Source organism: Chelatococcus albus (genome assembly GCF_030067675.1).
GTDB classification, from domain to species: Bacteria; Pseudomonadota; Alphaproteobacteria; order Rhizobiales; family Beijerinckiaceae; genus Chelatococcus_A; species Chelatococcus_A albus.
On sequence record NZ_JASJEV010000003.1, the window covers coordinates 112,627 to 168,314 of the forward strand.

53 protein-coding genes and 1 riboswitch (1 of these 54 running past the window's edge) are annotated in these 55,688 nt (G+C 69.3%); of the genes, 38 read left to right on the forward strand and 15 right to left on the reverse strand.

What is annotated here, in order from left to right:
* The 3 genes from QNA08_RS06175 to QNA08_RS06185 all read right to left on the reverse strand — a co-directional run.
* Window positions 1–739: the 5' portion of a 4-(cytidine 5'-diphospho)-2-C-methyl-D-erythritol kinase gene (locus QNA08_RS06175; protein ID WP_283740082.1), read on the reverse strand. It extends 128 nt beyond the left edge of the window; 739 of the gene's 867 nt are visible here — the first part of the coding sequence; the start codon lies at window positions 737–739; its stop codon lies beyond the left edge, outside the window.
* An 80-nt stretch (window positions 740–819) separates the two neighbouring features.
* Window positions 820–2,613: a tetratricopeptide repeat protein gene (locus QNA08_RS06180; RefSeq protein WP_422679873.1), complete on the reverse strand. Its 1,794-nt coding sequence runs from the start codon at window positions 2,611–2,613 to the stop codon at window positions 820–822.
* Window positions 2,614–2,771: 158 nt separating this feature from the next.
* Complete coding sequence (locus QNA08_RS06185; protein ID WP_283739814.1) at window positions 2,772–4,448, reverse strand: electron transfer flavoprotein-ubiquinone oxidoreductase; 1,677 nt, start codon at window positions 4,446–4,448, stop codon at window positions 2,772–2,774.
* 354 nt (window positions 4,449–4,802) lie between these two features.
* On the opposite strand from QNA08_RS06185, the gene QNA08_RS06190 reads away from it, so the two are divergent.
* The 6 genes from QNA08_RS06190 to moaB all read left to right on the forward strand — a co-directional run bounded on the left by QNA08_RS06190 (window position 4,803) and on the right by moaB (window position 10,870).
* Window positions 4,803–5,753, forward strand: coding sequence for a DMT family transporter (locus QNA08_RS06190; protein ID WP_283739815.1), 951 nt, complete (start codon window positions 4,803–4,805; stop codon window positions 5,751–5,753).
* A gap of 52 nt (window positions 5,754–5,805) precedes the next feature.
* Window positions 5,806–6,672, forward strand: coding sequence for a uracil-DNA glycosylase (locus QNA08_RS06195; RefSeq protein WP_283739816.1), 867 nt, complete (start codon window positions 5,806–5,808; stop codon window positions 6,670–6,672).
* A gap of 119 nt (window positions 6,673–6,791) precedes the next feature.
* Window positions 6,792–8,189: a cytochrome ubiquinol oxidase subunit I gene (locus tag QNA08_RS06200; RefSeq protein WP_283739817.1), complete on the forward strand. Its 1,398-nt coding sequence runs from the start codon at window positions 6,792–6,794 to the stop codon at window positions 8,187–8,189.
* A 13-nt stretch (window positions 8,190–8,202) separates the two neighbouring features.
* A complete protein-coding gene (cydB, locus tag QNA08_RS06205; RefSeq protein WP_283739818.1) occupies window positions 8,203–9,207 on the forward strand; it encodes a cytochrome d ubiquinol oxidase subunit II in 1,005 nt (334 codons plus the stop codon).
* 114 nt (window positions 9,208–9,321) lie between these two features.
* Window positions 9,322–10,221, forward strand: coding sequence for a KPN_02809 family neutral zinc metallopeptidase (gene ypfJ / locus QNA08_RS06210; protein WP_283739819.1), 900 nt, complete (start codon window positions 9,322–9,324; stop codon window positions 10,219–10,221).
* A 94-nt stretch (window positions 10,222–10,315) separates the two neighbouring features.
* The gene (moaB, locus tag QNA08_RS06215) at window positions 10,316–10,870 is read left to right on the forward strand and encodes a molybdenum cofactor biosynthesis protein B (protein WP_283739820.1); all 555 of its coding nucleotides are present in this window, start codon (window positions 10,316–10,318) and stop codon (window positions 10,868–10,870) included.
* A 19-nt stretch (window positions 10,871–10,889) separates the two neighbouring features.
* Here the strand turns inward: moaB and QNA08_RS06220 are convergent, their stop codons facing one another.
* On the reverse strand, window positions 10,890–11,393 hold the full coding sequence (locus QNA08_RS06220; protein WP_283739821.1) for a hypothetical protein: 504 nt from the start codon (window positions 11,391–11,393) through the stop codon (window positions 10,890–10,892).
* Between the two features lie 151 nt (window positions 11,394–11,544).
* Here QNA08_RS06220 and QNA08_RS06225 point away from each other — a divergent pair, with 151 nt between their 5' ends.
* The 5 genes from QNA08_RS06225 to QNA08_RS06245 all read left to right on the forward strand — a co-directional run bounded on the left by QNA08_RS06225 (window position 11,545) and on the right by QNA08_RS06245 (window position 16,437).
* Window positions 11,545–12,738, forward strand: a complete 1,194-nt coding sequence (locus QNA08_RS06225) for a PA0069 family radical SAM protein (protein WP_422679874.1) — start codon at window positions 11,545–11,547, stop codon at window positions 12,736–12,738.
* Between the two features lie 152 nt (window positions 12,739–12,890).
* The gene (locus QNA08_RS06230; RefSeq protein WP_283739823.1) at window positions 12,891–13,334 is read left to right on the forward strand and encodes a VOC family protein; all 444 of its coding nucleotides are present in this window, start codon (window positions 12,891–12,893) and stop codon (window positions 13,332–13,334) included.
* A gap of 39 nt (window positions 13,335–13,373) precedes the next feature.
* Window positions 13,374–14,033: a ribonuclease HII gene (locus QNA08_RS06235; protein ID WP_283739824.1), complete on the forward strand. Its 660-nt coding sequence runs from the start codon at window positions 13,374–13,376 to the stop codon at window positions 14,031–14,033.
* A gap of 321 nt (window positions 14,034–14,354) precedes the next feature.
* Window positions 14,355–15,527 carry a site-specific DNA-methyltransferase gene (locus tag QNA08_RS06240; RefSeq protein WP_283739825.1) on the forward strand — a complete coding sequence of 391 codons (1,173 nt, stop codon included), beginning with the start codon at window positions 14,355–14,357 and terminating at the stop codon, window positions 15,525–15,527.
* A gap of 190 nt (window positions 15,528–15,717) precedes the next feature.
* The gene (locus QNA08_RS06245; protein WP_283739826.1) at window positions 15,718–16,437 is read left to right on the forward strand and encodes a L,D-transpeptidase; all 720 of its coding nucleotides are present in this window, start codon (window positions 15,718–15,720) and stop codon (window positions 16,435–16,437) included.
* A gap of 46 nt (window positions 16,438–16,483) precedes the next feature.
* Here the strand turns inward: QNA08_RS06245 and mutY are convergent, their stop codons facing one another.
* Window positions 16,484–17,584 (reverse strand): A/G-specific adenine glycosylase, encoded by a 1,101-nt coding sequence (mutY, locus tag QNA08_RS06250; protein ID WP_283739827.1) that lies wholly within the window; start codon window positions 17,582–17,584, stop codon window positions 16,484–16,486.
* Between the two features lie 64 nt (window positions 17,585–17,648).
* Between mutY and QNA08_RS06255 the strand changes: the two genes are divergently transcribed.
* The 11 genes from QNA08_RS06255 to QNA08_RS06305 all read left to right on the forward strand — a co-directional run bounded on the left by QNA08_RS06255 (window position 17,649) and on the right by QNA08_RS06305 (window position 27,851).
* Window positions 17,649–18,125 carry a DUF721 domain-containing protein gene (locus QNA08_RS06255; protein ID WP_283739828.1) on the forward strand — a complete coding sequence of 159 codons (477 nt, stop codon included), beginning with the start codon at window positions 17,649–17,651 and terminating at the stop codon, window positions 18,123–18,125.
* A gap of 122 nt (window positions 18,126–18,247) precedes the next feature.
* Window positions 18,248–18,898, forward strand: a complete 651-nt coding sequence (locus QNA08_RS06260; protein ID WP_283739829.1) for a DsbA family protein — start codon at window positions 18,248–18,250, stop codon at window positions 18,896–18,898.
* Between the two features lie 117 nt (window positions 18,899–19,015).
* Window positions 19,016–22,474, forward strand: coding sequence for a chromosome segregation protein SMC (gene smc / locus QNA08_RS06265; RefSeq protein WP_283739830.1), 3,459 nt, complete (start codon window positions 19,016–19,018; stop codon window positions 22,472–22,474).
* 177 nt (window positions 22,475–22,651) lie between these two features.
* The gene (locus QNA08_RS06270; protein WP_283739831.1) at window positions 22,652–23,023 is read left to right on the forward strand and encodes an AtpZ/AtpI family protein; all 372 of its coding nucleotides are present in this window, start codon (window positions 22,652–22,654) and stop codon (window positions 23,021–23,023) included.
* Window positions 23,024–23,106: 83 nt separating this feature from the next.
* Window positions 23,107–23,877 (forward strand): F0F1 ATP synthase subunit A, encoded by a 771-nt coding sequence (locus QNA08_RS06275; protein ID WP_283739832.1) that lies wholly within the window; start codon window positions 23,107–23,109, stop codon window positions 23,875–23,877.
* Window positions 23,878–23,940: 63 nt separating this feature from the next.
* A complete protein-coding gene (locus QNA08_RS06280; protein ID WP_283739833.1) occupies window positions 23,941–24,168 on the forward strand; it encodes a F0F1 ATP synthase subunit C in 228 nt (75 codons plus the stop codon).
* Between the two features lie 100 nt (window positions 24,169–24,268).
* Window positions 24,269–24,811 (forward strand): F0F1 ATP synthase subunit B, encoded by a 543-nt coding sequence (locus tag QNA08_RS06285; protein WP_283739834.1) that lies wholly within the window; start codon window positions 24,269–24,271, stop codon window positions 24,809–24,811.
* 10 nt (window positions 24,812–24,821) lie between these two features.
* On the forward strand, window positions 24,822–25,307 hold the full coding sequence (locus QNA08_RS06290) for a F0F1 ATP synthase subunit B family protein (RefSeq protein WP_283739835.1): 486 nt from the start codon (window positions 24,822–24,824) through the stop codon (window positions 25,305–25,307).
* A gap of 229 nt (window positions 25,308–25,536) precedes the next feature.
* Complete coding sequence (locus QNA08_RS06295) at window positions 25,537–26,214, forward strand: HAD family hydrolase (protein ID WP_283739836.1); 678 nt, start codon at window positions 25,537–25,539, stop codon at window positions 26,212–26,214.
* Window positions 26,215–26,334: 120 nt separating this feature from the next.
* On the forward strand, window positions 26,335–27,327 hold the full coding sequence (locus QNA08_RS06300) for an MBL fold metallo-hydrolase (protein WP_283739837.1): 993 nt from the start codon (window positions 26,335–26,337) through the stop codon (window positions 27,325–27,327).
* 188 nt (window positions 27,328–27,515) lie between these two features.
* Window positions 27,516–27,851, forward strand: a complete 336-nt coding sequence (locus tag QNA08_RS06305; protein WP_283739838.1) for a porin — start codon at window positions 27,516–27,518, stop codon at window positions 27,849–27,851.
* A gap of 87 nt (window positions 27,852–27,938) precedes the next feature.
* Here the strand turns inward: QNA08_RS06305 and gcvPB are convergent, their stop codons facing one another.
* The 7 genes from gcvPB to QNA08_RS06340 form a co-directional block, all read right to left on the reverse strand.
* The gene (gene gcvPB / locus QNA08_RS06310) at window positions 27,939–29,513 is read right to left on the reverse strand and encodes an aminomethyl-transferring glycine dehydrogenase subunit GcvPB (protein ID WP_283739839.1); all 1,575 of its coding nucleotides are present in this window, start codon (window positions 29,511–29,513) and stop codon (window positions 27,939–27,941) included.
* Complete coding sequence (gcvPA, locus tag QNA08_RS06315; RefSeq protein WP_283739840.1) at window positions 29,513–30,853, reverse strand: aminomethyl-transferring glycine dehydrogenase subunit GcvPA; 1,341 nt, start codon at window positions 30,851–30,853, stop codon at window positions 29,513–29,515. Before gcvPA ends, gcvPB begins: the two co-directional genes overlap by 1 nt.
* Before the next feature lie 33 nt (window positions 30,854–30,886).
* A complete protein-coding gene (locus QNA08_RS06320; protein WP_283739841.1) occupies window positions 30,887–31,372 on the reverse strand; it encodes an OsmC family protein in 486 nt (161 codons plus the stop codon).
* 18 nt (window positions 31,373–31,390) lie between these two features.
* A complete protein-coding gene (gcvH, locus tag QNA08_RS06325) occupies window positions 31,391–31,765 on the reverse strand; it encodes a glycine cleavage system protein GcvH (RefSeq protein WP_283739842.1) in 375 nt (124 codons plus the stop codon).
* A gap of 26 nt (window positions 31,766–31,791) precedes the next feature.
* Window positions 31,792–32,934, reverse strand: coding sequence for a glycine cleavage system aminomethyltransferase GcvT (gene gcvT, locus QNA08_RS06330; RefSeq protein WP_283739843.1), 1,143 nt, complete (start codon window positions 32,932–32,934; stop codon window positions 31,792–31,794).
* Window positions 32,935–33,092: 158 nt separating this feature from the next.
* Window positions 33,093–33,189: riboswitch (glycine riboswitch) on the reverse strand.
* 66 nt (window positions 33,190–33,255) lie between these two features.
* Window positions 33,256–33,876: a hypothetical protein gene (locus tag QNA08_RS06335; RefSeq protein WP_283739844.1), complete on the reverse strand. Its 621-nt coding sequence runs from the start codon at window positions 33,874–33,876 to the stop codon at window positions 33,256–33,258.
* A gap of 28 nt (window positions 33,877–33,904) precedes the next feature.
* The gene (locus QNA08_RS06340) at window positions 33,905–34,432 is read right to left on the reverse strand and encodes an invasion associated locus B family protein (RefSeq protein WP_283739845.1); all 528 of its coding nucleotides are present in this window, start codon (window positions 34,430–34,432) and stop codon (window positions 33,905–33,907) included.
* 396 nt (window positions 34,433–34,828) lie between these two features.
* Here QNA08_RS06340 and coxB point away from each other — a divergent pair, with 396 nt between their 5' ends.
* The 13 genes from coxB to QNA08_RS06405 all read left to right on the forward strand — a co-directional run bounded on the left by coxB (window position 34,829) and on the right by QNA08_RS06405 (window position 48,851).
* Complete coding sequence (coxB, locus tag QNA08_RS06345) at window positions 34,829–35,704, forward strand: cytochrome c oxidase subunit II (RefSeq protein ID WP_283739846.1); 876 nt, start codon at window positions 34,829–34,831, stop codon at window positions 35,702–35,704.
* 64 nt (window positions 35,705–35,768) lie between these two features.
* Window positions 35,769–37,391 (forward strand): cytochrome c oxidase subunit I, encoded by a 1,623-nt coding sequence (ctaD, locus tag QNA08_RS06350; protein ID WP_283739847.1) that lies wholly within the window; start codon window positions 35,769–35,771, stop codon window positions 37,389–37,391.
* Window positions 37,392–37,537: 146 nt separating this feature from the next.
* A complete protein-coding gene (locus QNA08_RS06355) occupies window positions 37,538–38,530 on the forward strand; it encodes a heme o synthase (protein WP_283739848.1) in 993 nt (330 codons plus the stop codon).
* Window positions 38,527–38,742: a hypothetical protein gene (locus QNA08_RS06360; RefSeq protein WP_283739849.1), complete on the forward strand. Its 216-nt coding sequence runs from the start codon at window positions 38,527–38,529 to the stop codon at window positions 38,740–38,742. The genes QNA08_RS06355 and QNA08_RS06360 overlap by 4 nt, the downstream gene beginning before the upstream one ends.
* A 10-nt stretch (window positions 38,743–38,752) precedes the next feature.
* Window positions 38,753–39,382 (forward strand): cytochrome c oxidase assembly protein, encoded by a 630-nt coding sequence (locus QNA08_RS06365; RefSeq protein WP_283739850.1) that lies wholly within the window; start codon window positions 38,753–38,755, stop codon window positions 39,380–39,382.
* A gap of 143 nt (window positions 39,383–39,525) precedes the next feature.
* Window positions 39,526–40,389, forward strand: a complete 864-nt coding sequence (locus QNA08_RS06370) for a cytochrome c oxidase subunit 3 (RefSeq protein ID WP_283739851.1) — start codon at window positions 39,526–39,528, stop codon at window positions 40,387–40,389.
* Between the two features lie 194 nt (window positions 40,390–40,583).
* Window positions 40,584–40,961 carry a DUF983 domain-containing protein gene (locus QNA08_RS06375; RefSeq protein WP_283739852.1) on the forward strand — a complete coding sequence of 126 codons (378 nt, stop codon included), beginning with the start codon at window positions 40,584–40,586 and terminating at the stop codon, window positions 40,959–40,961.
* A gap of 66 nt (window positions 40,962–41,027) precedes the next feature.
* A complete protein-coding gene (locus tag QNA08_RS06380; protein WP_283739853.1) occupies window positions 41,028–41,765 on the forward strand; it encodes an SURF1 family protein in 738 nt (245 codons plus the stop codon).
* A gap of 84 nt (window positions 41,766–41,849) precedes the next feature.
* Window positions 41,850–43,265 carry a threonine synthase gene (gene thrC, locus QNA08_RS06385; RefSeq protein WP_283739854.1) on the forward strand — a complete coding sequence of 472 codons (1,416 nt, stop codon included), beginning with the start codon at window positions 41,850–41,852 and terminating at the stop codon, window positions 43,263–43,265.
* Window positions 43,262–44,557, forward strand: a complete 1,296-nt coding sequence (locus QNA08_RS06390) for a M16 family metallopeptidase (RefSeq protein ID WP_283739855.1) — start codon at window positions 43,262–43,264, stop codon at window positions 44,555–44,557. The genes thrC and QNA08_RS06390 overlap by 4 nt, the downstream gene beginning before the upstream one ends.
* Window positions 44,558–44,564: 7 nt before the next feature.
* Window positions 44,565–45,152 carry a GNAT family N-acetyltransferase gene (locus tag QNA08_RS06395; RefSeq protein ID WP_283739856.1) on the forward strand — a complete coding sequence of 196 codons (588 nt, stop codon included), beginning with the start codon at window positions 44,565–44,567 and terminating at the stop codon, window positions 45,150–45,152.
* Between the two features lie 249 nt (window positions 45,153–45,401).
* Window positions 45,402–48,272: an EAL domain-containing protein gene (locus QNA08_RS06400; RefSeq protein ID WP_283740083.1), complete on the forward strand. Its 2,871-nt coding sequence runs from the start codon at window positions 45,402–45,404 to the stop codon at window positions 48,270–48,272.
* Window positions 48,273–48,317: 45 nt separating this feature from the next.
* Window positions 48,318–48,851: a VOC family protein gene (locus QNA08_RS06405; protein WP_283739857.1), complete on the forward strand. Its 534-nt coding sequence runs from the start codon at window positions 48,318–48,320 to the stop codon at window positions 48,849–48,851.
* 12 nt (window positions 48,852–48,863) lie between these two features.
* Here QNA08_RS06405 and QNA08_RS06410 read toward each other — a convergent pair whose 3' ends face one another.
* Complete coding sequence (locus tag QNA08_RS06410; protein ID WP_283739858.1) at window positions 48,864–49,478, reverse strand: YqgE/AlgH family protein; 615 nt, start codon at window positions 49,476–49,478, stop codon at window positions 48,864–48,866.
* A gap of 127 nt (window positions 49,479–49,605) precedes the next feature.
* Here QNA08_RS06410 and QNA08_RS06415 point away from each other — a divergent pair, with 127 nt between their 5' ends.
* A complete protein-coding gene (locus QNA08_RS06415; protein ID WP_283739859.1) occupies window positions 49,606–50,484 on the forward strand; it encodes a protein-disulfide reductase DsbD domain-containing protein in 879 nt (292 codons plus the stop codon).
* Between the two features lie 66 nt (window positions 50,485–50,550).
* Window positions 50,551–51,036: a peroxiredoxin gene (locus QNA08_RS06420; protein ID WP_283739860.1), complete on the forward strand. Its 486-nt coding sequence runs from the start codon at window positions 50,551–50,553 to the stop codon at window positions 51,034–51,036.
* Between the two features lie 83 nt (window positions 51,037–51,119).
* Here QNA08_RS06420 and xseA read toward each other — a convergent pair whose 3' ends face one another.
* Window positions 51,120–52,709, reverse strand: coding sequence for an exodeoxyribonuclease VII large subunit (gene xseA, locus QNA08_RS06425; RefSeq protein WP_283739861.1), 1,590 nt, complete (start codon window positions 52,707–52,709; stop codon window positions 51,120–51,122).
* Between the two features lie 158 nt (window positions 52,710–52,867).
* A complete protein-coding gene (locus QNA08_RS06430) occupies window positions 52,868–54,001 on the reverse strand; it encodes a fructose-1,6-bisphosphatase (RefSeq protein WP_283739862.1) in 1,134 nt (377 codons plus the stop codon).
* Window positions 54,002–54,374: 373 nt separating this feature from the next.
* Here QNA08_RS06430 and purD point away from each other — a divergent pair, with 373 nt between their 5' ends.
* Window positions 54,375–55,649, forward strand: coding sequence for a phosphoribosylamine--glycine ligase (purD, locus tag QNA08_RS06435; RefSeq protein WP_283739863.1), 1,275 nt, complete (start codon window positions 54,375–54,377; stop codon window positions 55,647–55,649).
* Window positions 55,650–55,688 lie beyond the last annotated feature (39 nt).

Sequence of the window (55,688 nt, forward strand, 5' to 3'; positions counted from 1 at the left end):
CAAGGCGGCAACCGGGCACGGCCCTCACGGCCGAAAGTGCCTCGCCGATGGCGGGGGCTAGCCTCATCGCCGGCACTTCGAGATCGTTGCGCGCCGCTGCGAGAGCGGTAATGACCCGGTCTGGCCCTCCGGCAATAGGCAAGGCCGGATGCGACGCCCCCCTTGCCATCTCGCCGTGCGAGAGGCCGAGCGCGCGGAAGACGGCCGCCGTCTCCACCGCCACGCCCGGATTGACGAGCACGGCAAAGAGCGGAGGCAGAGCGAGCGGTGGGCCAAGGTTTTCGCCTGCCCCGCCCATGCGGCGCGCGCGGCTTGCGAGGCAGACGGGAACGTCCGCGCCGGTGGCGCGCGCCGCGGCGAGAATTGCCGGATGATCGGAGGCGATGCCGTTGGCCCGGGCGATGAGGCGCAGCGCCGCCGCCGCATCCGCCGAGCCGCCGCCGATGCCGGCCGCGACCGGCAGGCGCTTGAGGAGGTGGAAGGCGCCGAGCTTCGCGCCAGGGAATCGCTCGGCAAAGGCGCGCGCCGCCTTGAGGACGAGGTTCTCGCCGCCCGCTCCCGCAGCTTGCGCCATCGGCCCGTCCACGACGAGCGACAGGCTGTCGCCCGTTGCGAGAGTCACACGGTCGGCGCATCCGGCGAAGGCAACGAGGCTGTCAAGCTCGTGATAGCCGTCCGTCCGCCGCCCGAGCACGTGCAGCGTCAGGTTGACCTTGGCGGGAGCGCGCTCGATCAGGATCACGGCGCGACCGCCGGGATGAGGACGCGCACCGCCTCGCACCGACCAGCCATCGGCCCCGCCGCTCCGCTCAACGGGCGTCACCCGCCGTTCTTGTCCTTGCCCGCCTTGTCCGGGTCCGCCTCGGCGGCGGCAGGCTTGTCCGCCTCCACCAGCCCCTCGACGAGCTTCTTCTCGATCTTCACGAGATCCTCGGGCTCGGGGCCGAGATCCTTGGCGTGGGTCCACTGGAACTTCGCCTCGAGCCTGCGCCCGACCTTCCAATAGGCGTCGCCGAGGTGGTCGTTGATCGTCGGGTCCGAAGGCTTGAGCTCGATGGCGCGCTCGAGCTCCCGCACCGCGTCGTCATAGCGGCCGAGGCGGTAGTAGGCCCAGCCCAGGCTGTCGACGATATAGCCGTCGCGCGGGCGCAGCTCGACGGCGCGTTTGAGCATCTGGAAGGCTTCGTCGAGGTTGATGCCCTGATCGACCCAGGAATAGCCGAGATAGTTGAGCACAAGCGCCCGGTCACGGCCGATGCTCTCGGGCGCGAGCTCCAGCGCCTTCTTGAAGTCTGCCTCGGCCTTCGGCCATTGCTTGGCCCGCTCGTAGGCGATGCCGCGGAAGTAGAACATCGTCCAGTGGCTGCGGTCAGGCGTGCCGATCCTGGCGATGGCCTTGCTGTAGGTCTCGGCCGATTCGGCGAAATTCTTGCGCGTGCGCTGCAGGTTGCCGAGCGCGGTGAGTGCCTCGACATTGTCGGGCTCGGCCTTCACGAGCCCCTCGAGATGCTTGAGCGCCTCGTCGGACTTGCCGAGGGCCTCGTAGGCGAGGCCGATCTGCACGTCGGCATTGGCCCGCACCGGCGAGTCGGCCGGCACGGCATCGTAGACGGCGATCGCCGACTCGTACTGCTTCAGGCGCTCGAGAATGTCCCCGAGCGTGATCATGGCCAGCACGTGCTTGGGATCGAGATGGAGCGCGAGGCGCAGGTAGATCATCGCCGCCAGCTCGTCGCCCTGGCTGTTGCCGGCCGCTCCCAGGCCATAGAGCACCTCCGCCGCCCCCTGCTGCGGATTGCCGACGAGGGGGGCGAGCGGTTTGCCGGCCTTCAGGAGAGCGATCGCGTCGCGCACCAGGGGGTGGCGGGGCAGGAGCTTGTCGAAGGATTCGTACGCGTCGAGCGCGGCCTCGCGGCGGCCCTGGCTCGCCGCGAACCGGCCGTAGGCGTCGACGACGCGCAGGGTCGTGCGCTCCGCGTCATAGGCGGCCTTCAGACGCCGCTCCGCCTCAGCCCGGTCGCCGCCGACGGCGGCGATGAGCCCGGCATGATAGTCCCGGAAGATGTTGTAGGTGCTCTCGCCCTTCAGGCGCTCCACTGTGTCGAGGCCGCGCTTGTGCTGCCCGGAGCCGGCATAGCTCCAGGCCGACAGCAGCGTGGCCGTGATGTCGGCTGCCCGACCTCGACCGCCGCGCATCAGATGCTTGCGGGCGGTGTCGTAGCGCCTGGCCTTGAGGTCGCGCACGCCAAGCGCGAGCTGGGCGAGGCCGTTGTCGCGATCGCGCGCCGCCAGCCGCTCTGCGGCCCGGAAGGCCTCCTGCATCTCGCCGTCGGCGAGAAAGGCGACGAAGGCGCGTTCCATGAGTTCGGCATTGCGCGGATCGGCACGCAGCGCCTCGCGGAAATAGGCGGCCGCGGCGTTCGTGTCCCTCTGCGCCCCGGCGACGACGGCCGCGAGATAGTTGCCCTCGATGCTCTCGGCCGGCTCAAACGGTTCCGCCCGGTTCTCCATGGCCTGCGTGCCGCGCGCGGCCGCAGCCGGCCCCGTGGCGAGGAGCGCCGCGGTCGAAAGCGAAGTCGCAAGAAGGACGAGGCGCGCCGAGCGCTTGAAAATGGTGAGGGTCACAGGTCTTTCGCCGGTCACGGGCATGCGGATGGTGGCCCACCCCACGCCCGAAGCAGTCGGGATCGCACCGCACCATGCCGGGTTTGGACGCGAGGGGCAAGCCGCCGCGGGGTCGCGGCGGCGCCGGCAGCTCGCGGTCCGGCCCATCACATGTTGGGATAGTTCGGCCCGCCGCCGCCCTCGGGCGCGACCCAGGTGATGTTCTGGGCCGGGTCCTTGATGTCGCAGGTTTTGCAGTGAACGCAGTTCTGCGCGTTGATGACGAAGCGCGCGCCTGTCTTCGCCTGCGCGTCGTCGTAGACCACCTCGTACACCCCCGCCGGGCAGTAGAGTCGGGCCGGCTCTCCGTACATCGGCAGGTTCTTGGAGACGGGAATCGCGGGATCGGCGAGCCGCAGGTGGACCGGCTGGTCCTCCTCGTGGTTGGTGTTCGACAGGAAGACAGACGACAGCTTGTCGAAGGACACGACCCCATCCGGCTTCGGGTAGACGATGGGCTCGACCTCGTCGATCCGCTTCAGCGTGGCATGGTCCGGCTTGCCGTGCTTCAGCGTGCCGAAGACCGAGGCGTGGAAGAGCTCGTTCGTCCACATGTCGAAGCCACCGAGGACGACGCCCATCATGGTGCCGAGCTTCGACCACAGCGGCTTGACATTGCGCACGCGCTTGAGATCCCGGCCGATGTCGGACGAGCGCCAGGCCGCCTCGTAGTCCGCGAGCTCGTCGCCCGCCCGGCCGGCGGTGAGGGCGGCGAAGACGTGCTCGGCGCAGAGGATGCCAGAGAGCACGGCGTTGTGGCTGCCCTTGATGCGCGGCACGTTCATGAAGCCCGCCGCGCAGCCGATCAGCGCCCCGCCAGGGAAGCAGAGCTTCGGCACCGACTGGAAGCCGCCCTCCGTCAGCGCACGGGCGCCGTAGGCGATGCGCTTGCCGCCCTCGAAGGTCGAGCGGATGAGCGGATGCGTCTTGAAGCGCTGGAATTCGTCGAAGGGCGAGAGCGTCGGGTTCTGGTAGTTGAGATGCACCACGAAGCCGACCGACACGAGATGGTCGTCGAAGTGGTAGAGGAAGGAGCCGCCGCCGGTGCGGTTGTCGAGCGGCCAGCCGAAGGAATGCTGCACGAGGCCGGGCTTGAACTTGTCCGGCGCGACCTGCCAGAGCTCCTTGAGGCCGATGCCGTATTTCTGCGGCTCGCGGCCGGCATCGAGGTCGAAGCGCGCGACGAGCTGCTTGGTGAGATGGCCGCGCGCGCCCTCCGCGAAGAGCACATACTTCCCGCGCAGCTCCATGCCGCGCGTGAACTCCGCCTTGGGCGTCCCGTCGCGGGCCACGCCCATGTCGCCGGTGGCGATGCCCGTCACCTCGCCGTTCGGCCCGAAGAGAACCTCGGCCGCGGCGAAACCGGGATAGATCTCGACGCCGAGCGCCTCGGCCTGCGCGCCGAGATAGCGCGTCACGGTGCCGAGCGAGCCGACGAAATTGCCGTGGTTGTTCATGAGCCGCGGCATCATGAAGTTCGGCAATCGCACGCCACCGGCCGGGCCGAGATAGAGGAAGCGGTCCTCGCTCACCTGGGTCTTCAGCGGCCGCTCCGGATCCTCGCGCCAGGCGGGCAGGAGCCGGTCGAGCCCGACGGGGTCGATGACCGCGCCGGAGAGGATATGGGCGCCGACCTCCGAGCCCTTCTCCACGACCACGACGGCAAGCTCGGCCCCCGCCTCCGCGGCGAGCTGCTTCAGGCGGATCGCCGCGGCGAGCCCGGCGGGCCCCGCTCCCACGATCACGACGTCGTAGTCCATCCCCTCGCGTTCGGGCAGTTCCATCGCGGCCTCCCTCTCGGTGGTGGTCCCGACGGCGAGCCGAGCCGTCGATCCGCCATTTGGTTTACATATGAACTATCTTCCCTGCCCCAGCAAGCGCGGCAAAGCGTGAGGTTTTGACGCATTCCAGACTGCGCGCCGCGACGCAAGGGCCTATTTCTTCATCCGTTGATGAGCCGCAGTCATGAAATGCCCAGGCGTGTCCGCCCATGCACCGGGCGCGCGCCCGCCGAACGCCCATCGGCATGGCTGGCCGATCATCCGCCGTGGTAATCACGCCGACCATCGTCGCCCGCGAACCGGACCTTCCCGTCCGGGATCGCCGCGCCAGGATCGCCGCACCAGGATCGTCGCATCATGTCAGCCGCCACGGGCGAGAAGATCACGCCGACAACCGACACGCGCGAGCGCAGCAGCTTCTGGGTGGGCTGCACGCTGTCCGCGCTCGGCGCCGTCCTGTTCTCGACGAAGGGTATCATCATCAAGCTCGCCTACGCCGAAGACATCGACACGGAGACGCTGCTCGCGCTGCGCATGTTGCTCTCCGTGCCGATCTTCGCAGCGATCGGGCTTCTCGCCCTCAACCGGCGCCGGGCCGCGGCTGCGCCGCCCCCCGGCCGCCGGCTCCATGCGCGCGCGATCGCGCTCGGCCTCCTCGGCTACTGGTGCTCGAGCTATCTCGACTTCCTCGGCCTTGCCTATGTCTCGGCCCAGTTCGAGCGCCTGATCCTCTTCACCTACCCCTTCTTCGTCGTGCTGTTCGGCATGCTCATCTTCCGCGAGCGCGTGCGGGCACGGGCGCTCGCCGCCTTCGCCGTGAGCTATGCCGGGCTCGCGCTCGCCTTCGTTGACAATCTCGCCCTCTCGGGCGACGGCGTCATCCTCGGTGCAGCGCTCGTGCTCACCTCGGCGGTGACCTATGCGCTCTATCAGGTGCTCGCCAAGCCGACGATCGCCGTGATGGGACCGCCGCTCTTCACCTGCGTCACCATGCTCGCCGCGGCCGCCGGTGCCATCCTGCAGTTCCTGCTCACGCATCCCGTCGGCGCACTGGCCGTGTCGCCCAGGGCGCTCGGCCTCGGCGTCCTCATCGCGCTCGGTGCAACCGTCGTGCCGTCCTTCCTCCTCAATGCGGCGCTCGGGCGCATCCCGGCCCAGGTCAATGCCACGATCGGCATGCTGAGCCCCGTCGTCACCATCGTGCTCGCCTTTCTCGTCCTCGGCGAGAGCATGAGCCTGCTTGGCGCGCTCGGCGCGGCGCTCGTCATCGGCGGGATCGCCGGCTTCGTCCTGGCCGAACGGCGCTGACGGCAGACGGCGCGACTCGCGCCCCCAGCCCGTTGCCATTACAATCCCGGCCATGTCCGAACCTGCTGTCGCCGATCCGCGAGCCTTCGAGGCGCTGCTCGATTTCTATGTCGAGGCCGGCGTCGATCTGGCCCTCGACGAGAGCCCGCACGACCGTTTCGCCGAGAGCGCGGCACTCGCGGCCTCCCGGCGGGAAGCCGCCGTTCAGGCGCGGGAGGCGGGCGAGGCGCCAGGGCCCGCGGACGCGCGCCAGACCCTGCCGGCGCCGGCCCGTCCGGCCTTTGCAGCCGCCGGCAATTCCGCCGACGAGGCCGCACTTGCCGCGCGCGCCCGCGCCCGCGAGGCCAAGACCCTCGACGAGCTGAAGGAAGCGCTTGCCGCATTCGAAGGCTGCGCCCTGAAGACGACAGCGAAGAACCTTGTCTTTGCCGATGGCAACCCCGAGGCGCGCCTCATGTTCGTCGGCGAAGCGCCGGGGCGGGAGGAGGATCTGCAGGGCCTGCCCTTCGTGGGGCGTTCCGGCCAGTTGCTCGATCGCATGCTCGCCGCCATCGGCCTGGACCGCAGCGCCGTCTACATCGCCAACATCGTCCCCTGGCGGCCGCCGGGCAACCGCACGCCGACCCCGCAGGAGGCGGCCGTATGCCGCCCCTTCATCGAACGGCAGATCGAGCTCTGCGACCCCGATGTCCTGGTCTGCCTCGGCGGCCCCTCGGCCCAGGCGCTGCTCGGCGTCAGGGACGGCATCCTGAAGGCCCGCGGCAAGTGGCTCACCTATGAGACCGGTCGCCGCACGATCCGCGCCATCGCGACGCTCCACCCGGCCTACCTGTTGCGCCAGCCGCTGCAGAAGCGCCTCGCTTGGCGCGATTTCCGCGCCATCAGGCGGGCCTTGAACGAGACCCCGCCGTCGGCCTGACCAATCTGTCGCGCGGCGACACGCCGCCATGCCCGTCGTGGGAAGACCCGTTAGAGCTCTCCGACTATAGTATCGAGGTAGGGGCGACAGACGGGACCGCGGGTCCCAAGGAGGCTGGCATGGCGCTCGATGCAGCGTTCTTGGCGCGGACCCAATTCGCGTTCACCGTCACCTTCCACATCATCTTCCCGGCATTCACCATCGGCCTCTCGGCCTTCATCGCCACACTCCTCGGGCGCGCCCTGTGGACGGGCGACGAGCGCTACCGCACACTCGCCCGTTTCTGGACGAAGATCTTCGCTGTGTCCTTCGCCATGGGCGTCGTGTCCGGCATCGTCCTGTCCTACCAGTTCGGCACCAACTGGAGCCGCTACTCGGTCGTCGTCGGCAACACGGTCGGCCCGCTCATCGGCTACGAGGTGCTCACCGCCTTCTTCCTCGAGGCGACCTTCCTCGGCGTCCTGCTCTTCGGCTGGAACCGCGTGCCCCCGGGGCTGCATTTCCTCTCTGCGGTCATGGTGGCGGTCGGCACGGCGGTCTCGGCCTTCTGGATCCTCTCCGCCAACAGCTGGATGCAGTATCCGACCGGCCACGAGATCCGTGACGGCATTGCCTATCCGGCGGACTGGATCGCCATCATCTTCAGCCCGACCTTTCCCTTCCGCCTCGCCCACATGGTCGTCGCCGCCTATCTCACGACGGCGATCGTCGTGCTCGCGGTCGGGGCGCGCTACCTGCTTGCCGGCCGCTTCGAGGAACACGGCCGCACCATGGTGAAGATGGGGCTCGGGCTCGCCCTCGTGCTGGCGCCCCTGCAGCTCCTCATCGGCGATCTGCACGGCCTCAACACGGCGAAGTACCAGCCGGCCAAGCTCGCGGCCATGGAGGGCCACTGGCCGGCGGGCGAGGTGGCGCCCTTGGTGCTCTTCGGCTGGCCGAACGAGAGGACCGAGACGAACGACTACGAACTCGCCATTCCGCGGCTCGGAAGCTTCATCATCACGCACGACTGGAACGGCATCTATCCCGGGCTCAAGGCCTTCCCGCCGGAAGAGCGGCCGCCGGTTGCCCCCGTGTTCTTCGCCTTCCGCATCATGGTGGGCATCGGCTTCGCGCTCATCGCGCTCGCCCTCGTCGGCAGCATCCTGTGGTGGCGCGGCACACTTGCCGCCAGCCGCCCCTATCTCAGGGTCGCGGCCTTGTGCTGGCCGCTCGGCTTCGTCGCGCTCATCTCGGGCTGGTTCGTGACCGAGATCGGCCGCCAGCCCTGGCTTGCGACCGGCATCCTGCGCACGGCGGAGGCGCGCTCGCCGGTGGCGGCCGGGACGGTGGCGACGAGCCTCGTCCTCTTCATCCTCGTCTACGGCGTCGTGTTCACCATGGGCATCCGCTACATCAACAAGCTCATCCGCAAGGGTCCGGCGCCGATCGCGACGGCGGAAGCCGAGGGCGTCGCCAACCGCCCGCTGTCGGCGGCTGGCGAGGCGGTGCGCGGCGCCCTGCAGCCCGGCGAATGAGGGAGCGACGGTCATGGAATCATATCTGCCTGTCATGTGGGCGGTGCTGATCGCCGCCGCCGTCGGCCTCTACGTCCTGCTCGACGGCTTCGACCTTGGCATCGGCATCCTCTTCCCGACCACCAGGGACGAGAGCGAGCGCGACCAGATGATGAACACGGTTGCCCCCTTCTGGGACGGCAACGAGACATGGCTCGTCCTCGGTGGCGGCGGCCTGTGGGTCGCCTTCCCGCAAGCCTACGCAGTCATCATGCCGGCGCTCTACCTGCCGGTGATCGTCATGCTGCTCGCGCTCATCTTCCGGGGCGTGTCGTTCGAGTTCCGCTGGGTGGCCAAGCCGAACCACCGCATGTGGGACATCGCCTTCGCCGGCGGCTCGATCGTGGCCGCCTTCGCGCAGGGCGTCATCCTGGGCGGGCTCCTGCAGGGCATCCGGGTGGAGAACGGCGCCTTCGCCGGCGGCTCGTTCGACTGGCTCGCACCCTTTCCGCTGCTGTGCGGCGTGGGGGTCGTGGCGGGCTACGGCCTTCTCGGCGCCACCTGGCTCGTGATGAAGACCGAGGGGCCGGTGGCGGAGCACGCCCGCAGCCTCGCCAAACCCTTCATGATTGCAGTCGCCCTGTGCGCGGCCGCCGTAAGCCTGTGGACGCCGCTTTCCTTCGAGCGCATCGCCGCCCGCTGGTTCACGACGCCCAACATCTACTATCTCTGGCTGCTGCCGGCCGCCACCGCGCTCATCGGCCTCCGCGTCTGGCGCGGCATCGGGCGAGGTGCGCACTACCTGCCCTTCTTCGGCACGATCGGCATCTTCGCCCTCTGCTACGCGGGCCTGGCCATCTCCAACTTCCCCTATCTCGTGCCGCCCACGCTCACGATCTGGGACACGGCGGCGGTGCCCGCCTCGCAGATCTTCACGCTCTTCGGCACGCTGTTCATGCTGCCGGTCATCCTCGTCTACACGGTATTCGTGTACTGGACGTTCCGCGGCAAGCTGAGAGAGGGCGAAGGCTACCACTGAGGTCCCACGCCACCCGGCCGGCCGGCAGCGTGCGGCAGGCGTCGCCCCCTCCGGTGCCGGGTAGCGGGCGCGATGCTATAGTCCGGGCCGACACGGGGATGCCGAGGACGATCGATGCGCTGGGACGACTTCCGCCGTTCGGACAATGTCGAGGACCGGCGGGGCGACGGCCCGGGTGGCGGCTTCGGCATTCCAATGGGCGGCCGCGGCGGGCTCGGCCTCGGAACGATCGTCGTTCTCGGTCTCCTCGGCTGGGCACTCGGGATCGATCCACGCATCCTCATCGGCGGCGCCGAGATGCTCTCGGGCGGCGGCCAGCAGACGCAGCAGATGCCGCAGCGCCCGGGCCGCGCCGGCGCGCCGCAGGACCAGATGGGCCAGTTCGCGGCCGCCATCCTCGGCAATACGGAAGATGTGTGGAAGGTGGTGCTGCCGCAGCAGCTGCGCATCGCCTACGCGCCGCCGCGCATGGTGCTCTTCTCGGGCGCGACCCGCTCGGGCTGCGGCGCGGCGCAGGCGGCCATGGGGCCCTTCTATTGTCCGCGCGACCAGGCAGTCTACATCGACCTCACCTTCTTCCAGGAGATGCAGCGCCGCTTCCGCGCCGGCGGCGATTTCGCCTATGCCTACGTCATCGCGCATGAGGTGGGCCACCACGTGGAGAACGTGATCGGCATCCTGCCCAGGGTGCAGCAGGCGCAGCGCCAGGCCTCGCAGGTGGGAGCGAACCAGCTCTCCGTCCGCGTCGAGCTGATGGCCGACTGTCTCGCCGGCGTCTGGGCCAATCACAGCAACGAGCGCTGGAAGTCGCTCGAGCCCGGCGACGTCGAGGAGGCTATGAATGCGGCGAGTGCCATCGGCGACGATCGCCTGCAGAAGCAGGCACAGGGCTACGCCATACCCGACACCTTCACGCACGGCTCCTCGGAGCAGCGCGTGCGCTGGTTCATGACAGGGCTCAAGAGCGGGCGGGTGCAGTCCTGCGACACGCTCGGCGGCGGCGGCCGCATCTAGGCCTGCTCTCCCTGGACCGGAGCGGCGACCGCTCCACATCCTCCGGCAGACCGGACGTCGCCGGTCTCGCCTTCAACGACGACGAGAAGCACTGATGTCACGCATCGACGAGACGCGTTCCTTCATCCCCCTCTCCATCGCCGTCCTGACCGTGTCGGACACGCGCAGCCTCGCCAACGACAGATCCGGCGACACGCTGGTCGAGCGGCTGACCGGCGCCGGCCACAAGCTCGCCGACCGTGCCCTTGTGCCCGACGACGTCGAAGCGATCCGCTCGCAGGTGCGGACGTGGATCGCCGATCCCGCCGTCGACGTGATCATCACCACGGGTGGCACGGGCTTCACCGGCCGCGACGTCACGCCCGAGGCGCTGGCCCCCCTGTTCGAGAAGAGGATGGACGGGTTCTCCGCGATCTTTCACCAGATTTCCTTCGCAAAGATCGGTTCCTCCACCATCCAGTCGCGCGCCACGGCGGGCGTCGCGGGGGCGACCTATATCTTCGCGCTGCCCGGCTCACCCGGCGCCTGCCGCGACGCCTGGGACGGCATCCTTGCCGCCCAGCTCGACTATCGCCACCGCCCCTGCAACTTCGTCGAGATCATGCCGCGCCTCGACGAGCATCTGAAGCGCGGCAAGGCCCGCGCCTGAGCTCGCCGGAGGCCGGTCGTCAGCCCTGGGGGGCAATCCGGCGAATGCGGGTGGCGAGCCGCTCGACACGGACTCCCGCTGCCCCGCCGCGCAGAGCCGCCTTGGGGCACAGCATCCCGGCGCGTGGGCGCAGGCGGTCGCGCCGCAATCCGGCGGCGAGGCGCGCGAGCCATCCCTCCCCCTCGCAGGCGAAGACGGCAGCCTGCGGCAAGCGTGCAGCCGATGGTCCCGCCCTCAGGAGAAAGCGCTCCGCCTCCGCCACCCAGGCAGCATCGGGTATGTCGCCGCTCCTCAGCAGGAACAGCCACGGCCCCTTGACGGCCTCGCCGCCCAGCCGCCAGGGATCCGCGCCCGCGACACAGGCGGCGTAGGAGGTACCGGCCGCCTCCGACACCTGTCGCACCTCCTGGCCGTGAGAGCAGTCGACGACGACCGCGTCGCGCAGCACCCCTTCCGCCACGGCCGGCACCAGCGCCGCGAGCGTCGCGCCGAGCGCTTCGATGTCGTCGTCCGCAAGAACCACTGCCGAGATCATGCCGCGACACTAGATCGGGACGCGGCAGAACGGAAACCGCCTGCCCAGCCCCCTCCCCGGACTGCTCAGCGCGTGGTCGACCTTGCATGTTCCTGTTTTGTTCTTATCATGGAGGCGACTCGCATTCCCGACCATGGAGATGGCCGCCATGGCCACCAAGCTCGCTCTTCGTCCCTCCGCCCAGCCCTCCGGCGCAAGGGCACGCCGCGAGCCGGCAGCGGCCCCGCGTGTCGCTCCAGAGGATCCGCTCGCCTTCGTCGGGCACCAGATCGATCCCGAGCGTCGGCGCGGACGCGGCGCGGTCTCAAACCCCGCGCCGCGTTACGAGCCGACGCGGCGCGAGGCCGAGGACGACGGCTGGGGCAGCCTGGAAGAGGAGCCCCCCTTCAAGACCGAGGTGACGATCGAGAAGCCGCGCACCGTCATCACCCGCAACGATTCGCCCGACATTTCCTTCGATCGCTCGCTCAATCCCTATCGGGGCTGCGAGCACGGCTGCGTCTATTGCTTCGCCCGGCCGACGCACGCCTACATGGGGCTTTCGCCCGGGCTCGACTTCGAATCGAAGCTCTTCGCCAAACCCGACGCTGCAGCACTGCTGGAGAAGGAACTGAGCGCCCCCGGCTACGTGCCGCGCACGCTCGCCATCGGCACCAACACGGACCCCTACCAGCCCATCGAGCGCAAGTTCCGCATCATGCGCGGCGTCCTCGAGGTGCTGGCGCGCTTCGATCACCCGGTCGGCATCGTGACGAAGTCGGCCCTCGTGGAACGCGACATCGACATTCTGGCGCCGATGGCGGCCAAGGGCCTCGCCAAGGTGGCGATCTCGGTCACCACCCTCGATGCCAAGCTCGCCCGCACCATGGAGCCGCGCGCCGCCACGCCGGCAAAGCGGCTCCAGACGATCCGCGCCCTCGCCGGGGCTGGGATCCCCGTGACGGTGCTCGTCGCTCCGATCATTCCTGCCATCAACGACGCGGAGATCGAGGAGATCCTGGCGGCGACCCACGCCGCCGGCGCGCGCGAGGCCGGATACGTCCTCCTGCGCCTGCCCCTCGAGGTGCGTGACCTCGTGCGCGACTGGCTCGTGACCCACTATCCCGACAAGGTGCGTCACGTGCTGTCCCTCGTGCGCTCGACACGCGGCGGCAAGGACTATGATTCGAGCTGGGGCCAGCGCATGGTGGGCTCCGGCCCCTACGCCTGGATGATCGGTCGGCGCTTCGAGATGGCGGCCGAACGCATCGGCTTCGACAAGAAGCGCACGCGCCTGCGCACCGACCTCTTCAGGAGGCCGACGCGCCCGGGCGAGCAGTTGAGCCTCTTCTGACCTGATTCCGCGAGCCGCGAAGGAACAAGAGCGATGGATCTTCACCCAGAACACCGCAACGGTCCCCTGCCCGAGACGGGCACCGGGAGCTTCCTTGCATCGTTCCGGGCGCCCCCGCCGGGCACCGGCGCTCAAGTCCAGGGAGACTGAACATGAGCGCTCCATCGCTTCCGTCGCGCGTCAACCTCGTCACGCTCGGCGTCGCCGACGTCGCGGCGAGCACGGCCTTCTACGAAAGCCTCGGCTGGCGCCGCTCCAAGACGGCGGGCAACGACACGATCTCCTTCTTCGCACTCGGCAATCTGGTACTCGCCATCTTCGGGCGCCGGAGTCTGGCGGAGGACGCGCAGGTGACGGACACGCCGCCCGGCTTCGGCGGTTTCACGCTCGCGATCAACATGGCGAGCGAGGCCGAGGTGGATGCCGCCCTCGCCGCGGCCGTGGCCGCCGGGGCGAAACTCCTGAAGCCCGGGCAAAGGGTCTTCTGGGGCGGATATTCCGGCTATTTCGCCGATCCGGACGGGCATCCCTGGGAGGTCGCCTTCAATCCGTTCTGGCCGCTCGACGCGAACGGCCTCGTCGTGCTGCCCCAGTGAGGGCTTGAGCCGCGGCGCGATCGGGTGAGGATCGGCAGCATGACGCGCCGATCCAAGCCCGATTCGCTCCTGCCCGACCTGTCGTGCGGCCCGACCTTCGTGCGCGAGGAGCATATGCGCCGGCGCGGCGTTTGGCCGGTCGCCGGTGTCGACGAGGTCGGCCGCGGTCCGCTCGCGGGGCCAGTCGTGGTTGCGGCCGTCGTCCTCGACCCGGGGCGCATCCCCGAGGGGCTCGCCGATTCGAAGAAGCTTGATGCCCGCCGCCGCGAGGAGCTCTACGAGGAGATCCTGGCGAGCGCCGAGGTCGGCCTCGCCTGCGTGCCGGCGCGGGACATCGACGCGACCGACATCCGCAGGGCGACGCTCGCCGCCATGACCCGCGCGCTCGAAGCCCTGCCCGCCCGGCCGGCGCACGCGCTTGTCGACGGGCGCGACCGCCCCCGGGCGCCTTGCCCGGTGGAAGCCGTGATCAAGGGCGACGCCACCGTCTCGTCGATCGCTGCTGCCGCGATCATCGCCAAGGTGACGCGCGACCGCATGATGGCGCGGTTGTGCAGCCACTACCCGGTCTACGGCTTTTCGCGGCACGCCGGTTACGGCACCGCCGCCCATCTCGCAGCGATCCGCGAGCACGGTCCCTCGCCCTTCCACCGCATGAGCTTCGCCCCGCTGAAGAACGGCGTGGGACCGTCCGAGTAGAGCCGGCTGCACCGGGCCGCCCGATCCGCGTCAGGCGGGCCGCTGCCCCGGCGGGCCTAAGCAATCGCGGCCGCATCGTCATTCCTGCGAGTGGTCGTGAGGACCTCGGTGCCGTGCAGGGGCCGGCGCGGGCAGAGCCCGCGCAGCATTTTACCGATCATTGACTGAATCGATTGCGCGCCGTCGCGGGTTGCCAGCCGCAACGACCGGGCAAAAATTGCAGCCCCAAAACGAGACGCGTATCGTTAAGCACGTTCAACCTCGTCTTTACCCCGTTTCAGCATGATCCGGAGCATCAGTTGCGTAACCGGTGTGGCGCCAATGGGTACTCCGCGTACCGATGTCGCCGGCACTGCTCCCCGGATCAAGGTAGCGCGTACCGGGGCGGTCGTGCCGGCGGCTCGGATGGGGCTTGTCCCCCTCGATCAGATTCTCGTCGGCGACTGCATCGCGGCGCTGGAGCGCCTGCCGGCCGAAAGCGTCGACCTCGTCTTCGCCGACCCGCCCTATAATCTCCAGCTCGAGGGCGCGCTGACGCGGCCCGACAACAGCCTCGTCGACGCCGTCGACGACGACTGGGACAAGTTCGCGAGCTTCGCCGACTACGATGCCTTCACCCGCGCCTGGCTCAAGGCCTGCCGGCGGGTCATGAAGAAGAACGCGACGCTCTTCGTCATCGGCTCCTATCACAACATCTTCCGCGTCGGCACGGCGCTGCAGGACCTCCAATACTGGATCCTGAACGACATCGTCTGGCGCAAGGCCAACCCGATGCCGAACTTCCGCGGCCGGCGCTTCACCAACGCGCACGAGACGCTGATCTGGGCGGCGCGCGGCGCGGATGCCAAGGGCTACACCTTCCACTACGAAGCGCTGAAGGCCGGCAATGACGACCTGCAGATGCGCTCCGACTGGTTCATCCCCCTGTGCACCGGGGAGGAGCGCCTGAAGGACGGTGCCGGGCAGAAGCTGCATCCGACGCAGAAGCCGGAGGCGCTCGTCGCTCGTGTCCTGCTCGCTGCGTCGAACCCGGGCGATATCGTGCTCGATCCCTTCTTCGGCACGGGCACGACCGGGGCGGTCGCCAAGAAGCTTGGCCGCCATTTCATTGGCGTGGAACGCGATCCTGTCTATGCCGCCGCGGCCGAACGGCGCATCGCCGCAGTCGAGCAGCTGGATGCCCGCGCCTTTGCGGCTGCTCCCTCCAAGCGCAGCGAACCGCGCGTGCCCTTCCTCGCCCTCGTCGAGGCGGGTCTCGTCAAGGCGGGAGAGACGGTGACCGACGAGAAGCGCCGCTTCAAGGCGACCGTGCGCGCCGATGGCACGCTGCTCGTGCCGCCGGCCGTCGGCTCGATCCACAAGATGGGAGCGCTCGTGCAGGGTTTCCCCTCCTGCAACGGCTGGACCTTCTGGCACGTGGAGCGCGCCGGCCGGCTCGTGCCCCTCGACGACCTGCGCGGCGAGATCCGCGCTGCCCTGGCAGAGGCCGCCTGAGCCGGCCGCGTCCGATAAGCCTGGCGCAAGGCCGCCCCCGTTCAAGAAACCGCGCAGACGCGCTTCTCGCGCTTGCGCGGCCCCCGCGCGGCCACAAATATCAAGAACATGGCAGGATGGATGTTGCCCCCGTGCCGAGAGGCGGGGGGCGCGCGCCCGTCCGACGGCGAGTAAGAGCGGAAGCGCTGCCATGCACCGGGGGCTGCCGACAGAGCTCTTTCCAGCTCGCACCTTTCTCGATGATGACTGCGGACCTCGTCGGTCGACCGCGGCATGGATCGACCGCAGGGCTTTTCTCGCGCTCACCGCCCTCACGCCCCTCATTGCCGGCCCCGCGCTTGCGGCACCTGCGCGGCGCCAGGCCCCGCTGGCCGAGCCCCTCGAAACGGAAGCCCCGACGCTTGAAGCCCTGCTGGACGCGGAAGGGCGCATTCCCGTCGACGACGTCGTCATCCCGCCCGCCTTTCGCCGACAGGTCGTGGCCTACGACGGGTCGGAGGAGCCCGGCACAGTGGTCGTGCGCACGCGGCACCGCTTCCTCTATCTGGTCATGGAGAACGGCGAGGCCTTGCGCTACGGCTGCGGCATCGGCAGGCAGGGGTTCTCCTGGTCCGGCCGCGCGAACGTCGGCGCCAAGCAGATCTGGCCGGACTGGTATCCACCGCAGGAGATGCGTGACCGCCAGCCCGAACTGCCCGAATTCATGCCCGGCGGGCCGGACAATCCGCTCGGCGCTCGCGCACTCTATCTCTACAAGAACAATCGCGACACCCTCTATCGCATCCACGGAACGCGCGAGGCGCGCTCCATCGGCCGCGCTGTCTCTTCCGGCTGCGTGCGCCTCATGAACGACGACATCATCGACCTCTACGACCGCGTGCCCCTCGGCACGCCCGTCGTCGTCACCTAACCACATCTGCGGAGACACCCGTTGCCCATGCTCCGGCCGACATCGGTCAGGACGCAGCAGACAAGGCGTGCGTGACGACCTTTCGCATGACGTTGGGCAGGGCTTCCCCGTCGAGTTCCGCCCGCCCCACCCAGCGCGCCCCGGCCGGCGCCCGTGTGTCGGCCGGGACCTTGGCCAGGAAGACGGTGAGTTCGAGGGGGAAATGCGTGAAGACATGGCGCACGCTGCCGGGCAGCCGCCGCCAGGACGCCGGGAGCGGGGCATCGGCCAGCCCACGGCGCGGGTCATAGTCGGGCGACCAGTCGCTACCCGGGACCTCCGCCATGCCGCCGAGCAGGCCCTTGCCCGGTCGCGTCCTCAGGAGCACCGCACCGTCCGTCCGCAGGGCGACGAAGGCCGCCCCGCGGCGCAACCGGCCTTCCGCCCTTGCCCGCTTGCGCGGATAGGTCTCGGCTTCGCCCGAGGCGCGCGCCCTGCAGGGGGATGACCACGGGCACAGCACACAGGCGGGCTTCCTCGGTGTGCAGACGGTGGCCCCGAGATCCATCATCGCCTGGGCGAAGTCGCCCGGGCGCTTGCGCGGCACGAGCGCCAGAGCGAGGGCTCGGATCGCGGGCTTTGCCTTGGGCAAGGCCTCCTCGACGGCATGGAGGCGGGAGATGACGCGCTCGACATTGCCATCGACGGCGACGGCCACCCGATCGAAGGCGATGGCGGCGACGGCCCCGGCCGTATAGGCGCCGATGCCGGGCAGCGACCTGAGGTCCGCCTCCTCCGCGGGGAACCGGCCGCCGAAGCGGGCGACGACGGCCTGGGCGCAGGCGTGCAGGTTGCGGGCGCGGGAGTAATAGCCGAGGCCCGCCCAGGCCTGCATCACCGCCTCCTGCGGCGCGGCGGCGAGGGCTTCCACGGTGGGGAAACGGGCGAGGAAACGCTCGTAGTAGGGCTTCACCGCCGCAACTGTCGTCTGCTGCAGCATGATCTCCGACAGCCACACGCGATATGGATCGGGCGTCTCGCCGGGGCGCGCCCGCCAGGGCAGGTCGCGGCGATGGCGGTCGTACCAGGCGAGCAGCGCCCGGGCATCGGGCACGACCGGGCCGGCCGAGGCACCGGGCTTGGACTGGACGGCGGTGGAGGCTACCATGGCGCAGATGTAGCGGGGTGCAGCCCCGGCGCAAAGATCATGAACAGCGACTGAAGCCGGTTCCATGGCCCAGAGACATCTCGCCGACCTCGTCGATGGCTGCATCGCGCCGGCCCTGCGGGCCCAGGGCTTCGCCGCGGCCGACGTCGTGCTCGCCTGGGCGGAGATCGTCGGCGATCGGCTGGCGCGCCACACCGAGCCCCTGCGCATAGACTGGCCGCGCCACGGCCGGCGGACCAGCCCCGACGAGCGACCGGAACCGGCGACCCTTGTGGTACGTGTGACGAGCGCCTTCGCGCTCGAACTGCAGCACCTCGCGCCCGTGATCATCGAACGCGTCAACGCCCATTTCGGCTGGCGCTGCATCGGCAGGCTCGCCCTGCGCCAGGGGCCGATCGAGCGGCGAGCGGCGCCGCAGGAGCCCCTTCGCAGCGTCGATGCCGCGACCGAAGCGCACATCCGCGATGCCGTGGCCGACATCGCCGAGCAGCCGCTGCGCGAGGCGCTGGAACGGCTCGGGCGTGCCGCCCTGGCGCGCTGATCCCGTCTTCGCCACACACAGGCGTGAGCGCCGCTCGTCTTGCCACATTCGGCCCGACACTTAAGTTGTGCGCACCATCCGGGACCGCCTCGGCGGTCGCCCCTTTACGGAGACACGAACCGATGACGACACGGCGTCGCGTGATCGAAACCATGGCGGCTGCCGCGTTCGCGGCGAGCATCGGGGCCGTTTCGGCGCCCTTCGCCCCGGCGCTGGCGCAGTCCGTCCCGCTAGCCGAGCTCGATGTGGCGGGCCCCCTCGGCGACGTGGCCCTGGGTGCCAAGGATGCCAAGGTCACAGTCATCGAATATGCCTCGATGACCTGCTCACACTGCGCCACCTTCCACGAAAAGACCTATCCGGCGCTCAAGTCGAAATATGTCGAGACCGGCAAGGTGCGCTTCATCCTGCGCGAGTTCCCGCTCGACCCGCTGGCCACCGCCGGCTTCATGCTGGCGCGCTGCGGCGGCAACGAGAAGTACTACCCCATCACGGACCTGCTCTTTCAGCAGCAACGCACCTGGGCCTTCTCGGACAAGCCCCTCGATGCCCTGTCCCAGCTCATGAAACAGGCTGGTTTCACACAGGAAAGTTTCGAGAGCTGCTTGAAGGACCAGAAAATCTATGACGCCGTTAATGCGGTGAAGAACCGGGCGGTGGAGAAGTTCGGCGTCAACTCCACTCCGACCTTCTTCATCAACGGCCAGATCCAGCGTGGGGCGCTCACTGTTGAGGAGCTCGACAAGATCCTCATGCCTCTCGTCGGCGGGTAAGAAGCCCTTGCCCGGCGCGCAACGGCGCGCGCCCGTCGGCCCGGCGTCGACACCGCGACCGCAGGGCCGGGAAGGGTGTCTCGTGCGCACGGTTTCCGCCTCCGAGGGAGCCGGCCCATGAAGCTGACGCGCCTGCGCATCATCGGCTTCAAGACCTTCGTCGAGCCGACCGAATTCCACATCGAGCCGGGGCTGACGGGCATCGTCGGCCCGAACGGTTGCGGCAAGTCGAACCTCGTCGAGGCCCTGCGCTGGGTCATGGGCGAGAGTTCCCACAAGTCCATGCGCGCCTCGGGGATGGACGACGTCATCTTCGGCGGTTCGACGAGCCGTCCGGCGCGCAATACGGCCGAGGTGATGCTCGTCGTCGACAACGGCGAGCGCACGGCGCCCGCCGCCTTCAACGATACCGACCACCTCGAGGTGTCGCGCAAGATCGAGCGCGAACACGGCTCGACCTACCGCGTCAACGGCCGCGAGGTGCGCGCCCGCGACGTCCAGCTCCTCTTCGCCGACGCCGCGACGGGCGCCCGCTCGCCCGCCCTCGTGCGCCAGGGCCAGATCGGCGAGATCATCGCCGCCAAGCCCCAGGCGCGCCGCCGCATCCTGGAGGACGCGGCCGGCATCGCCGGCCTGCACGCGCGCCGCCACGAGGCCGAACTGCGCCTGAAGGCGGCCGAGGACAATCTCCTGCGCCTCGTGGACGTGCTGCGCGAGATCGATGCCCAGATCGACGGGCTGAAGCGGCAGGGGCGGCAGGCCCAGCGCTATCGCAGCCTGTCCGCCGACATCCGCAAGCTCGAGGCGATGCTCCTGCTCATCGCCTTCCGCGACGCGCGTGCCCAGGAGGCCGCGGCCGAGCGCACGCTCGAGGCCGACCTGCGCACGGTCGCCGACAGGATGCAGGCACAGGCCGAGGCCGCGAGGCACCAGGCCCTCGCCGCCCATGCCATGCCGGCCCTGCGCGAGGCCGAAGCGGCGGCCGCCGCGGCCTTGCAGCGGTTGAACGCCGCCCGCGCCGAACTCGACGCCGAGGAGCGGCGCGCCAGGGAGCGGGCGGCGGAGCTGGCGAGCCGCAGCGTGGAGCTCGGCAAGGACATCGCCCGCGAGAAGGCCCTGTCGGCCGACGCTGCGGCGTCGATCGAACGCCTGATGGGCGAGGACACCGAGCTCGCCGCGGCAGCCGGGAGCGCGAGCGAGGCCGAGGACGACGCGCGCCGGAGGCTTGCCGCAGCCGAAGCCCGGCTCGCCGAAGCCGAAGGCGCGCTCTCCGCCGTTCAGGCCGAGGTCTCTGATCTCAACGCCCGCCGCGCCGCCCTGGAGCGCACGCTGCGCGAGGAGACGGAGCGGATGGCGCGTCTCGCTGCCGAACGCGGGCGCGTCGAGCGCGATCTCGCCGACCTTCTCGCCCGGACCGGCGATGACGAGGCCCTGGCCGCCCTGCGCGACGCCGCCACCGGCGCCGAAGCGTCCTATATGGCAGCAGAGCAACAGGCGGCCGCGGCGCGCCTCGCCGTCAACGCGGCGCGCGAGGAGGAGGCGCGCCTGCGCGGCCCCCTCGCCGACGCCGAGCGCATGGCGCAGGGCCTGGAAACGGAAGCACGCACCCTTGCCAAGCTCTTCGCGCCCGCCTCCGACCAGGCTTTTCCTCCCGTGGTCGACGCCCTGCGCGTCGCCAAGGGCTACGAGACGGCGCTCGGCGCGGCTTTGGGCGAGGACCTCGACGCCTCCACCGATCCCGATGCCCCTGCGCATTGGGCCGCGACCGGATCCCCGGCCGAGGATCCGCCGCTGCCCGGTGGAGCGAAGCCCCTGTCGGACCTGGTCAAGGCCCCGGCGGCGCTCGTCCGGCGGCTGAAACAGATCGGCGTCGTCGAGCGCGACGCGGCCCAGGCTTTGCGCGGAGCCCTGAAGCCGGGCCAGCGGCTCGTCTCGAAGGAGGGCGACCTGTGGCGTTGGGACGGGTTCTGCGCCGCGGCGGAGGCGCCCTCCGCCGCCGCCCGACGCCTCGCCGAGCGCAACCGCCTCGGAGACCTGGAGCGCGCCGCCGCCGAGGCGCGTCTCGCAGCCGAGGCACGCAAGGCTGACAGCGATGCGGCCCAGGCAAGGGTGCGTGCTGCCGCTGCCGACGATGCGGCTGCCATCGAGGCGGCGCGCGCCGCCCGCCGCGCGCTCGACGCCGCGCGTGAGCGCCTGAGCGCAGCGGAGCGGCGCGCCGCAGAGGCGGCGTCCAGCCGGTCGGCGCTGGGCGAAGCCCGCTCTCGCCTCGCCGCGAGCGAGGCCGAGGCGATGGGCAAGGCCGAGGATGCGCGCGCGGCGCTGGCGGCGCTCGCGCCGGCTCCCGATCTCGACGCCCGCCTCATGGGCGCCCGCGCGACAGCCGCCGAATGCCGAGCCGCCGCGGCGGAGGCACGCGGCGCGCTGGAGAGCCTTCGCCGCGAGGGGGATCTGCGGCTGAAGCGACGCGAATCGATCGCCGCGGAGGTGAAGGCCTGGAGGGAGCGGGCGACCCGCGCCGCCGCCGCCATCGGCGACCTTGAAGAGCGCCTGAGCGCGACGCGCGCGGAAGCACAGGCGCTTGCCGAGGCGCCCGACACCTTTCTCGCCCGGCGCCGTCATCTCCTCGGCGAGATCACGGCAGCCGAGGAAAGGCGCAAGGAGGCTGCCGACCGGCTGGCCGCGGGCGAAGTCGCACTCTCCGCCGCGGACCGCGCCGCGCGCGACGCGCTCGATGCGCTCGCTGCGGCACGCGAGGCGCGTGCCGGTGCCGAGGCGCGCCTCGAGGCAGCGAAGGCGAAGCTCACCGACATCGTCCGCGCCATCGCCGAGGGCCTCGACACCGATCCGCACGGCCTGCACGACAGGGCGGGTGTCGTCGTCGGCGCCGACCTGCCGCCGGTGGCGGACGTCGAGGCGCGTCTCGCACATCTGCGCAGCGAACGCGAACGCCTCGGGGCGGTGAACCTGCGTGCTGACACCGAGCTCGCCGAAGCCGAAGGCAAGCGCGAGAGCCTCGTCGGCGAGCGCGACGACCTTGTCGAGGCCATCCGCCGCCTCCGGCAGGCCATCGGCAACCTCAACCGCGAAGGGCGCGAGCGGCTGCTGGCTGCCTTCGACGTCGTCAACGGCCATTTCCAACGCCTCTTCACCACGCTCTTCGGCGGCGGCACCGCGGAACTGACGCTCGTCGACGCCGATGACCCGCTCGAGGCGGGCCTCGAGATCGTGGCGCGTCCCCCCGGCAAGAAGCCACAGGTGATGACGCTGCTCTCGGGCGGCGAGCAGGCGTTGACGGCCACCGCCCTCATCTTCGCCGTGTTCCTCACCAACCCCTCGCCGATCTGCGTGCTCGACGAAGTGGACGCGCCCCTCGATGACGCCAATGTCGAACGCTACTGCGACCTCCTGCACGAAATGGTGCGCCAGACGCAGACGCGCTTCGTCGTCATCACCCACAATCCGATCACCATGGCGCGCATGGATCGCCTCTTCGGCGTGACCATGGCCGAGCGCGGCGTGTCGCAGCTCGTCTCGGTCGATCTGGAAGCCGCCGAGCGAATCCGCGAAGCCGGCTGACGCGCCGGCGGCGCCCCGCGCTGTGGAGCGCATTGGCGCCCGAAACAGAATATACATATATTCCAAATACTTGATGAATTCCGGCCGATCCTTGACAGGGGTTGGGCGCATTAATATGGTGCGCCCGGCTTCAAGGCCGGGATTTCAAAGGCATTTCTCTTCCGCGAGGGGGTCGCCATGGCGCATCCGGACGAGCGGACCGAGAGATCGGACGAAAAGCCGGCCGAGCGGAGCCAAGCCGACCTGTCGGCGAGGTTGAAGCAGCTCGATGATCGACTGGACCGGGCGACCGGGAGCGGCCGATCGGATGACGCGGACAAGGCCTCGCACCCGATGTCCAACCAAGGCGCGCTCGGCCAGGCCTTCCGGCTGTCGGCCGAATTCGTGTCGGGCGTCATCGCCGGGGGAGCCCTCGGACTGATCGTCGACAAGGTGTTCGGCTCGGCGCCGTGGGGGCTGATCATCTGCCTCGTGCTCGGTTTCGGCGCGGGCTTGCTCAATCTGGCCAGGGCTTCGGGAGCATTCCCGGGACGGGGGCAGAAGGGCTGAGCGAGGCGGCAAACGACATTGGATGCCCCGCGGGTCGGCGAGCCTTCCGGGGCGTTGGGCGCAAGACGAGGCGAAGGTCCGCTATGGCGAACCCGATCGAGCAGTTCGAGATCAAGACCCTGGTGCCGCTCGGCAAGATTGGCGGCACCGAGATCGCCTTCACGAACTCGGCTCTCTTCATGGTCGGCGCCGTGGCGCTCATCACCATCGGCCTGACGGCCGCGACTGCCAGGCGTTCGCTAGTGCCCGGCCGCTTCCAGGCCGGTGCCGAGGTCCTCTACGAATTCGTCGCCAAGACGCTGCGGGAGGCCGCGGGTCACGATGCGATGCAGTTCTTCCCGCTCGTCTTCTCGCTCTTTACCTTCGTGCTCACGTGTAACCTGCTCGGCCTCGTGCCCGGCTTCTTCACGGTCACGAGCCACGTCATCGTCACGGCCTCTCTCGCCCTCCTCGTCATCGGTACGGTGATCGTTGCCGGCTTCGTGAAGCACGGCTTCCACTTCCTCGGCCTCTTCGTGCCGTCGGGCGTGCCGTTCTGGCTCCTGCCGTTCATGATCGTGATCGAGGTCGTCTCCTTCCTGTCGCGGCCGATCTCGCTGTCGCTGCGTCTCTTCGCCAACATGCTCGCCGGCCACATCGCGCTGAAGGTCTTCGCAGGCTTCATCGTGTCGCTCGGCGCGCTTGCCGCCTCCGGCGGCGTGACCGGCATCCTGGGCGTCGCCGGGGCCACCTTGCCGCTCGCCATGGCCGTCGGCCTGACGGCGCTCGAGTTCCTCGTGGCGGCTCTCCAGGCCTACGTCTTCACGATCCTGACCTGCATCTATCTGCACGACGCGCTGCACCCTGGACATTGATCGCCAGCACGTCGGTAGACTGAACCCGAGCCTAGACTATCCATCCCTCTAAGGAGACCTTCCATGGATCCCGTTGCTGCGAAGTACATCGGCGCCGGCCTCGCCTGCCTTGGCATGGGCCTTGCTGCCATGGGCGTCGGTAACATCTTCGGCAACTACCTCTCCGGCGCGCTGCGCAACCCGTCGGCGGCGGACGCCCAGTTCGGCCGCACCTTCATCGGCGCCGCGCTCGCGGAAGGTCTCGGCATCTTCTCGCTGGTCGTTGCGCTCGTCCTGCTCTTCGTCGCATAAGAAGCGGCCTTGGACAGCGGCCGGGCGGAACCTCGTTCGGTTCGGCCGCGCGTGACGGCGTGAAGGGCGCCGAAACGCCCTTCCAACAGAGAAACGAGCAATGGCCACACCAGTCACAGCCCAAGCCAATGTGCCGGGCATCGAGCACGAGGGCGCCAGCTTTCCGCCGTTCGACGTCAACACGTTCGGCTCTCAGCTTCTGTGGCTCGCCATCAGCTTTGGCGTCCTCTACCTGCTGATGGCGAAGGTGATCGTGCCCCGGCTGTCCGGCATCCTGGCGGATCGTCAGGCGCGCATCTCGGGCGACCTCGAGGCGGCCGCCAAGGCCAAGACCGACGCGGAAGCCGCCGGCGCGGCCTACGAGAAGGCACTGAGCGAGGCCAAGGCCCGGGCCCAGACGCTCGTTCACGAAACGCGCGACAGGGCCGCGGCCGAAGCGGCCCTCAAGCGTCAGGCGCTTGAGGCCGAGCTCGCCGAGAAGCTCGCGGCTGCAGAGGCGGTCATCGCCGAAGGCAAGGCCAAGGCGATGAGCAGCGTGCGTGGCATCGCCATCGAGGCGGCGACCGCAATCGTCGAGCGGCTGACCGGCGAGGCTCCTGCGGACGCGAAGGTTGCGGCCGCCGTCGATGCGGTTCGGCGCTGAGGAGAGTGTGATGCTGGCCAATACCACCTTCTGGGTCGCCGTCGCTCTCGTCATCTTCCTTTACTTCGTGTGGCGCGCCGGCGCGCACCACACCGTCGGCAAAGCGCTCGACAAGCGCGCGGCGCTGATCGAGAAGGAGCTGGCCGAAGCACGGCAGCTTCGCGCCGAGGCAGAGGCGCTTCGCAAGGAGTTCGAGGCCAAGCGCGCCGCCGCGGAGTCCGAGGCTGCCGCGATCGTCGCGAGCGCCAAGGAAGAGGCGGAGCGGATCGCCCAGGAGGCGCACGAGAAGATGCGTGACTTCATCACCCGCCGCACCGCGGCTGCCGAAGAACGCATCGCTCAGGCCGAGATCCAGGCCACCGCAGAGGTGCGGGCCGCCGCCGCGGAAGCCGCCGTGCGCGCCGCCGAGGCGGTCCTGCGCGAAAGCGTGCAGGGCAAGGCTGCAGAAAGTCTGCTGGCCAGGAGCCTCACCGAGGTGAAGGGCAAGCTTAATTGAGCCGACGCCCTTCTGCTTCAGCGAAACGGACAGGACGGCCGCCCTCGGGCGGCCGTTTTCATGTCAGGCGCACCGCTCGGCGACGGTCGCTCCTGCTGTCGCATATTGCCGGACCGGAGGAACGACGCCTCCTCGTCGGTTATAAGACCGCCGCCCCGGATACCGCTGGCGTCAGCGCGACAGCGACCGCGGCAGAGCCCCTTCGCATCAGTTGTCGCCGGAGCTCAGAATGCCTCTCATCATCTTCGACTGTGACGGGGTGCTCATCGACTCGGAGCCGCTCGCCTGCGCCGTGGACGCCGAGGTGCTAACCGCCCACGGCATCCCCATCACGCCGGCGGAGATCAATTCGAGGTTCGTGGGCAAGAGCTATCGCGACCAGATCCGGACCCTCGAGGCGGAGCACAGCGTCACCCTGCCGGCTGACATCGAGGCGCGCGTCTGGGCCGTGCTGGCCGAACGCTTCCGCGCCGAGCTCGCGCCCATCCCGGGCGTCGCCCAGGCGCTCGAAGCCCTGTCCCATCCGCGTTGCGTCGCTTCGTCCTCATCCCTTGCGCGCCTGGCCCTGACGCTGGAGGTCACGGGCCTCGCGCCGCATTTCGACGGGGCCGTGTTCGGCGCCGAGCAGGTCGAGCACGGCAAGCCGGCACCCGACCTCTTCCTCTTCGCCGCCCGGCGCATGGACCACGCACCGGGCGATTGCATCGTCGTCGAGGATTCGCCCTCGGGCGTCCGCACCGGCGTCGCGGCCGGCATGCCGGTCATCGGCTTCATCGGCAGGGGACACAGTACGCCCGGCCATGCCGAACGTCTCATGGCGGCTGGCGCCACGACCGTCATCCCGTCGATGTCGGCCTTGCCGGCCGCCATTGCCTTGCTGACGGCGGGAGGGCCGGCGAGCACCTGACGAGGTCGGGCGCGCATCCCCTCGGTCTGCGCAGGTTGGGGCTGCATCGGGCCCCTTCCCCGCCGACCGTCCCCTTCCCAGATATGGCGCCTGTCTCGTTGCGCCATCCGGAGAACAACGATGTCCCTCACCGATCTCCATCCGTCCCGCCGTGCCTTCGTCGGCGGCGGCGCCGCGGCCGTTCTTGCGCCGAGCCTTGGCATCGCGCCGCTGCCTGTCCATGCGGCTGCGCCCCTCCAGGGCACCCAGGTCGCCGCCTGGTACCGCTTCAGGATCGGCGAGTTCGAGGCCACCGTCGTCTCGGACGGGCCGCTGCCGCTCGGCGACCCGAGCACCTACTTCCTCGGCAGTTCCAAGGACGACCTCGCGAGGCTCCTCACCGACAACTTCCTGCCCGGGAGCCTGACCATCGAGCAGAACGCGCTGGTGCTCAACACGGGCCGCCAGCTCATCCTCTTCGACACCGGCACGGGGTTGGGATCGGCCTTCGGCCCGAACACCGGCCGGCTCCTCGCCAATCTCATGGCGGCCGGCATCGACCCTGCCCAGATCGACGCGATCATTCTCACCCACGCCCATCCCGACCACTGCTGGGCAATCATGGGAGAGGTCGGCAAGCCGAATTTCCCCAATGCGCAGGTCCATCTGTCCAAGGCCGATTTCGATTTCTGGACCGACGAGGGCAAGCTTTCGGCCGGCGGCCCGATCAAGGACTTCGTCGCCGGCACCCGCAAGCACCTCCTGCCCGTGCGCGATCGCCTGGCCTTTGTCGCGGACGGCAGGGAGGTGGTGCCCGGCGTGGTTGCCTTGTCCGCCCCCGGCCATACGGTCGGCCACACGACCTATGTGATCACGTCGGACGACCGGTCCCTGCTCGTCACCGGCGACGTGGCGCATCACCCGGTTCTTCTGTTGCAGAAGCCGCAGCTGCAGTTCGCCTTCGATACCGATCCGAAACAAGCCGTGGAGACCCGTCTGCGGATCCTCGACATGGCGGCGAAGGACCGCCTCCCCGTCCTGTCCTATCATTTCCCCTTCCCGGGCCTGGGCCACGTCGCCAAGGCCGGGGAGGGCTATGTCTTCCATCCGGCTCCCCTGCAGATGGTCCTCTGACAGGCCGAAGCGCGGGGAGAACGCCAGCCCACCGCCCCATCAGTTCTCCCGACGGCCCGGCCCCGTCGGGATCTCCGATGTGGCATCACAAGGCGGTGGGTGCCTTGCTCCCGCCGCAGTCCGCGGCCCTCATGCCGTCCAGCGGTCGGCGCCCGGCAGGGCCTGACCGGCCGGCAGAAGGGGCGGAAATGATCGGCGTGCGGGTGCTCTGGCTCGTGGGCACGGCCCTCCTCATCGGCGTTGCGCCCGTCCCCGCCTCGCCGGGCGATGCCCGCCCTCGACCTGGGGCGGTACAGCCCTGCGCCGACTATGGCCAGGGTTTCGTCTTCGTACCGAGCACCGGCACCTGCGTACGCCTGGGCGGGCGCCTGCGTGCCGATACCGTGGCGCGCGGCAAGGCGGGCCGCAGCGATGCCACGGCGCTCGGCGCCGAGGGCCGCCTCGATCTCGATGCCCGGACGCCGACCGAATATGGCCCCCTGCGCGCCGTCGTCAGCGTGCGCGGCAGGCAGGGCGGGCGCTGAGCCGTCCGGCCGGCACGCCCGCCGTCGCGAACTGTCCGTCGATGCAGGGGAGAAGCGCCCCGCAACGGGGCGCTTCCACGAGCAACGCTATTCCGCGGCCTCGGCCGGCGCTTCGGGAGGCGGCGGCGTCCAGCGCAGTACCGGCTGGCGCGCGGCGCGCGTCTCGTCGAGGCGCCGGCGCGGGGCATGATAGGGCGCGCCGGTGAAGCGGGCCGTATCGCCGCGCTTGGCCGCCATGGCGAGATCACGCATGGCAGCAATGAAGAGGTCGAGCGAGGCCTTCGACTCCGACTCGGTCGGCTCGATGAGCATGGCCCCGTGCACGACGAGCGGGAAATACATGGTCATGGGGTGGTAGCCCTCGTCGATCATGGCCTTCGCCACGTCGAGCGTGGTCACACCCGTGCCCTTCAGCCAGCCATCGTCGAACAGCACCTCGTGCATGCAGGGGCGATTGCCCGAGGGTTGCGACAGCAGGTCGGCGAGGCCGGCGCGGACGTAGTTGGCGTTCAGCACCGCGTCCTCCGACGCCTGGCGCAGCCCGTCGGTGCCGTGCGACAGCATGTAGGACAAGGCGCGCACGAACATGCCCATCTGGCCGTGGAAGGCGGTGACGCGACCGAAGGGCGTCACCTCCGTCCGGTTCCCGTTCTCGACAAGCTCGAGCACGGTGCCGGCCTTGCGCACGAAGGGCAGCGGCGCGAAGGCCGCCAGCCGGTCCGACAGCACCACCGGCCCGGCCCCCGGTCCGCCGCCGCCGTGCGGCGTCGAGAAGGTCTTGTGCAGGTTGATGTGCATGGCGTCGACGCCGAGGTCCCCCGGCCGGGCCTTGCCGACGATGGCGTTGAAATTGGCCCCGTCGCAATAGAAATAGGCGCCGGCCTCATGGATCAGGCGGGCGATCTCCACCACGTCACGCTCGAAGAGCCCGCAGGTGTTCGGGTTCGTCAGCATGATGGCGGCGACGTCGGTGCCGACGAGCCTGGCGACCTCGGCCGGATCGACCGTGCCGTCCTCGCGCGCCGGCACCGCCTTCACCTCGAAGCCGAGAAGGGCAGCGGTCGCAGGATTCGTGCCGTGCGCCGAATCGGGCACGAGCACGACCCTGCGCGTCGCCCCCTCGCCCTTGGCGGCGATCGCCGCCTTGATCGCCGCCATGCCGGCGAGCTCGCCATGCGCACCCGCCTTGGGCGACAAGGTGACGGCCGACATGCCGGTGAGCTCGATCAACCAGTGGGCAAGCTCGTCCATGAGCTCGAGCGCCCCCTGCACCGTCGAGACCGGTTGCAGCGGGTGCACGTCGGCGAAGCCCGGCAGACGCGCCATGCGCTCGTTGAGGCGCGGATTGTGCTTCATGGTGCACGAGCCGAGCGGGAAGAGGCCGGTGTCGATGCCGTAGTTCTTCTGGCTGAGGCGCACGAAGTGGCGCATGGTCTCGGGCTCGGAGAGCCCGGGCAGTCCGATGTCGCCCTTGCGCTCGAGCCCGCCGAGCCGCGGCATGAAGGCCTCGGGCTCGTCGAAGTCGACGCCCGTGACGTCGAGGCGGCCGATCTCGAAGATCAGCGCCTCCTCCTGCTGAAGGGCGCGATTGCCGGTGAAGGTCTCGTGCGCCTCGGCGCCGGCTGCGCCGGGCTGGGTGGGGCGGCCCTGGCGGTTCAGCATCACAGCACCTCCTTCAGCGCCTCAATGAAGGCAGCGCGATCCTCGTCGGTGTTCACTTCGGTCGAGGCGACGACGAGGAGGTCATCGAGCCCCGCTCCGGGCAGGAGACGCGAGACGGGCACGCCGCCGAGCACGCCCTTCCCCGCCAGTGCCTCCACGACATCGGCGGCCGGCTTCGGCAGCTTCATCGTGAACTCGTTGAAGAAAGTCCCGTTCAGAACCGTCACGCCGGGCACGGCGGCGAGCCTGTCGGCGAGTTTCACGGCGTTGGCGTGGTTGATCCGCGCAAGGCGCGCAAGCCCCGTTTGGCCGAGCAACGTCATGTGGATGGTGAAGGCGAGGCAGCACAGCCCCGAATTCGTGCAGATGTTCGAGGTCGCCTTGTCGCGGCGGATGTGCTGCTCGCGCGTGGAGAGCGTCAGCACGAAGCCGCGGCGGCCCTCGGCGTCCACCGTCTCGCCGCACAGGCGGCCGGGCATCTGGCGCACGTATTTCTGCCGCGTGGCGAAGAGGCCGACGTAGGGCCCGCCGAAGGAGAGCGCATTGCCGATGGACTGGCCTTCGCCCACGACGATGTCCGCACCCATCTCCCCCGGGGGTGTGACGAGGCCAAGGGAGACGACCTCGGTGAAGACGGCGATCAGCAGCGCCCCATGGGCGTGCGCCTTCTCGGCCACCGCCCGGAGGTCGCGCAGATTGCCGAAGAAGTCCGGCGTCTGCACGACGATGCAGGATACCGTGTCATCGATCGCGGCGAGGAGATCCTCACCCGCCGAGACGTCGGGTGCAAGCGTCACGACCTCGTCGCCGGCAAGCCTGGAGAGCGTGCGCACCACCTCGGCATAGTGCGGATGCAGGCCCCCGGAGAGCACGGCCTTGCGCCGGCGCGTGACGCGGTGGGCCATCAGCACGGCCTCGGCCGTGCCGGTGGAGCCGTCGTACATGGAGGCATTCGCCACGTCCATGCCGGTGAGCTGCGCCACCTGGGTCTGGAACTCGAAGAGATACTGCAGCGTGCCCTGCGCGATCTCAGGCTGGTAGGGCGTGTAGCTCGTGAGAAATTCCGAGCGCTGGATGAGATGGTCCACGGTCGCCGGCACATGGTGCTTGTAGGCGCCGGCGCCGACGAAGAAGGGCACGGAGGAGGCGGCGATGTTGCGCGCCGCCATGCGGCCGAGGATGCGCTCGACCTCGAGCTCGCCCTGGGCGCGCGGCAGATCGGCGGGCGCCTCCATGCGCATCTTCGCCGGGATGTCGGCGAAGAGCTCGTCGATGGAGGAGACGCCGATGCGGGCGAGCATCTCACCCCGGTCCGCATCGGAGAGTGGCAGGTAACGCATGGGTGTGCGAAGCTCCGTGGGCGTTCAGGCAGCCTAGGACGCGAAGATCGGCGGGATTTCGGCGATCACCACCTCGGTCGTCACCGAATTGGCGATGAAACAAGCCTCGTGCGCCTCGTGGTGCAAATGGGCGATGTCGGACGGGCTCGGCCGCCTGTCGCCGGAAAAGACGATGGACGGGCTGAGGGTGACGCGGGTGACGACGACCTTGCCGGCGCCGTTCTTGCCCATCACGCCGATGGCGGCGTCCTCGTAGCGGTCCACCACGAAGCCCCGCTTGGCCGCGAAGGAGAGGAAGAAGAGCATGTGGCAGCTCGACAGCGCCGCCACGAAGGCTTCCTCCGGATCGACCGCATCGGCGCGCGACAGCGGCAGGGGAACCACGGAGGGCGAGGAGGAGGCCGGCACCTCGACGCCGCCGTCGAAGAGCCACGCATGTCCGCGGCTGTAACGGTTGTCCGTGAAGGGCGCGCCGCTCTCCCGCATCCAGCGGACGGTCGCCTTGTATTCGTGTGCCATCGGTCCCTCGCCCGTCGCTCAGGAAATGGACTTCAGGTAGTCCTGATACTCGGCCTCGCTCATCAGGCTGTCGAGTTCGGCCGCGTTCGCGAGCTTGATCTTCACGAACCAGCCCTGGCCGTGCGGGTCCTCGTTGACCGTGCCGGGCGTGTCCTCGAGGCCGGAATTGACCGCGACAACCTCACCCGAGACCGGCGCATAGACCTCGCTCGCGGCCTTGACGCTCTCGACGACGGCCGTCTCGTCCCCCTGCGAGACACGCTTGCCGACGCTCGGCAGCTCCACGTAGACGACGTCGCCGAGCTGCTGCTGCGCGTAGTCCGTGATGCCGACGACGGCGGTGTCGCCCTCGACGCGGACGTACTCGTGATCCTTGGAAAAGCGGATGGTCATGATCCTCTCCGGACGGTCTTGTCGGTTCAGCGCTTGTAACGATGGGGCACGAAGGGCATCGTGACCACGGTCGCCGGCAGCGGCTTGCCGCGCACGACGAGATTGAGCTTGGTCCCGGGTTTGGCGAAGTCGCACACCACGTAGCCCATGGCGATCGGGCGCCCGATGGTCGGCCCGAAGCCGCCGGATGTCACCTCGCCGACGAGCTCACCGTCCTCGTCGGTGATCTGCGTGCCTTCGCGCGCCGGGGCACGGCCCTCGGGCAGGAGGCCGACGCGCAGGCGGATGGGGCCGTCGGTGAGCTCCTGCCTGATCCTGAGGTGGCCGGGGAAGCCCCCTTCCTCGCGCCGCCGCTTCTGGATGGACCAGACGAGCGCCGCCTCGACCGGCGAGGTCTCCTGGTTGATGTCGTGGCCATAGAGGCACAGGCCCGCCTCCAGGCGCAGCGAGTCGCGCGCGCCGAGGCCGATGGCCGCCACCTCCGGCTCGGCCACGAGCAGATCCCACAGCGCACCCGCCCTGTCCGCCCCGACCGAGATCTCGTAGCCGTCCTCGCCGGTGTAGCCGGAGCGCGAGACATGGGCGTCGAGGCCGGCGATCGTCGTCGCGGCTGCCGTCATGAAGCTCATCGCAGCGACGCCCGGCGCATGACGCGCGAGCACCGCCGCGGCCTTCGGGCCCTGCAGGGCGAGGAGGGCGCGATCGTCGGCGCGCACGAGGCGCACCTCGCGCGGCAGGTTCGCGGCGATGTGGAGGTAGTCCGCCTCCTTGCACGCCGCATTGACGACGAGCATGAGCCTGCCGTCCTCGGCCGGATCGGCCGGCCGCGTCACCATCAGGTCGTCGAGAATGCCGCCCTGGTTGTTGAGAAGCTGGGTGTAGCGCTGCTTGCCGCGGCCGAGGTTGAGGATGTCGGCCGGCACGAGCGCCTCGAGGGCGCGCGCCGTCGTCTCGTGGTCGGGGCCGACGAGGAAGGCCTGCCCCATGTGCGAGACGTCGAAGAGGCCTGCGGCCTCCCGCGTATGCGCGTGCTCGGCGATGATGCCCTTCGGATACTGCACGGGCATGTCGTAGCCCGCGAAGGGCACCATGCGGGCGCCGAGCGCCACGTGGCGCGAATGCAGCGGTGTCGTCTTCAGCGGTGCGCCGCTGGTGGCTTCCTGCGCCATGGGTCCCTCCCGAGTCGAGCCGCGCCCCGACGAGCCGTGAAGCTCGTGAGCGCGCCCCCTCTGTCCCGGGACCTGAGAGATTTCGCGGCCGATGGAAGCCGCTTACCCCCTTCGGTGGACGCGGGCCTCGTGCGGCTTGCGTCGCTTTCCAGAGTGCCAGCTCCCGCGCGGTCCTGTGGCCTGAGCGTTTCCGGGGCGGTTGCGCCTTCGGCGGCGGACCGATCGGGGCGGTCCGCACTCTCCCGCGGGGATCAACGGCTGCGGACACTCAATAGTGCCCGCGCCGTCCCTGTCAATCGCGCCGAGGCGCCACTGAACAGCTCATCGGCGCTGGCGGCGCGGCGCCTCACCGGCCGGGCCACGGCCGAGACCGACCTCGACTGTGACGTCGCTCTGTCCCGGAGGCACCATCAGCCCCTCCTCGACCACGACAAAGGAGCCTTGCGTCTGGCCGGCGGGAATCGTCACCGACACCGTGCGCGAGCGCGATGCGATCACACGGTCGCCGCTCTTGAGAGCGATCCGCACCGGCGCCGTGAAGGTGCCTGGAGAGCCCGTCGGGCCGAGAAGCGCGCGCCCCTCGACGCCAACCTTGACGGTGTAGCCGCCGCCCGGCACCGAGGCGCATTCGCGCGCCGTGTTGGCGATGGAGATCTGGTGGCGCAGGCTCGCGCCTTCCCCCACCCGGATCGCCGATCCGCCTTCGAACACGTCGACGATCGGGCAGTCCTGATCGAACTCGTCCTGCTGCGGGTTGACCGGCAGGACCGAATCCCCCCCGCCGGAGAAGATGCGGCGCAACATGGGAGCGGCAGCCCCCTCCTCCGGATCACCCTTCTTGGACCCGCCCTCGCTGGCGCAGGCGGCAAGGAGGAGCGCGAGCCCGAGTGCCGGCGCCAGGCGCGCGGCGCGCACAAGACCGGTGCGTGACGAAAAAGCCATGGATGAACCCCTGTTTCGACCCGTCCGGTTACGGCAGGCCGTCGAACCCCTGGCCGAAGCCGCTGAGCGAGACCGGAATGCCGATCCCCTCCTCCGGCGTTTGGAACACGATGAACGTCGCCTGCTTGCCACCCTTCAGCTGGCCGATGAGCGTCTCGTCCATGACCACCTCGGCGACGCAGCCGGTGTTCATGCAGCGAACGAAACCGGCGCGGCCGACATCCGTCTGGTCGATCTTGAGCCCGAGGCCGGCCGGCAGCAGCACCCCGAGCGGCGCCACGACGCGCAGCAGCCGGCTCTTGCCGTCGGCGGTCTTCAGCACGATGACGAGCAGCGTGACGTTGGGCTTGTCCTCGGCCGCCACGTTCTGAACGAGCGCGCATTGCTCGTTCCTGGCGCCGGCAGGCGTCTCGCAGCGCATCTGCCACTCGCCGAAGGTGTTCTTGACGACCCCCTGCGCCCGTGCCGGCGCACTCCAGCCGACAAGGCCGGCGGCCGTGAGCGCCAGGGCGGCCGCGAGGCGCCCGGCGGCGATCGGCGATGTGCGACGTTGCATGAGGTCCTCGTCCCTTCGTTCTTCGGTGGAACCGCGTCCGGCCCGGCAGGGGCTTCCCGCGCGAATCGACCCACCCCAAGCCCGCGATGTCTCGAAGGCGTGTTTCGGATCACGCTCGCCCCGCACTGTCAAGGATGGGAACGGAGTATGGCGAAGTTCCGCCCGCGCGGCGCGGGTCGGGGCGGCGCCGGTACTTTCTCGCGCGTTTATGCCGCACGAAAGCCACGATCGACTCCCGTTGCACCGAACGCGGTGTTGTGGTCTTTGACCTACATCAATGGCAGGTGGCGCGGGGGCGTGCCGCCCGCCGTTCCGTTTTTGGGGCGGTCGGGGCGGGTGCGCGCAAGCAACAAACCTAAACCGTACCCCGCCGATCACGGGAGCTCCGGACGACCGATGCGGATCGATTTTCTTCGTCTCCGGCCTCTCGCCGCGCTTGCGGCGGGGGCAGCGCTGACCGGCGGGTTGGCGGCTTTTGCGGACCAGGCACTCGCCGGCACGGGCCAGCCCTCGGAATGGCAGATGGGCCTGCAGACGCCGGTGACCGAGGTCGCGCAGTACATCGGCTGGTTCCACAACGGCCTCCTGTGGCTCATCGGCGCGGTCGTCGCCTTCGTGCTGGCGCTGCTCGTCTACGTGATGGTGCGCTTCAACGAGAAGACGAACCCCACGCCCTCGAAGACGACGCACAACTCCCTCATCGAGGTGATCTGGACCGTCGTGCCGGTGCTGATCCTCGTCGTCATCGCCGTGCCATCCTTCCGCCTCCTCAAGCTGCAGCTGGTGCCGCCGAAGGCCGACGTCACGATCAAGGCCACCGGGCATTCCTGGTACTGGTCTTACGACTATCCGCAGGATCAGGGCGGCGGCTTCGCCTTCGACGCCAACATGGTGCCGGAAGGCCAGCTGAAGCCCGGCCAGCCGCGCCTGCTCGCCACCGACAACGAGGTGGTGCTGCCGGTGAACAAGGTCGTGAAGGTGCAGGTGACCTCCGCCGACGTCATCCACGCCTTCGCCGTGCCCTCCTTCGGCATCAAGGTCGACGCCGTGCCCGGCCGCCTGAACGAGACGTGGTTCAAGGCCGAGCGCGAGGGTATCTACTACGGCCAGTGCTCCGAGCTCTGCGGCCAGAATCACGCCTTCATGCCGATCGCCATCCGCATCGTCAGCGAACAGCAGTATGCGGCGTGGCTCGAGGAGGCGAAGAAGAAGTTCGCCGCCAACGAAACCTCGCCCGTACAGGTCGCCGCGCGCGCGGCCCTGGCGGACTAAACGTCGCGGAATACGCCGGGCGTCCGAGACGCCCGACAGGAAAGCCAGACAAGGAGCTGACGACATGGCTTCGACGGCAGCGGCGCACCACGCGCACGACCACGCCCACGATCACCCGACGGGCTGGCGGCGCTGGCTGCTCTCCACGAACCACAAGGACATCGGCACCCTCTACCTGATCTTCGCGCTGTTCGCGGGTCTCGTCGGCGGTGCGCTCTCGATCGGCATGCGCCTCGAGCTGCAGCAGCCCGGGCTGCAGTTCTTCGCCAACGGCCAGACGTTCAACGTCTTCGTCACGGGCCATGGCCTCATCATGGTGTTCTTCATGGTGATGCCGGCGCTCATCGGCGGTTTCGGCAACTGGTTCGTGCCGCTCATGATCGGCGCCCCCGACATGGCCTTCCCGCGCATGAACAACATCTCCTTCTGGCTGACGGCCTCGGCCTTCTGCCTTCTCGTGGTGTCGCTGTTCATGGAGGGCGCGCCCGGCTCGCTCGGCTTCGGCGGCGGCTGGACGGTCTACCCGCCGCTCGCGGTCGCCGGCCATCCCGGCCCTGCGCTCGACTTCGGCATCCTGTCGCTGCACCTCGCCGGCGCGGCGTCCATCCTCGGCGCCATCAACTTCATCACCACCATCCTCAACATGCGCGCCCCGGGCATGACGCTGCACAAGATGCCGCTCTTCGCCTGGGCGGTGCTGGTGACGGCGTTCCTGCTCCTGCTGTCTCTGCCGGTGCTGGCGGGCGCGATCACGATGCTGCTGACGGACCGCAACTTCGGGACGACCTTCTTCGACCCCGCGGGCGGCGGTGACCCGATTCTCTACCAGCATCTGTTCTGGTTCTTCGGCCACCCCGAAGTCTACATCATGATCCTGCCGGCCTTCGGCCTGATCAGCCACATCGTGTCGACCTTCTCGAAGAAGCCGATCTTCGGCTACCTCGGCATGGCCTACGCCATGGTCGCGATCGGCGTCGTCGGCTTCATCGTGTGGGCGCACCACATGTACACGGCCGGCCTGTCGCTCGATACGCAGCGCTACTTCGTCTTCGCGACGATGGTCATCGCCGTGCCGACGGGCGTGAAGATCTTCTCCTGGATCGCGACGATGTGGGGCGGCTCCATGCGCTTCACGGCGCCGATGGTCTGGGCGATCGGCTTCATCTTCCTGTTCACGGTGGGCGGCGTGACGGGCGTGGTGCTTGCCAATGCCGGCGTCGACCGCGCCCTGCACGACACCTACTACGTGGTGGCCCACTTCCATTACGTGCTGTCGCTCGGCGCCGTCTTCGCGCTCTTCGCGGGCTGGTACTACTGGTTCCCGAAGATGTTCGGCTACGTGGTGCCGGACAGGATCGGCAAGCTGCATTTCTGGATCTCGTTCATCGGGGCCAATCTTCTGTTCTTCCCGATGCACTTCTCCGGCCTTGCCGGCATGCCGCGCCGCTACGTCGACTATCCGGACGCCTACGCGCACTGGAACTTCATATCCTCGATCGGTTCCTACATCTTCGCGGTCGGCCTCCTGGTGTTCTTCGCCGGCATCGTCATCGCGGTGAGCCGCAAGCAGCGGGCCGCGGACAACCCCTGGGGCGAAGGCGCGACGACGCTCGAATGGACCTTGTCCTCGCCGCCGCCCTTCCACCAGTACGAGACCCTGCCGCGCATCGCGGGCTCGACCCACTGACCGGACGCAGGCGGCGGGAACCATTCCCGCCGCCTCGCTCCTCTCCCGAGCGCCGCCGCCGTGCAGCGTTCCGGAGAGGGGCCGACGACCGAAGGGGCCATCGACCGGCGCGCGGACGCCGGGTGTGAGACGGACGGATCGACAGCATGACGATGATCACCGACGGTCTTGCCGAGAACGGCCGCGCCCAGGGCGCCGCCGCGCCCGCGCGCCCGGCGGTCTCTCGCTCCGCCGTGTCGTCGGGCGAGGTCCGCGACTACTTCGCGCTGCTGAAGCCGCGGGTGATGTCGCTCGTCGTCTTCACCGCACTCGTCGGCATGGTCGTGGCCAAGGGCCACATCCATCCCGTCATCGGCTTCGCCTCGCTCCTCGCCATCGCCGTCGGCGCCGGCGCCTCCGGCTGCCTCAACATGTGGTGGGACGCCGACATCGACGCGGTGATGACCCGCACCGCCCGCCGACCGATTCCCGCCGGGCGCGTCACGGGAGAGGAGGCGCTCGCCTTCGGCCTGACGCTCGCCGTCGGCTCGGTGCTGTTCCTCGAGCTCGTGGCGAACTGGGTGGCTGCTGGCCTGCTGGCCTTCACCATCTTCTTCTACGTCGTCGTCTATTCGATGTGGCTGAAGCGCGCGACACCACAGAACATCGTCATCGGCGGCGCCGCCGGCGCCTTCCCGCCCATGATTGGCGAAGCGGCCGTCACGGGCTCGGTTAGCGTCGACACCCTCGTCCTCTTCGCCATCATCTTCATCTGGACGCCGCCGCATTTCTGGGCGCTGGCGCTCGTAAAATCGGGGGATTATGCCCGCGCCGGCGTGCCGATGCTGCCCAACGTCGCCGGCCCCGATGCCACGCGCCTGCAGATCCTCATCTACACGCTGCTGCTCGTCCCGGTCGGCATCGCACCCGCCTTCCTCGGTATCGGTGGCGTCGCCTATGCCCTGGTCTCGGCGCTCACGGGCCTCGGCATGATCGGCTTCGCCTGGCGCGTCTTCCGCCTGCGCGAGGGCGATCCGGCGATGAAGGCGGCGCAGCGCCTCTTTGCCTTCTCGATCCTCTATCTCTTCCTGCTCTTTGCCGTGCTGCTCGCCGAGCATGCCTTCGGCCTTGGCGCCGCATTCAGGGGAGGCCTCGCATGAGCGGCGTTCTGCCCGACGAGCGGCCCGAGAAGGCCGTGCATCAGCCATCCCGCCCCGAAGCGCCGGAGCGGGCCCCGCTCACGCCGGAAGAGGTGAAGCGCCGGCGCGCCCGCAACCTCGCCATCGCGCTGACCCTCGGTGCCCTCTGCGTCCTGTTCTACGCCGTGACCATCGCGCGCCTCGGTGTCAACGTGCTCAACCGTCCGCTGTGAGAGGCCGCCGATGACGACCGATCAGGAAAGCACCAGCGGGATGCCGGCCACGAAGGCCGAGGCCGCCGCCCGCCGCGTGCGCACCACCGGCCTGATCTGTGCCGGGATCGCCGTCGGCATGGTGGGCCTCGCCTATGCGTCGGTGCCGCTCTACAACCTGTTCTGCCAGGTGACGGGCTACGGTGGCACGCCGCAGGTGAGTGCCGCCAACGGCTCCACCGTTTCCGAGCGTGTCGTGTCGGTCCGCTTCGACGCGAACGTCGCTCCCGGCATCTCCTGGCGCTTCACGCCGGAACAGCCGGTCGTCGACGTCCGCCTCGGAGAGACGGCGACCGTCTTCTACAAGCTCACCAATACCGGCACGCGTCCCTCCACCGGCATCGCCACGTTCAACGTCCAGCCGGAGCTCGCAGGCGCCTACTTCAACAAGATCCAGTGCTTCTGCTTCACCGAGCAGACGCTGCAGCCCGGCGAAACCATCGAGGCGCCGGTCGTCTTCTTCGTCGATCCGGCCATCCTCAAGGAGCCGGACATCAAGGACATCGAGACGATCACGCTCTCCTATACCGTTTTCCCCTCCAAGGGCGGCGCGCCGGTGGCGGCGGCGACGGGCGGAGGGGCGGACAAACCCAAGCTGTGACGCCGCGAGGCGCACAGGTTGGAGCGTGGCAAAGGCGCCTCGGCCTCGCAACCTCTCCCGGGGTTTCGCGGCCGAGGCACCGACAACAGAGGTGACGCGTTCCGTCCAAGGGCGGGGCGCGATTGGAACCGGAGACCAAGAAAATGGCTCAGGCGCACGCCAAGAACCACGACTACCACCTCGTCGATCCGAGCCCGTGGCCGCTCATCGGTTCGATCAGCGCCTTCGTGCTGGCGACCGGCCTCATCATGAGCATGAAGGGACTCAGCGTCGGCGGCCTCAAGGCCGGCCCCTACGTGCTTGGCGCAGGCCTCCTCGGCGTCCTCTACACCATGGCCGCCTGGTGGACCGATGTCGTCAAGGAGGCGAACCGCGGCGACCACACCCGCGTGGTGCAGCTCCACCACCGCTACGGCATGATCATGTTCATCGCCTCGGAGGTGATGTTCTTCGTTGCCTGGTTCTGGGCCTATTTCGACGCGAGCCTCTTCCCCGGCGAGGCGATCCAGTACACCCGCGCCGAGCTCACGGGCGGGCATTGGCCGCCGAAGGGCATCGAGACCTTCGATCCCTGGCACCTGCCGCTCCTCAACACGCTCATCCTGCTCACCTCGGGCACGACGGTTACCTGGGCGCACCACGCCCTGCTGCACAATGACCGTCAGGGCGTGAAGTACGGCCTGTGGCTGACGATCGCGCTCGGCGTCCTGTTCAGCTTCGTCCAGGCCTACGAGTACAGCCACGCCACCTTCGGCTTCTCCGGCAACATCTACGGCGCCACCTTCTTCATGGCGACGGGCTTCCACGGCGCCCACGTCATCATCGGCACCATCTTCCTGGCGGTATGCCTGCTGCGCGTCTACCTCGGCCAGTTCACCCCGAAGCAGCACCTCGGCTTCGAGTTCGCCGCCTGGTACTGGCACTTCGTCGACGTCGTGTGGCTGTTCCTCTTCGCCGCCATCTACGTCTGGGGCTACGGCGGGCCCGTGGCCGGCGCCGCGCACTGAAGCCCGGCGGCTGCGACAACGAGGGGCGGCGAAGGCCGCCCCTTTTGCGTTAGAAGGGCACTATCCGCCGGCAAAGGTGCAGTGCGGGGCAGCTCTGCGATTGCGATCAATCGAGAGCCGCCCGGCCCATCGAGACGGAGCACCACGTTCACCGAAACAGCGCCATCGGTGAGGGATGCTCCTGGAGACAGGTCATGGCCCAGGACGACTATCCGCCCCAGCCCCCGATCGCGACCGGGCTTGCCGGACGCTGCCCGCGCTGCGGCGAGGGACGGCTGTTCAAGGGCTTCCTCAACCTCGCGCCGGGCTGCCGCTCCTGCGGCCTCGACTATTCCTTCGCCGATTCGGCGGATGGCCCGGCCGTCTTCGTCATGCTCATCGGCGGCTTCATCGTCTGCGGTGCCGCGCTATGGCTGGAGCTGACCTATGAACCGCCGTTCTGGGTGCATCTCCTCGTCACCCTGCCGATCGCGCTCGTCGTCTGCATCGGCATGCTGCGGCCGCTGAAGGGCGTGCTCGTCGCCCTGCAATATCATCACAGGGCCGAGGAAGGCCGTCTGGAGAAACGGTAGCAGGCCGGCGCGAACCCTGTCCGCCGGCTCGCCCTGCGCCATACCCTTGCGCCAGCACCCGAGACCATGCCCCGCCTCCGCCCCCTTCTCCTGCCCGGTCTGCTCACGCTTGCGGCGCTCGCCGTCCTCCTGTCGCTCGGCACGTGGCAGCTCGGCCGCAAGGCGTGGAAGGATGAGCTCCTCGCACGCATAGAGGCCCGCATCCATGCCACCCCGGGCGAGATCGTCCGGGAGGAGGAATGGCCAGCGTGGAAGGTGGCCGAAGACGAGTACAGACGCGCGCGCCTCACCGGCACCTTCCGCCACGACGCCGAAGTCCTGGTGCACGGCAACAGCCCGCGCGACCCGCGCAGCGGCAGCGTCCTGCCCGGCTACTACGTGTTGACACCGCTCGTGCGCGACGACGGCACGACGGTCATCGTCAACCGCGGCTTCGTGCCGCTCGACCGCAGGGCGCCGGACACCCGGCCCGACGGGCAGGTCGCAGGGGCCGTCACCGTCACGGGTGTCGTGCGGGCGCCCGAGGAGGGGGGCTGGTTCGTCCCGCAGAACGACGCGGCCAAGGGCGAGTGGTTCACGCGCGACGTCGCCGCGATCGCCGCCGCCAAGAAGCTCCAGCGTGTCGCGCCCTTCTATGTCGATGCCGACGCCGCACCCAATCCGGGCGGCTGGCCACGGGGCGGTCTCACCGTCGTGAACTTCCCCAACAACCACCTCGAATATGCCCTGACCTGGTACGGCCTCGCCGTGGGTGCCGCCGGCGTCTTCATCGCCTGGGCGTGGCGGAGGCTGCGCGGCGCCTGATCCCGCGAGGGTGCGCGCCGGCGAGTTCCTTGCCTCCACCTGGCCCCGCGCGTAGTGTCCGCCGGTTCACGGGGAGAAATGACCTTGCTGCACGTCTCGACCCGCGGGGAGGCGCCCGCGATCGGCTTCACCGAAGCGCTGCTGGCCGGGCTTGCCCGCGACGGCGGCCTCTACGTCCCGCAGAGCTGGCCGCAGTTCACGTCCGAGACGATCGCCGGCTTCGCCGCCAGGTCTTACGCCGGCGTGGCGGAACAGGTGGTGGGCGCCCTCACCGACGGCGAGATCGAGCACCCGGCCCTCGCCGGCATGATCGGCGACGCCTATGCGACCTTCCGCCACCCGGCCGTCTGCCCTCTCGTCCAGATCGACGACAATCTCTTCGTGCTCGAGCTCTTTCACGGCCCGACGCTCGCGTTCAAGGACGTGGCCATGCAGCTCCTCGGGCGGCTCATGGATCACGTGCTGAAGAGCCGCGGCGCGCGCGCGACCATCATCGGGGCGACGTCGGGCGACACCGGCAGCGCCGCGATCGAGGCCTTCAGGGGCCTGTCGCAGGTCGACGTCTTCATCCTCTACCCGCACGGCCGCGTGTCCGAGGTGCAGCGCCGGCAGATGACCACCGTCGACGCGCCGAACGTGCATGCCCTCGCCCTGGAGGGCACTTTCGACGACTGCCAGGCGATCCTGAAGGGGCTCTTCAACAACCACCGCTTCCGCGACGAGTTGAAGCTCTCGGGCGTCAATTCAATCAACTGGGCGCGTATCGTTGCGCAGGTGGTCTACTACTTCACGGCCGCCGTGTCGCTCGGGGCGCCCCACCGTCCCGTCTCATTCACGGTGCCGACCGGCAATTTCGGCGACATCCTCGCCGGCTACGTGGCCAAGCGCATGGGCCTGCCGGTCGCCCGGCTCGGCATTGCCACCAATACGAACGACATCCTCGCCCGCGCGCTCGCGAGCGGGCGGTACGAGGTGACCGGCGTCGCCCCCACCACCTCCCCCTCCATGGACATCCAGGTGTCCTCGAACTTCGAACGCCTGCTGTTTGAGGCCTATGGCCGCGACGGCGCCGCCGTGCGGCAGCTGATGGCAAGCCTCGCCCAGTCCGGCAGTTTCGACATCGCCGCGGCTCCGCTCGCGGCGATCCGGCGGGAATTCACCGCCGGCCGCAGCACGGAGGCCGAGACGGCGCGCGAGATCGACGAGACCTGGACCCGCGCGGGCTATCTCCTCGACCCGCACACCGCCGTCGGCACCGCGGTCGCCCGCCGGGCGCACGTCGAGGATCCCGCGACGCCGATGGTCGTGCTCTCGACCGCGCACCCGGCCAAGTTCCCCGATGCGGTGGAGAAGGCAAGCGGCGTGCGCCCGCCCCTGCCGGCCCATCTTGCGGATCTCCACGACCGTCCCGAGCGCTTCACCGTTCTCCCGAACGACCAGCGCGCCGTCGAAACCTTCGTGCGCACGCATGCGCGCGCCGTGCGCGGAGCCGCTGCATGAACGCGACCATGCCTCTGCCGAGCGATGCGCGCGTGCGCGTGACCACGCTCGACGGGGGCCTGCGCGTCGCCAGCGAAGCGATGCCGCATCTCGCCACCGCCGCCGTCGGCGTGTGGATCGGCACGGGCGCCCGCCACGAGCGCCTCGATGAGCACGGCCTGTCGCATCTCCTGGAGCATATGGCCTTCAAGGGGACGCGCCGGCGCTCGGCGCGCGCCATCGCCGAGGCCATCGAAGCCGTGGGCGGCGAGCTCAATGCCGAAACGAGCGTGGAATACACCGCCTACGGCACGCGCCTCCTCGGTGAGGACGTGCCGCTCGCCCTCGACATCCTTGCCGATATCCTGACCGAGTCGGTCTTCGATGCCGCCGAGCTCGCCCGTGAAAAGGGTGTCATCCTGCAGGAAATCGGCGCCGTCGAGGATGCGCCCGACGACCTCGTCACCGACGTCTTCCTCGAGACGGCCTTCCCCGACCAGCCCATCGGCCGGCGCATCCTCGGCACGCCGAAGACCGTGCGCGGCTTCGACCGCGAGGCCATCACCGCCTTCCTCGCGCGCGAGTATCGCGCTCCGCAGGTCGTCGTTTCGGCGGTCGGTGCCGTCGATCACGAGCGCCTCGTCGCAGATGTCGCACGGCTCTTCGCCGCGCTGCCCGGCGGCGCCGCGCCGCCCGCCGCCCCTGCGCGCTTCGCCGGAGGAGAGGCACGCCTCGAACGTGACCTCGAGCAGGCGCATCTCGTCATCGGCTTTCCGGGCTGCTCGTACCATCAGCGCGAGCAATACGCCGTGCAGGTCTTCGGCAATCTCCTCGGCGGGGGCATGTCGTCTCGCCTCTTCCAGGAGGTGCGTGAGGAGCGCGGGCTTGCCTATGCGGTCGACGCCTTTCACTGGCCCTTCGCCGACACGGGCATCTTCGGCATTTCGGCGGGAACCGACCCGCAGGATCTCGCGGCGCTCGTGCCTGTCGCGCTGGACTGCCTGATGGAGGCCGCCGCCGGCGCGACCGACGAGGAAGTGGCCCGCGCCAAGGCCCAGATGAAGGTCTCGCTGCTGACCGCCCTCGAATCGCCCGGCAACCGCGCCGAGCAGATCGCGCGGCAGATCCTCGCCTTCAACCGCGTCATCCCGCGCGAAGAGATCGTCGGCCGCATCGATGCGATCACGACCGAGGAGGTGCGCCGCGCGGGCGGCGCACTGGCAGCGAGCTCCCCCGTCGTGGCTGCCATCGGCCCCCTCGCCGGCCTGCCGTCGCTCGATGCGATCCGGAGGCATCTCGGTAGCCCGAGGTGAGGCCGCCATGGTTCTCTTCCGCTTCACCCCCGCCAATGAAAGCCTGCCGGTCGTGCGCGGCGAGGGGGTCTATCTGCGTGCTCCGCAGATGGCCGACTACGAGGCCTGGGCAAGCCTGCGCGAGGCAAGCCGCGCCTTCCTCGAGCCGTGGGAACCCATCTGGCCGGCGGACGACCTGACGCGCCCGGCCTTTCGGCGGCGGGTGCGCCGCTACGCGGAGGAAATCCGCAGCGACATGGCCTACCCCTTCTTCCTCTTCCGGGAGGCGGACGGGGTGCTCCTGGGCGGGCTCACCCTCGGCCTCGTACGCCGCGGTGTGGCGCAGGCCTGCACGCTCGGCTACTGGATGGGCGCTGCTTACGCGCGGCAGGGCTACATGACACACGGCGTGCGCGCCGCGACGCGCTTCGCCTTCAGCGAGCTCGGCCTGCGACGGATAGAGGCCGCTTGTTTGCCGTCGAACGAAGCCTCGATCCGCCTTCTCGAAAAAGCCGGATTCACCCGCGAGGGCTACGCGCGCCGGTATCTGTGCATCGCCGGCAGCTGGCAGGACCATCTTCTCTATGCATTGCTGCGCGACGATCCGGTGCGATGATGGCGGGAGCCCGAGCGATGGGGACGGCTGACCACCTCTCCTTGCTCTCATGCCGCGTCGCCGATACCACTGTCACGAGCCGGACGCCGAGCATGCCGATCTCGTTCGCGAAACGCTCACGATCGAGGCCGACATGCAGGATTCCAGAGAAACTTGCCGCTCCCGCGTGTTCCGTCCGCCGGTAGGCGGAACCCGCGCGAACGGCATGGCGCCTCCGCCCCACACCGCGAGAGTCCCGCGTTGCGATTGATCCGCGTTCTCACCCTCGTCCTCGTCGCTCTTTGCCTCGCCCTCGCAGGGCGGCCGGCCGAGGCCGTCGAGGCGGTACGGGTGACGCTCAACGCTCCGGCGCTCGACTTGACTCCGGTCGTCGAGCACTACCGGTCCGAGGGTGACCTCATCCAGATCTCGACGGCGCCCGGCCCCGATGGCATCGTGCGCCGCATCGCGGTCAAGGCGCGCGAGGGCGGCACGCGGCCGGACTGGATCGTCTTCGCGCTCACGAATGACACCGACGAGCAGATCGATCGCCTGCTCGTGGCGCCGCACTATCGGCTCGTGGGCTCCGGCGTGGTCTGGCCCGATCTCGGCGCCTCCCGCATCGCCGCCGTCACGGCGAGCCAGGGCATCCGGCCCGAGCGGGAGGACAGCGCCGACGCCGACGTCTTCACCATCACGCTCGACCCGGGCACGACGGTGACCTTCGTGGCGGAACTGCGCACGCCGAACCTGCCGCAGCTCTATCTGTGGGAACCGGAAGCCTACAAGGCCAAGGTCAACGGCCTCACGCTCTACAAGGGCATCATCATCGGGGTCGCGGGCCTCCTCGCGCTGTTCCTCACCATCGTCTTCGTGGTCAAGGGTGCGGTCATCTTCCCGGCCGCGGCAGCTCTCGCCTGGGCGGTCCTCGCCTATACCTGCATCGACTTCGGCTTCTTCCAGCAGATCTTTCCCATCACGCAGGCTGCTGACCGCATCTACCGCGCCGCGGCCGAGGCCGTGCTCGCCGCCACGCTCCTCGTCTTCCTCTTCGCCTATCTCAACCTCAACCGCTGGCACGTGCGCTACAGCCACGTCACGGCCGGCTGGCTCCTCTTCCTCGGCGCCCTCGTCGGCCTCGCCGTCTTCGACGCGCCAGTGGCCGCAGGCGTGGCGCGCATCTCCGTCGCAGCCGTCGCGGCCATCGGCTTCGCGCTCGTCATCCACCTCGCGAGCCACGGCTACGACCGGGCGGTGATGCTGATCCCGACCTGGTTCCTGCTCCTCGTCTGGGTGGCAGCCGCCGGTTTCACGGTCCTCGGGCAGCTGACGCGCGACCTCGTCTCGCCCGCCCTCATCGGTGGCCTGGTGCTCATCGTCATGCTCATCGGCTTCACCGTGATGCAGCATGCCTTTGCCGGCGGCGCGCTGGCGCAGGGCCTCGTCAGCGACACCGAGCGCAAGGCGCTGGCGCTCGCCGGATCCGGCGACATCGTCTTCGACTGGGACGTGTCGGCCGACAAGATCTTCGTGAGCCCCGAGGTCGAGCAGCTCCTCGGCCTCAAGCGCGGCACGCTCGAAGGCCCGGCCTCCACCTGGCTCGACATCATCCATCCCTTCGACCGCGACCGCTATCGGGCGACGCTCGATGCCGTGATCGAGCAGCGTCGCGGCCGCGTGGTGCAGGACTTCCGATTGCGCGCCGCCGGCGGGCAGTTCTTCTGGTTCAACCTGAAGGCGCGCCCTGTCGTCGGCTCCGACGGCGAGGTAATTCGCGTCGTCGGCACGCTCGCGGACGTGACGGAGAGCAAGACCGCCGAGGAGCGCCTGCTGCACGACGCCGTGCACGACAACCTCACCGGCCTGCCCAACCGCGAGCTGTTCCACGACCGCCTCGACGCCGCCCTCGTCTTCGCGCAGCGCAGCCAGATGCTGCGGCCGACCGTCATCGTCATCGACATCGACCGTTTCAAGCAGGTCAACGAGTCGATCGGACTGTCGGCGGGGGACTCGATCCTCCTCACGCTGTCGCGCCGCCTGGGGCGCCTCTTGCGGCCGCAGGACACGCTCGCCCGCATCGCCGGCGACGAGTTTGCCATCATCCTGCTGTCCGAGCGCGATTCCGACCGCATCATCACCTTCGCCGAGATGATCCGGCGCGCGGTCACGACCCCGGTCACCTTCGCCGACCGCGAGATCTTCCTCACCGCCTCGATCGGCATTGCGCTCTATGATGCCCAGGCCGACGTGAAGCGTGACGAGTGGCTGAAGAACGCCGAGATCGCCATGGTGCACGCCAAGCGCCAGGGCGGCGACCGCATCGAGGTGTTCCGGCCCAACATGCGCGCCCAGCGCAGCGACCGCCTGACTCTCGAGAGCGACCTTCGCCGGGCGCTTGAGCGCGGTGAGATGAAGGTGCTCTTTCAGCCCATCGTCCGCCTGGAAGATCGCACCGTGGCCGGATTCGAGGCGCTGCTGCGCTGGGATCATCCCAAGCTCGGGCGCCTTCCCCCGCACGAGTTCATCCCCATCGCCGAGGAGACGGGCCTCATCGTCGACCTCGGCGTCTTCGCCCTCGAACGCACGGCACGCGAACTCGCTGCCTGGCAGCGGGCCCTCGAGGTCGCCCCCCCGATCTTCGCCTCAGTCAATGTGTCGAGCCGCCAGCTCCTGCGTCACGACCTCCTGCACGACGTGAAGACGGTGCTCGCGCGAACGCCGGTGACGCCGGGCTCCCTCAAGCTCGAGCTGACCGAAAGCCTGGTGATGGAAAACCCGGAATATGCTGCGCAGATGCTCGCCCGCATCCGTGACCTCGGCGCCGGCCTCTCCCTCGACGATTTCGGCACGGGCTACTCGGCGCTCGCCTATCTGCAGCGCTTCCCCTTCGACACGATCAAGATCGATCAGTCCTTCGTGCGCCAGATGTCGAACGGCTCGCGACCGGTCATCCTGCGCTCCATCATCTCGCTCGCCCACGAGCTCGGCATGGAGGTGGTGGCGGAAGGCGCCGAGAACGAATCCGATGCCATTGAGCTCTTCAACATGGGCTGCGAATATGCCCAGGGCTACGCCTTCGGCGAGCCGATGAGCGCCCATGAGGCCCGTCGCCTCGTCGGCGCGACGCCGGAGGCGGCCTGACATCCGCCGATGCCGGACGGCGCCTGCCGGTCGGGGGAGGATCGCATGGCCGAGCCGACGCGCGAGACGCCGCGAACGGGCGGGCAGCCGCTCGCGGGACAGCCGATCGCACCGGGGGTGCGCATCGGCCACGTGCATCTCAAGGTGGCCGATCTCGATCGCGCCATCGCCTTCTATCAGGGCGTGCTCGGCTTCGCGGTCACGCAGCGCTACGGCCGTGAGGCCGCCTTCCTGGCGGCCGGCGGCTACCATCACCACATCGGCCTCAATACATGGGAGAGCCGCGGCGGCGCTCCGCCCGCCCCTGGCACGACCGGCCTTTACCATTTCGCGGTGCTCTATCCGACGCGCGCCGCGCTGGCCGATGCCCTGCGCCGCCTCATGGCCGCCGGCATAGCCCTCGACGGAGCAGCCGATCACGGCGTGAGCGAGGCGCTCTATCTGCGCGATCCGGACGGGAATGGCGTGGAGCTCTACTGGGATCGCCCTGAATCCGCATGGCCGCGCACGCCGGATGGCGGGCTTGCGATGTTCACGCGAGCCCTCGATCTGGAAAAGCTCCTGGCCGAAGGGGCTTGAGGCGGCAGGTCGTCAGGCGTGGCCCGCCTGGCCCGAGAGCATGCCGGGATCGATGCCGATGCGGCGCAAGGCACGCTCGTACTTGGTCTCGACCGCCGCGTCGAAGACGAGTGCCGGATCGGCCGGGCAGTTGAGCCAGCCGTTCGCCTGTATCTCCGTCTCGAGCTGGCCCGCGCCCCAGCCGGCATAGCCGAGCGCCAGCACCGCGTTCTCCGGCCCGTCGCCGCGTGCAATCGCCCGCAGGATGTCGATCGTCGCCGTCAGGCAGATGCCCTCGTCGATCGGCAGGGTCGAATTGTCGATGAAGAAGTCGGGCGTGTGCAGCACGAAGCCGCGCCCGGTCTCGACCGGCCCGCCGCGCAGCACCTTCACGCGCCCGACGCGCACGGGCAGGCGAATGGCCGCTTCCTGCGAGATGATGTCGAGCTGTACCAGAAGATCGGGAAAGCTCAGGTCCGGCGCCGGCTTGTTGACGATGATACCCATCGCGCCCTCTTCCGAATGGGCGCACAAATAGATCACCGTCCTCGCAAAGCGCTCGTCGGGCATTCCCGGCATCGCCACAAGCAGCTGGCCATCGAGATAGCCGCGTGGATCGCTGGTCAGAGTGGCGCGTTCGAGACGCATCGATTCAATTCCTCTGCGCTATGCTACGGCCAAGAGCGCCTTTTTCAAAACACCTTTCGCGCTCAGGAGGCTCCAGTCACGGCATCGTGGCTCGCGCCGGCGCGCGATAGCCTCTATCTGGGTAGTCATGATGAACCCAACCCGTCTCGTCCGCCGTCCGGCCGCCGGTCTGGCCGCCCTTCTGGGGCTGGCGTTCGCCATTCCGCTGGCGCAAGCCGATATCGGCACCTCCGGATCAGCCGCAGGGCAACGCTCGACCGTCCGTATCCTGGCGGACGGTAGGGGCGATTCTGGAGCCTACCGCGCGGGCGTCGCCATCGCCCTCGAGCCCGGCTTCAAGACCTACTGGCGCAACCCCGGCGATTCAGGCGTGCCGCCGACCTTCGACTGGACCGGCTCCGACAACGTCGCCTCGGTCACCGTGCGCTATCCGGCGCCGGAACGCTTCTTTGACGGCGTCGGCTATACCGTCGGCTATAAGGGCGACGTCGTCTTTCCTATCAGCATCGTGCCGCGCGATGCGGCGGCACCGGCCCGGCTCGCGCTGAAGCTCGATTACGCCGTCTGCGAGAAGCTGTGCATCCCGACGCAGGCGAAGCTGACACACGTGCTGCCCGCTGCGGGTGACGCGGCGGCATCCGGGGTGCTGCGGTCCGCCGAGGCGCGCGTGCCGCAACCGGCCAAGCTCGGCGCAACCGTGCAGGGCCTCGCCCTCTCGCGCGTCGCGCTGCGCTCCGACGGCGCCTCGGCGGAACTCACGGCCGAGATTGCGGCTTCCGACGGGGGAGCGATTCGCGATCTCTTCGTGGAAGGACCGGACGGATGGTACTTCGGCAAGCCCGAGATTCGTGGCGAGCCGGGTGGCCCGCAGACCGTCCGCGTGCCCATCGAGGAGCGTCCGAAGGCGGCCGGAACGGCGCGGCTGCCCTTCGTCCTTACGCTTGTCGGCAACACCGCCGCCATCGAAGTCAGGACCGATCTCGACGTGGACGGCCTCAAGCGCTAACTCAGGAGGGATCCTGGCGGGCCTGTCCGGCGCGCCGTTCAATCCCGAAAGCGAGGAGCGCGATCCATGGCCATCGAAGTGGGCGACCGGCTGCCGCAGGTAACCTTCCGTGTCATGACGGCGGAAGGACCGGCGGCCAGAACGACCGACGACATCTTCAAGGGGCGCAAGGTCGTGCTGTTCGCCGTGCCGGGCGCCTTCACCCCGACCTGCCACAACAACCACCTGCCCGGCTTCCTCGCCAAGGCGGACGAGATCAAGGCGCGCGGCATCGATGCCATTGCCGTCACCGGCGTCAACGACGTCTTCGTCATGAACGCCTGGGCCAAGGCCTCCGGCGGCGAGGGCAAGATCGAGTTCCTGTCCGATGGCAACGCTGACTTCGCCAAGGCCGTCGGGCTCGCCTTCGACGGTTCTGGCTTCGGCCTCGGCACGCGCTCGCAGCGCTACTCGATGGTCGTGAACGACGGCGTGGTCGAGAAGCTCAATGTCGAGGACGCCCCCGGCAAGGCCGATGTCTCCGGGGCGGAGCACCTGCTCGGCCAGCTGTGACGGCGCCGGCTGCGCGGCAAACACAAGCGCGGTTCTCCGGGGGGCGATCTCCGGGGAACCCTCGGGGCGATACGCCCGCTTCCTCAGAACAGGCTGCCCTGGCTCGCTCCGCCCGTCTTCGGCCTTGGCGCCGCCTTCGCCGCCGGCGCGGGTTTCGCGCGTTGGGGCACGGGCCCACCGTCCGCCGTCGCCGCCACCTCGCCGTCGGCAAAGACGATGGCGAGCCCCATCCCCGGCATCACCGCGGCGGCGCTGCGCACCGGCCGGCGCGCGGTGTCGAGCACCAGCGTATAGCCGCGGGCAAGGACGCCCTTGTGGCTCAGGCCCTCCACCAGCTTCCACATGGCTCCGAGGCGCGTCGCCTCCGTGCGCAGGCGGGCCCGATGCGCGCGCCCCAGGCGCTCGCCGGCCGCGATCAGCCGCTCGCTGCCGCGATCGAGGCGCAGCACGATGGGCTGGGCCGTCAGCCGCGTGGCGATGCGCACGAAGGCATTGGTGCGGCGCTGCGTGTTGGCGGCGAGACCGGCGACCAGCCGTTGCCCGAAACCGTCCAGCCGCGCTCGCGTGGCGGCGAGCCGGGCCGCGGGTGACAGCCGTGCGAGACGCTGCACCGCCTCGTTCAAGGCCACTTCGTGCCGGCGGGCGTTGGCGCGCAGCGCATGGACGAGCTTGCCCCCGGCGAGATCGAGGCGCTGGCGCGGCCTCGACAGGAGGTCTTCCGGCCCGGGCAGGGCGCGCGCGGCCGAGCGAAGTTCGGTGCGGTGCCGATCGAGATAGCGCAGGACGGCGCCCACCTGCCGGCGGGCGAGGTCGCCCACCTGCGCCACGAGTTCGGAGCGGACGGGCACGACCTTCTCGGCCGCCCCCGTCGGCGTTGGGGCGCGCAGGTCGGCGGCGAGATCGATCAACGTCCAGTCCGTCTCGTGCCCCACCGCCGAGACGAGCGGAATGTCGCTCTCGGCGGCCGCACGGACGACGATCTCCTCGTTGAAGCTCCACAGGTCCTCGAGTGAGCCGCCGCCGCGTGCCACGATGACCACATCCGGCCTCGGGATCGCGCCACCCGCCGGCAGCGCGTTGAAACCGCGGATCGCGGCGGCGACTTCCGCAGCGCTCGTTTCGCCCTGCACGCGCACGGGCCAGACGAGCACGTGGCGGGGAAAGCGATCCTCGAGACGGTGCAGGATGTCGCGGATGACGGCGCCCGTCGGCGAGGTGACGACGCCGATGACGGCTGGGAGATAGGGCAGGAGCTGCTTGCGCGCCTCGTCGAACAGGCCCTCGGCCGCGAGCTTGCGCCGCCGCTCCTCGAGGATCGCCATCAGGGCCCCGAGCCCGGCGGGCTCGATCGTGTCGATCACGATCTGATATTTCGACGAGCTGGGGAAGGTCGTGATCTTGCCGGTGACGACGACCTCCAGCCCTTCCTGTGGCTTCACCTTGAGGCGCTGGAACACGCCCTTCCAGATCACCGCCTCGATCTTGGCGCCCTCGTCCTTGAGGGCGAAGTAGCAATGGCCGGAGGAATGCGGCCCGCGATAGCCGGACACCTCGCCCCGCAGGCGCACATAGCCGAAGGCGTCCTCCAGCGTGCGCTTCAGCGCCCCGGACAGGCCGGAGACGGTCCACTCCTGGATGTTGGTGACGGCTTCGTCGCGACTCAACGGGCTCATGGCGGCCGACCATAGGCCCTCCCGCGCGAAGCGTCACGCAAGGCGCGCAAATCCCCTCCCTCGCGCCGTCGGCCCCTCCTGCCGAACGCAATGCGGCGGCGCGGGCGCAAGGGCGAAGCCCCCCCCTGTCCCGCCCCGCAGCCGGTGGCCGCCACGCCTCACGCCGCGGCGTCCTTGCGCATCTTGAAGCGCTCGACGAGCTTGCCGACGGTCTCGCGGAAACCACTGTACTCGAGCTCGGCATAGGGTAGCATGGCCGCGCCCGACCAGCCCTGGCTGCGCATCTCGATCGCCTTCTGCTGCGCGCGCCGCCGCACCTCGTCCCAGGCGGGATTGCCGAAGAAATCGGTGTAGCCCGAGGAGAAGCGGCCGGCCCGGTCGAGCGAGAAGCCGGTGCAGGAGACGATCGGCAGGCAATACATCCCGGTTACTGCGGTGTTCAGCGGCACCGGCATGAGGGGCATGACGTGCGAGCCGCGCGCGTCGCCGCCGACGTAATGCGCCTTGGCGAAGGGCGACAGGAGCTCTTCCGGCGCCGGGAAGATGCCCTGGTTGCGCACCAGCGCCACGGGATCATCCTTGCCCGTGTACTTGCCGGCGATGGCGTGCAGCCGCTGCGCCGAGACGGCCACCGCCTGCTCGCCGTGGGTGCGCGAGATGATCGCGTCGATGCCGAAGCGTTCGTTGTCGCGCAGGAGAGCGGCGATGTGATAGGCGTCCTCCGGCGCGTCGAGCTCGAGGATGCTGTCGCCCTTCGTGTTGTCCATGTCGATGATGCGGAAGCGGAAGCCCTTGATCATCTGCGGCAGCATCAGCCCGGCACAGTACATGGGATCGGCGAAGGCGAGGTACAGCGGCAGGTTGTAGGCTCCCGGGCCGCATTTGTCGGCGGCCAGGACCATGAAGGATTCGGCCGGGCGATGGCCGGCAAGCGTATGGTCGAACTCGATCTCGGCGACCGCCGGGCCTGCGCCGCGCAGATTGCCCGAGGGAGCGTCGACGAGGAGATCCTGGCCGGCACCGTAGAGCCCGTCCTCCCTGGCGATCTGCGTCGCCTTCATGAAGGTGTTCCACGCGAAGCGATGGATCTCGGGGTGTCCCTTGCCGCGCCGGTGGCTCATGATGAGGGCGATATCGTCGCCGGTATGCGCCACGAAGCCGTCGATGAGGAGGTCGCGCTCCTGCGCCTCCGCAACCTCCGACCGCGCACAGGCGAGCATCCTCTCCGAAGGCTTGGTATGGCCGCCGATCGAACCCACGTCGGCTTTGATCACGGAGAGCGTAATCCGCATGGCTGACCTCCGTCGTGCCGCGCCCGCCCCCTTTCAGCCCCGCTCTTGTCTATCATGCGCCGCGACGGCGGGCGATCCAACAGCCTCCATCCGTTGGCGTCATCGTGCCAATGCATCTTCCGCAGACACCGGCGCCTCTTGCGACGTAGGACGACGCCCAAGCTCACATGCGGCAAGGAGGGTACGATGATCAGGCTACCCATCCTGCGCCTACCCCTGCACCATGTGTCGCCCCGCTCCCCCGAAGGTTGGCGCTGGATCGGCCGCTACCCACCCATTGCGCGGCACGCCCCCGAAGGCTAGTGGATCCCCACCACGCGGCGCCCGCGGACGGCGGGTGCCGGTCCCGGTGCGGCGCACGAAGAAGAAGCGCATGAACATCCTCCTCATCGGTTCGGGCGGGCGCGAGCACGCGCTCGCATGGAAGCTCTCGGCGAGCCCGCTGTGCGACAGGCTCTTCATTGCCCCAGGCAATCCCGGCACGGCGCAATGCGGCGAGAACGCCGCGCTCGACGTCGCCGACCACGCGGCGGTGATCGCCTTCTGCCGCACGAGGGGCATCGATTTCGTCGTCGTCGGACCGGAGGCGCCGCTCGTCGCCGGCATCGTCGACGATCTGACGGCCGCCGGCATCAAGGCCTTCGGGCCCAGGCGCATTCCCGCGCAGCTCGAAGGCTCCAAGGCCTTCACGAAGGAGCTGTGCCGGGAGTTCGGCATCCCGACGGCCGCCTTCGCCCGGTTCACGGATGAGGCTGCGGCTGCGGCCTATGTGCGGGCGCAGGGGGCACCCATCGTCGTCAAGGCCGACGGGCTCGCCGCCGGCAAGGGCGTCGTCGTCGCGACTTCCGTCGAAGAGGCGGAAGCCGCCGTCGCCATGATGTTTTCCGGCGGGCTTGGCGCGGCCGGCGCAGAGGTGGTCATCGAGGAATGCATGGTGGGCGAGGAGGCGAGCTTCTTCGCGCTCTCGGACGGCACGCACGCCATCCCCCTCGCCTCGGCGCAGGACCACAAGCGCGTCTTCGACGGGGACGAGGGGCCGAACACGGGCGGCATGGGCGCCTATTCGCCCGCTCCCGTCATGACGTCTGCTCTCGAAGAGCGCGTCATGCGCGAGATCGTGCAGCCGACGGTGGCGGGGCTGAAGGCGCGCGGCACGCCCTATGTCGGTGTGCTCTACGCGGGGCTGATGATCACGGCCGAAGGGCCGAAGCTCATCGAGTACAATGTCCGCTTCGGCGACCCCGAGGCGCAGGTGCTGATGCCGCGCATGAAGACAGACCTCGTCGCCGCCATGCTCGCCTGCTGTGACGGCATGCTCCACGATTTCGACGTGCGCTGGTGGGACGAGACGGCGCTCACCGTCGTCATGGCCGCCCGGGGCTATCCCGGCGCCGTCGAGAAGGGTTCGGAGATCAGGGGCATCGCCGAGGCCGAGGCGCTTGATGACGTCATCGTCTTCCACGCCGGCACGAAGCAGGACGGTGCGAGGCTCCTCGCCAACGGCGGGCGCGTGCTCAACGTCACCGCCACCGGCAGGACGGCGACCGAGGCGCAGAGGCGCGCCTACGAGGCCGTGGCCAGGATCGACTGGCCGGAGGGCTTCTGCCGCAGGGACATCGGCTGGCGCGCCGTCGCCCGGGAGGGGTGACGCCGCCGCCGGACGCGCTATCGTGCCGTGGCCACGTCT

What these genes read in the sequence shown, in the direction of transcription:
- QNA08_RS06185 (WP_283739814.1), bottom strand. Translation starts at nt 4,448, where the DNA reads ATGGAACTGCCCGAACGCGAGGGGATGGACTACGACGTCGTGATCGTG.
- QNA08_RS06190 (WP_283739815.1), top strand. Translation starts at nt 4,803, where the DNA reads ATGTCAGCCGCCACGGGCGAGAAGATCACGCCGACAACCGACACGCGC.
- QNA08_RS06195 (WP_283739816.1), top strand. Translation starts at nt 5,806, where the DNA reads ATGTCCGAACCTGCTGTCGCCGATCCGCGAGCCTTCGAGGCGCTGCTC.
- QNA08_RS06200 (WP_283739817.1), top strand. Translation starts at nt 6,792, where the DNA reads ATGGCGCTCGATGCAGCGTTCTTGGCGCGGACCCAATTCGCGTTCACC.
- cydB (WP_283739818.1), top strand. Translation starts at nt 8,203, where the DNA reads ATGGAATCATATCTGCCTGTCATGTGGGCGGTGCTGATCGCCGCCGCC.
- ypfJ (WP_283739819.1), top strand. Translation starts at nt 9,322, where the DNA reads ATGCGCTGGGACGACTTCCGCCGTTCGGACAATGTCGAGGACCGGCGG.
- moaB (WP_283739820.1), top strand. Translation starts at nt 10,316, where the DNA reads ATGTCACGCATCGACGAGACGCGTTCCTTCATCCCCCTCTCCATCGCC.
- QNA08_RS06225 (WP_422679874.1), top strand. Translation starts at nt 11,545, where the DNA reads ATGGCCGCCATGGCCACCAAGCTCGCTCTTCGTCCCTCCGCCCAGCCC.
- QNA08_RS06230 (WP_283739823.1), top strand. Translation starts at nt 12,891, where the DNA reads ATGAGCGCTCCATCGCTTCCGTCGCGCGTCAACCTCGTCACGCTCGGC.
- QNA08_RS06235 (WP_283739824.1), top strand. Translation starts at nt 13,374, where the DNA reads ATGACGCGCCGATCCAAGCCCGATTCGCTCCTGCCCGACCTGTCGTGC.
- QNA08_RS06240 (WP_283739825.1), top strand. Translation starts at nt 14,355, where the DNA reads ATGGGTACTCCGCGTACCGATGTCGCCGGCACTGCTCCCCGGATCAAG.
- QNA08_RS06245 (WP_283739826.1), top strand. Translation starts at nt 15,718, where the DNA reads ATGCACCGGGGGCTGCCGACAGAGCTCTTTCCAGCTCGCACCTTTCTC.
- mutY (WP_283739827.1), bottom strand. Translation starts at nt 17,584, where the DNA reads ATGGTAGCCTCCACCGCCGTCCAGTCCAAGCCCGGTGCCTCGGCCGGC.
- QNA08_RS06255 (WP_283739828.1), top strand. Translation starts at nt 17,649, where the DNA reads ATGGCCCAGAGACATCTCGCCGACCTCGTCGATGGCTGCATCGCGCCG.
- QNA08_RS06260 (WP_283739829.1), top strand. Translation starts at nt 18,248, where the DNA reads ATGACGACACGGCGTCGCGTGATCGAAACCATGGCGGCTGCCGCGTTC.
- smc (WP_283739830.1), top strand. Translation starts at nt 19,016, where the DNA reads ATGAAGCTGACGCGCCTGCGCATCATCGGCTTCAAGACCTTCGTCGAG.
- QNA08_RS06270 (WP_283739831.1), top strand. Translation starts at nt 22,652, where the DNA reads ATGGCGCATCCGGACGAGCGGACCGAGAGATCGGACGAAAAGCCGGCC.
- QNA08_RS06275 (WP_283739832.1), top strand. Translation starts at nt 23,107, where the DNA reads ATGGCGAACCCGATCGAGCAGTTCGAGATCAAGACCCTGGTGCCGCTC.
- QNA08_RS06280 (WP_283739833.1), top strand. Translation starts at nt 23,941, where the DNA reads ATGGATCCCGTTGCTGCGAAGTACATCGGCGCCGGCCTCGCCTGCCTT.
- QNA08_RS06285 (WP_283739834.1), top strand. Translation starts at nt 24,269, where the DNA reads ATGGCCACACCAGTCACAGCCCAAGCCAATGTGCCGGGCATCGAGCAC.
- QNA08_RS06290 (WP_283739835.1), top strand. Translation starts at nt 24,822, where the DNA reads ATGCTGGCCAATACCACCTTCTGGGTCGCCGTCGCTCTCGTCATCTTC.
- QNA08_RS06295 (WP_283739836.1), top strand. Translation starts at nt 25,537, where the DNA reads ATGCCTCTCATCATCTTCGACTGTGACGGGGTGCTCATCGACTCGGAG.
- QNA08_RS06300 (WP_283739837.1), top strand. Translation starts at nt 26,335, where the DNA reads ATGTCCCTCACCGATCTCCATCCGTCCCGCCGTGCCTTCGTCGGCGGC.
- QNA08_RS06305 (WP_283739838.1), top strand. Translation starts at nt 27,516, where the DNA reads ATGATCGGCGTGCGGGTGCTCTGGCTCGTGGGCACGGCCCTCCTCATC.
- gcvPB (WP_283739839.1), bottom strand. Translation starts at nt 29,513, where the DNA reads ATGCTGAACCGCCAGGGCCGCCCCACCCAGCCCGGCGCAGCCGGCGCC.
- gcvPA (WP_283739840.1), bottom strand. Translation starts at nt 30,853, where the DNA reads ATGCGTTACCTGCCACTCTCCGATGCGGACCGGGGTGAGATGCTCGCC.
- QNA08_RS06320 (WP_283739841.1), bottom strand. Translation starts at nt 31,372, where the DNA reads ATGGCACACGAATACAAGGCGACCGTCCGCTGGATGCGGGAGAGCGGC.
- gcvH (WP_283739842.1), bottom strand. Translation starts at nt 31,765, where the DNA reads ATGACCATCCGCTTTTCCAAGGATCACGAGTACGTCCGCGTCGAGGGC.
- gcvT (WP_283739843.1), bottom strand. Translation starts at nt 32,934, where the DNA reads ATGGCGCAGGAAGCCACCAGCGGCGCACCGCTGAAGACGACACCGCTG.
- QNA08_RS06335 (WP_283739844.1), bottom strand. Translation starts at nt 33,876, where the DNA reads ATGGCTTTTTCGTCACGCACCGGTCTTGTGCGCGCCGCGCGCCTGGCG.
- QNA08_RS06340 (WP_283739845.1), bottom strand. Translation starts at nt 34,432, where the DNA reads ATGCAACGTCGCACATCGCCGATCGCCGCCGGGCGCCTCGCGGCCGCC.
- coxB (WP_283739846.1), top strand. Translation starts at nt 34,829, where the DNA reads ATGCGGATCGATTTTCTTCGTCTCCGGCCTCTCGCCGCGCTTGCGGCG.
- ctaD (WP_283739847.1), top strand. Translation starts at nt 35,769, where the DNA reads ATGGCTTCGACGGCAGCGGCGCACCACGCGCACGACCACGCCCACGAT.
- QNA08_RS06355 (WP_283739848.1), top strand. Translation starts at nt 37,538, where the DNA reads ATGACGATGATCACCGACGGTCTTGCCGAGAACGGCCGCGCCCAGGGC.
- QNA08_RS06360 (WP_283739849.1), top strand. Translation starts at nt 38,527, where the DNA reads ATGAGCGGCGTTCTGCCCGACGAGCGGCCCGAGAAGGCCGTGCATCAG.
- QNA08_RS06365 (WP_283739850.1), top strand. Translation starts at nt 38,753, where the DNA reads ATGACGACCGATCAGGAAAGCACCAGCGGGATGCCGGCCACGAAGGCC.
- QNA08_RS06370 (WP_283739851.1), top strand. Translation starts at nt 39,526, where the DNA reads ATGGCTCAGGCGCACGCCAAGAACCACGACTACCACCTCGTCGATCCG.
- QNA08_RS06375 (WP_283739852.1), top strand. Translation starts at nt 40,584, where the DNA reads ATGGCCCAGGACGACTATCCGCCCCAGCCCCCGATCGCGACCGGGCTT.
- QNA08_RS06380 (WP_283739853.1), top strand. Translation starts at nt 41,028, where the DNA reads ATGCCCCGCCTCCGCCCCCTTCTCCTGCCCGGTCTGCTCACGCTTGCG.
- QNA08_RS06390 (WP_283739855.1), top strand. Translation starts at nt 43,262, where the DNA reads ATGAACGCGACCATGCCTCTGCCGAGCGATGCGCGCGTGCGCGTGACC.
- QNA08_RS06395 (WP_283739856.1), top strand. Translation starts at nt 44,565, where the DNA reads ATGGTTCTCTTCCGCTTCACCCCCGCCAATGAAAGCCTGCCGGTCGTG.
- QNA08_RS06405 (WP_283739857.1), top strand. Translation starts at nt 48,318, where the DNA reads ATGGCCGAGCCGACGCGCGAGACGCCGCGAACGGGCGGGCAGCCGCTC.
- QNA08_RS06410 (WP_283739858.1), bottom strand. Translation starts at nt 49,478, where the DNA reads ATGCGTCTCGAACGCGCCACTCTGACCAGCGATCCACGCGGCTATCTC.
- QNA08_RS06415 (WP_283739859.1), top strand. Translation starts at nt 49,606, where the DNA reads ATGATGAACCCAACCCGTCTCGTCCGCCGTCCGGCCGCCGGTCTGGCC.
- QNA08_RS06420 (WP_283739860.1), top strand. Translation starts at nt 50,551, where the DNA reads ATGGCCATCGAAGTGGGCGACCGGCTGCCGCAGGTAACCTTCCGTGTC.
- xseA (WP_283739861.1), bottom strand. Translation starts at nt 52,709, where the DNA reads ATGAGCCCGTTGAGTCGCGACGAAGCCGTCACCAACATCCAGGAGTGG.
- QNA08_RS06430 (WP_283739862.1), bottom strand. Translation starts at nt 54,001, where the DNA reads ATGCGGATTACGCTCTCCGTGATCAAAGCCGACGTGGGTTCGATCGGC.
- purD (WP_283739863.1), top strand. Translation starts at nt 54,375, where the DNA reads ATGAACATCCTCCTCATCGGTTCGGGCGGGCGCGAGCACGCGCTCGCA.